The sequence below is a fragment of the Deltaproteobacteria bacterium genome (assembly GCA_009930495.1).
Lineage (GTDB): Bacteria > Desulfobacterota > Desulfovibrionia > Desulfovibrionales > Desulfomicrobiaceae > Desulfomicrobium.
The window spans coordinates 1-40,696 of the sequence record RZYB01000007.1; the positions used below are offsets into that span (position 1 = coordinate 1).

The 40,696-nt window shown below is 61.9% G+C and carries 32 protein-coding genes; 20 read left to right on the forward strand and 12 right to left on the reverse strand.

Annotation, left to right across the window (positions count from 1 at the left end; genetic code table 11):
• The 7 genes from EOL86_01610 to EOL86_01640 all read left to right on the forward strand — a co-directional run.
• On the forward strand, positions 1-1,420 hold a 1,420-nt coding region (locus tag EOL86_01610), incomplete at its 5' end, for an arginine--tRNA ligase (protein ID NCD24278.1).
• A gap of 21 nt (positions 1,421-1,441) precedes the next feature.
• Entirely contained in the window at positions 1,442-2,128 is a 687-nt protein-coding gene (locus EOL86_01615) for an SPOR domain-containing protein (protein NCD24279.1), read from the forward strand.
• 43 nt (positions 2,129-2,171) lie between these two features.
• Positions 2,172-3,053 carry an agmatinase gene (gene speB, locus EOL86_01620; protein ID NCD24280.1) on the forward strand — a complete coding sequence of 294 codons (882 nt, stop codon included), beginning with the start codon at positions 2,172-2,174 and terminating at the stop codon, positions 3,051-3,053.
• A complete protein-coding gene (locus EOL86_01625) occupies positions 3,050-4,210 on the forward strand; it encodes a class I SAM-dependent RNA methyltransferase (GenBank protein NCD24281.1) in 1,161 nt (386 codons plus the stop codon). Before speB ends, EOL86_01625 begins: the two co-directional genes overlap by 4 nt.
• Before the next feature lie 41 nt (positions 4,211-4,251).
• Positions 4,252-5,979 (forward strand): long-chain fatty acid--CoA ligase, encoded by a 1,728-nt coding sequence (locus EOL86_01630; protein NCD24282.1) that lies wholly within the window; start codon positions 4,252-4,254, stop codon positions 5,977-5,979.
• 219 nt (positions 5,980-6,198) lie between these two features.
• On the forward strand, positions 6,199-7,044 hold the full coding sequence (gene htpX, locus EOL86_01635; protein NCD24283.1) for a zinc metalloprotease HtpX: 846 nt from the start codon (positions 6,199-6,201) through the stop codon (positions 7,042-7,044).
• A 151-nt stretch (positions 7,045-7,195) separates the two neighbouring features.
• Positions 7,196-8,734: a flagellar hook protein FlgE gene (locus tag EOL86_01640; GenBank protein NCD24284.1), complete on the forward strand. Its 1,539-nt coding sequence runs from the start codon at positions 7,196-7,198 to the stop codon at positions 8,732-8,734.
• On the opposite strand, the gene EOL86_01645 is transcribed toward EOL86_01640, so the two are convergent.
• Positions 8,735-9,541, reverse strand: a complete 807-nt coding sequence (locus EOL86_01645) for a hypothetical protein (GenBank protein ID NCD24285.1) — start codon at positions 9,539-9,541, stop codon at positions 8,735-8,737.
• A gap of 120 nt (positions 9,542-9,661) precedes the next feature.
• On the opposite strand from EOL86_01645, the gene EOL86_01650 reads away from it, so the two are divergent.
• From EOL86_01650 to EOL86_01660, 3 genes are read left to right on the forward strand one after another with little or no spacing between them, the layout of a single operon-like run.
• Positions 9,662-10,456 (forward strand): undecaprenyl-diphosphate phosphatase, encoded by a 795-nt coding sequence (locus EOL86_01650; protein ID NCD24286.1) that lies wholly within the window; start codon positions 9,662-9,664, stop codon positions 10,454-10,456.
• Positions 10,123-11,067, forward strand: coding sequence for a CYTH domain-containing protein (locus EOL86_01655; GenBank protein ID NCD24287.1), 945 nt, complete (start codon positions 10,123-10,125; stop codon positions 11,065-11,067). The genes EOL86_01650 and EOL86_01655 overlap by 334 nt, the downstream gene beginning before the upstream one ends.
• Positions 11,061-12,275 (forward strand): aminopeptidase, encoded by a 1,215-nt coding sequence (locus EOL86_01660; protein NCD24288.1) that lies wholly within the window; start codon positions 11,061-11,063, stop codon positions 12,273-12,275. The genes EOL86_01655 and EOL86_01660 overlap by 7 nt, the downstream gene beginning before the upstream one ends.
• Before the next feature lie 76 nt (positions 12,276-12,351).
• On the opposite strand, the gene EOL86_01665 is transcribed toward EOL86_01660, so the two are convergent.
• From EOL86_01665 to EOL86_01675, 3 genes are read right to left on the reverse strand one after another with little or no spacing between them, the layout of a single operon-like run.
• Positions 12,352-12,729, reverse strand: coding sequence for a hypothetical protein (locus EOL86_01665; GenBank protein NCD24289.1), 378 nt, complete (start codon positions 12,727-12,729; stop codon positions 12,352-12,354).
• 47 nt (positions 12,730-12,776) lie between these two features.
• On the reverse strand, positions 12,777-14,150 hold the full coding sequence (locus EOL86_01670; protein NCD24290.1) for a PFL family protein: 1,374 nt from the start codon (positions 14,148-14,150) through the stop codon (positions 12,777-12,779).
• 10 nt (positions 14,151-14,160) lie between these two features.
• The gene (locus EOL86_01675; GenBank protein ID NCD24291.1) at positions 14,161-14,718 is read right to left on the reverse strand and encodes an ACT domain-containing protein; all 558 of its coding nucleotides are present in this window, start codon (positions 14,716-14,718) and stop codon (positions 14,161-14,163) included.
• Between the two features lie 131 nt (positions 14,719-14,849).
• Between EOL86_01675 and EOL86_01680 the strand changes: the two genes are divergently transcribed.
• Positions 14,850-16,031 (forward strand): formate-dependent phosphoribosylglycinamide formyltransferase, encoded by a 1,182-nt coding sequence (locus tag EOL86_01680; GenBank protein ID NCD24292.1) that lies wholly within the window; start codon positions 14,850-14,852, stop codon positions 16,029-16,031.
• A gap of 2 nt (positions 16,032-16,033) precedes the next feature.
• Positions 16,034-16,726, forward strand: coding sequence for a DUF2059 domain-containing protein (locus EOL86_01685; GenBank protein ID NCD24293.1), 693 nt, complete (start codon positions 16,034-16,036; stop codon positions 16,724-16,726).
• A gap of 79 nt (positions 16,727-16,805) precedes the next feature.
• Here the strand turns inward: EOL86_01685 and EOL86_01690 are convergent, their stop codons facing one another.
• The 6 genes from EOL86_01690 to EOL86_01715 all read right to left on the reverse strand — a co-directional run bounded on the left by EOL86_01690 (position 16,806) and on the right by EOL86_01715 (position 24,412).
• Entirely contained in the window at positions 16,806-17,276 is a 471-nt protein-coding gene (locus EOL86_01690) for a hydrogenase maturation protease (GenBank protein NCD24294.1), read from the reverse strand.
• Positions 17,277-17,348: 72 nt separating this feature from the next.
• Complete coding sequence (locus tag EOL86_01695; protein ID NCD24295.1) at positions 17,349-18,902, reverse strand: nickel-dependent hydrogenase large subunit; 1,554 nt, start codon at positions 18,900-18,902, stop codon at positions 17,349-17,351.
• A gap of 15 nt (positions 18,903-18,917) precedes the next feature.
• On the reverse strand, positions 18,918-19,865 hold the full coding sequence (locus tag EOL86_01700; GenBank protein ID NCD24296.1) for a twin-arginine translocation signal domain-containing protein: 948 nt from the start codon (positions 19,863-19,865) through the stop codon (positions 18,918-18,920).
• 352 nt (positions 19,866-20,217) lie between these two features.
• On the reverse strand, positions 20,218-21,624 hold the full coding sequence (locus EOL86_01705; protein ID NCD24297.1) for a sigma-54-dependent Fis family transcriptional regulator: 1,407 nt from the start codon (positions 21,622-21,624) through the stop codon (positions 20,218-20,220).
• A complete protein-coding gene (locus tag EOL86_01710) occupies positions 21,625-23,829 on the reverse strand; it encodes a HAMP domain-containing protein (GenBank protein ID NCD24298.1) in 2,205 nt (734 codons plus the stop codon).
• 13 nt (positions 23,830-23,842) lie between these two features.
• On the reverse strand, positions 23,843-24,412 hold the full coding sequence (locus EOL86_01715; protein ID NCD24299.1) for a DUF4390 domain-containing protein: 570 nt from the start codon (positions 24,410-24,412) through the stop codon (positions 23,843-23,845).
• Positions 24,413-24,632: 220 nt separating this feature from the next.
• Here EOL86_01715 and sucD point away from each other — a divergent pair, with 220 nt between their 5' ends.
• The 3 genes from sucD to EOL86_01730 all read left to right on the forward strand — a co-directional run bounded on the left by sucD (position 24,633) and on the right by EOL86_01730 (position 28,556).
• Positions 24,633-26,702, forward strand: a complete 2,070-nt coding sequence (gene sucD, locus EOL86_01720; protein ID NCD24300.1) for a succinate--CoA ligase subunit alpha — start codon at positions 24,633-24,635, stop codon at positions 26,700-26,702.
• 113 nt (positions 26,703-26,815) lie between these two features.
• Positions 26,816-27,649, forward strand: coding sequence for a hypothetical protein (locus EOL86_01725; GenBank protein NCD24301.1), 834 nt, complete (start codon positions 26,816-26,818; stop codon positions 27,647-27,649).
• A complete protein-coding gene (locus EOL86_01730) occupies positions 27,603-28,556 on the forward strand; it encodes a DUF362 domain-containing protein (protein ID NCD24302.1) in 954 nt (317 codons plus the stop codon). The genes EOL86_01725 and EOL86_01730 overlap by 47 nt, the downstream gene beginning before the upstream one ends.
• A 197-nt stretch (positions 28,557-28,753) precedes the next feature.
• Here the strand turns inward: EOL86_01730 and EOL86_01735 are convergent, their stop codons facing one another.
• A complete protein-coding gene (locus EOL86_01735) occupies positions 28,754-29,869 on the reverse strand; it encodes a sensor histidine kinase (protein NCD24303.1) in 1,116 nt (371 codons plus the stop codon).
• 164 nt (positions 29,870-30,033) lie between these two features.
• Here EOL86_01735 and hypF point away from each other — a divergent pair, with 164 nt between their 5' ends.
• The 5 genes from hypF (at position 30,034) to mltG (ending at position 39,331) form a co-directional block, all read left to right on the forward strand.
• Positions 30,034-32,340 (forward strand): carbamoyltransferase HypF, encoded by a 2,307-nt coding sequence (gene hypF / locus EOL86_01740; protein ID NCD24304.1) that lies wholly within the window; start codon positions 30,034-30,036, stop codon positions 32,338-32,340.
• Between the two features lie 5 nt (positions 32,341-32,345).
• Complete coding sequence (gene sppA / locus EOL86_01745) at positions 32,346-34,181, forward strand: signal peptide peptidase SppA (GenBank protein NCD24305.1); 1,836 nt, start codon at positions 32,346-32,348, stop codon at positions 34,179-34,181.
• Between the two features lie 172 nt (positions 34,182-34,353).
• Positions 34,354-37,899, forward strand: coding sequence for an FAD-binding oxidoreductase (locus EOL86_01750; protein NCD24306.1), 3,546 nt, complete (start codon positions 34,354-34,356; stop codon positions 37,897-37,899).
• Positions 37,896-38,300: a Holliday junction resolvase RuvX gene (gene ruvX / locus EOL86_01755; GenBank protein ID NCD24307.1), complete on the forward strand. Its 405-nt coding sequence runs from the start codon at positions 37,896-37,898 to the stop codon at positions 38,298-38,300. Before EOL86_01750 ends, ruvX begins: the two co-directional genes overlap by 4 nt.
• On the forward strand, positions 38,297-39,331 hold the full coding sequence (gene mltG, locus EOL86_01760) for an endolytic transglycosylase MltG (protein NCD24308.1): 1,035 nt from the start codon (positions 38,297-38,299) through the stop codon (positions 39,329-39,331). The genes ruvX and mltG overlap by 4 nt, the downstream gene beginning before the upstream one ends.
• Before the next feature lie 62 nt (positions 39,332-39,393).
• Here the strand turns inward: mltG and EOL86_01765 are convergent, their stop codons facing one another.
• The gene (locus EOL86_01765; GenBank protein NCD24309.1) at positions 39,394-40,506 is read right to left on the reverse strand and encodes a response regulator; all 1,113 of its coding nucleotides are present in this window, start codon (positions 40,504-40,506) and stop codon (positions 39,394-39,396) included.
• Positions 40,507-40,696: the final 190 nt, after the last annotated feature.

The window sequence follows — 40,696 nt, forward strand, 5'->3', positions numbered from 1 at the left end:
CGGCCCGGGCTTCATCAATTTCACGTTCAAATCCGCGTTCTGGCAATCCGTGGCCCTGGACGCCCTGGCCCTGGGCGCCAATTTCGGCCGCGTGGACATTGGTCAGGGGCGCAAGGTCCAGGTCGAATATGTCTCCGCCAACCCGACCGGCCCGCTACACATCGGCCATGGCCGGGGCGCGGCCGTGGGCGACAGCCTGACCCGGGTGCTGCGCTTCAGCGGCCACGAGGTGCAGACCGAATACTACCTGAACGACGCCGGCCGCCAGATGCGCCTCCTGGGCCTGGCCGTGTGGGTCCGCTATCAGCAGGCCTGCGGTCTCGACATCGAATTTCCGGAAGACTGCTACCGGGGCGAATACATCAAGGACATCTCCAACCAGCTGTTGTCCGAACACGGCCGCGCCCTGCTCGATCTGCCCGAGGCCGAGGCCCTGGACCTCTGTTACGAGCGAGGCATGAAGGACATCCTGGACGGCATCAAGCAAGACCTGATCGACTTTCGGGTCGAGCACCAGCACTGGTTCTCGGAAAAGAGCCTGGTCGATGGCGGTCAGGTCGAGGCCACCCTGAACCGGCTTCTGGCCGAGGGTCTGGCCTACGAAAAGGACGGCGCCCTGTGGTTCAAATCCACGGATTTTGGCGACGACAAGGACCGGGTGCTCAAAAAATCCGACGGTCTGCTGACCTATTTCGCCTCGGACATCGCCTACCACGATCACAAGATCGGACGCGGCTTCGACATGATGGTCGACATCTGGGGGGCGGACCACCACGGCTACGTGCCGCGCATGAAGGCGGCCATCGAGGCCATGGGCAAGGACCGCGAGGCATTGCAGGTCATTCTCGTGCAATTGGTCAATCTCATCCAGGGCGGCGAACAGATCGCCATGTCCACCAGGGCCGGCAAGTTCGAAACCCTGGCCGATGTCTGCGCCGAAGTCGGGGTGGACGCGGCCCGCTTCATCTTTCTGTCCCGCAAAAGCGACTCGCACCTGGATTTCGATCTGGACGTGGTCAAACAGCAGTCCATGGACAACCCGGTCTATTACGTGCAGTACGCCCACGCCCGCGTCTGCTCGCTGATGCGCAAGGCCGAGGAACAGGACGTCAGTCTGCCCGCGCCGTCCATGGAACTCATGTCCCTGCTGACCACGCCCGAGGACAAAGCCCTGTTCAAGAGCCTGGACGCCTTCGCCGATACCGTGGAACTGGCCGCGCGCACGCTTTCGCCCCACCACGTCAGCTATTATCTGATGGAACTAGCCGGACTGCTCCACCGCTACTATACCGTGCATCACATTCTGTCCGGCGAAGACCAAAACCTGCTCCGGGCCAGGCTGCTTCTGTTCGGGGCCGTGGCCACGGTCATCAAGACGGGTCTCGACCTGCTCGGCGTGCACGCGCCGGAACGCATGTAGACGAGGTGGACCGGACTCATCATGATCACGCGCAAGCCACGCACCACCAAAAAAGAAAACAAAAAATTCATTTTCCAGCTTGGTCTCTCGGGATTTTTGTCCCTGGCCGTGCTGGTCGTCATCGGCATGGCCTGGTCCTTTATTCTTGGGGTCATTGTCGGACGCGGCTATCAGCCCGAGATAATGGCCCTGGAAGCGGCGCAACAAATCCTGCCCGAAGACTTCCCCCTCTTGACCGAACGCAACGAGGAAGTCCTCAAGGCCGAGGAACTGGAGTTTTTCGACAAGCTGAAGCAGGAGCCGAATCAGGTCGCGACGGCCTCGGCGCCGGCCAAGGCCGCACCCGCTCCGGCCCCGAAAGCCGTGCCCAAGGCGGCCAAGCCTGCCGCGCCCAAGCCCACGGACAAGGCCTCCGAAAAATCGGCGCCGACCGTGCCCGCCGATCTGGCCGCCGGCAAGGAAGAAGTGTTTGTTTTCAATTACCAGATCGCGGCCCTGGCTTCCATGGATCAGGCCCAGACATTCCTGAAACAGATCGCGCCCGGCGGATTCAAGACCTCGGTTGTCACGGCCACCCATGAAGGCAAGACGTGGTACCGCATTTACGTCCACCATCAGGGCACGGTCGACTCGGCCAAGACCTTGAAGGACAAACTCAAGGCGAGCGGCATCAACAGCATTCTGCTGCGCTCCCGCACTCCGCTCTAATCCCCACCAGGGGCGGTCCGGCCGCCCCGTGACGGAGAGTTTCATGCCCCATGATTTTTTTGACCTCGGCCCCCAGCAGGGCCGGAATATTTTTATCTTGTCCGTGCCCTTCGAGGGCACGGTCAGTTTTGGCACCGGCACGCGTCTGGGTCCCGAAGCCCTGTTCCGGGCCAGTGTGCAGATCGAATCCCTGGACGCGGAACTGGATCTGGACCTGGCCGACCTAGCCCACTTCACCCCCCTGGCCGAGCTGCATCTTCCGGTCAGCGGACCCGAGGGCGTGCACCACGCCATGCGGCAGCGGCTGCGGGAATTCAACGCCCGCACGGATTTCATCCTGACCCTGGGCGGCGAGCATTCCGTGCCCCTGCCCCTCTTCGAGTTCTACCACGCGGCATATCCGGACTTGGCCATCCTGCACATCGACGCCCACGCCGACCTGCGCCCCGAATACGAGGGCAGTTCTTTGTCCCACGCCTGCATCATGGCCAGGGCCCGGCAGATGGGCATTCCCCTGGCGCAAATCGGCATCCGCTCCATCTGCGCCGACCAGCGGGATTTCATGCGCGCCCAGGCACCGGAAGACCTGCTGACCCTGTTCGCCTGGGACCTGCCCGCCCCGGACGAAGCGGCCCGCCGCGTCCGCGCCTTCATTGGGGTCCGACCGCTCTACATTTCCTTTGACGTCGATGGCATGGACCCCGGCGTCATTCCCGGCACGGGCACGCCGGAACCCGGCGGCATCGCCTATGCCTGGATGACGCGCTTTTGGACGGAGCTGTGGCGGGACGGACGCGGCCCGGAGCTGGTGGGCATGGACATGTGCGAACTGGCTCCCATCCACGGCTCCCAGGTTTCGGAGACCGCCGCCGTCAAGCTTCTCCAGCGCATTTTCACGGCCTGGCTCGGATTTCGTCCGGCATGAACGAAGCCTTGACCGTCCATATCGAAAAGCTGCTCTGGCGCGGCCGGGGCCTGGCCCGTCTTGATTCCGGCCAGGTGGTCATGGTGGAACCCGGCGTTCTGCCCGGCGAGGATGTCCGTGTGCGCGTCGTCAAGACTGCCAAGGACTACATATTGGCCGAGGCCGAGGAAATTCTCGCGCCATCACCGCTGCGGCAAACCCATCCCTGTCCGCATGCCGACCGTTGCGGCGGGTCGCGCTTCGGCATTGTCTCCCCGGATCATGGTCTCCAGCTCAAGGAAGCCATGCTCCGCGACGCGGTCGGGCGGGCGTTGGGACGGGAACGCGGACCGCGCGCGCTGGAGAATCTGGAGGTGATCCCCAGTCCCCAGGGTTGGCGCTACCGCTGGCGCGGCCAGATCCACGTCCGAAACGGCCGCCCCCATGCCATGGCCCACGCCAGCAACGAACTGGTGACCTTGACGGACTGCCATCTCCTGGCGGCCCCCCTGGCCCGCTCCATGCCGGACCTGGCGGCGGATCTGCCCGACGGCCGGTTCACCATCGCGGCCAGTCCCGTGACCGGCGAAGCGGTCCACGAACGCTCGGCCAGGGAGCTTGAATTTTCCTTTCCCGACTTCGGCCTGTCCGTGCATCTGCCGGCCGCGACTTTTTTCCAGGCCAACTGGTCCCTCAATCAGGAACTGGTCCGCAGAACCGTGCGGGCCGTGGACGGAGCCACCCGCGTGGCCGACCTGTTTGCCGGGGCCGGCAATTTTGCCCTGCCCCTGGCCAGCCAGGGCAAGACGATCCTGGCCGTGGAAGGCTGCGCGGCCGCGACCCGGACCGGAGCGCGCAACGCCGCCCGGCTCGGACTGCGGAGCGTCCGCTTCCGCGACGCGGATCTGGGCAAACCCAAAGCATGGAAGATGGTCCACGACTTCGATCCAGAGGTGGTCATCCTGGACCCGCCGCGCACCGGCGCCAAAAACATCGCGCGGACCCTGCTGGCCCTGCCCGGCCCGCGCCGACTGATCTGGATCTCCTGCGACGTGGTCAACACCATCCGCGACGCCAAGCCGCTTCTGGAGGCGGGCTGGCAAATCTCGACCATGGCCCTGCTCGACATGTTTCCAGGCACCTGGCACATGGAAGTGCTCATGGTGCTGGACCGATAGCGCACGCCAAATCCCATTCATTTCTAGCCGACGAGGACGCGATGATCGCCGAGGGGATCAACAAAATCTGGCTCAAGCATTACGATCAGGAAGTCAGCCCGAATCTGGACTACGAAACCCTGCCGCTCCACCAGATCCTGGAACGCGCCGCGGCCAACTTTCCAAACCGCCCGGCCATCGTCTTCAACAACTGGACGGTCAGCTACAAAAAGCTCCAACGCCTAGTGGAACTGGCCAGCAGCAATCTGTACAGGGCTGGCGTGCGTCCCGGCGACCGCGTGGCCATCATGCTCCCCAACTGCCCGCAAACGATCATCTCCTACTGGGCCTGCCACCGCCTGGGCGCGGTTGTCGTCATGACCAACCCGCTCTACATGGAAAAAGAGATCGTCCATCATTTCAACGATTCCGGCGCCAAAACCCTGATCACCATCAATCTGCTCTGGAAGCGCATCCACGCCCTGCGCCCCAAGCTGAACCTGGATCGGATCTTCGTCACGTCCATGGCCGATTGTCTCGGTTTTCCGCTGAACATCCTCTACACCATCAAATCCCGCCGCGAATACAAGCTCGGCGCCATCCCCCACGACGGGCGGACCGTGATCCCCTGGAAAACGCTGCTGGCGCGCACGACCATTCGCGGGGCGCATCCCGTCGACCCGGTGAACGATCTGGCCATGCTCCAATACACCGGCGGCACGACGGGCGTGTCCAAGGGGGTCATGCTCACCCACGCCAACCTGACGGCAAACGCCCAGCAATGCCAGGCCGTGCTCTACTCCATCCGCGAAAACGGCGAGATCATGCTTGGCCTGCTGCCCTTTTTTCACATTTATGGTCTGACCGTGTGCGTCAATTTCGGGACCCTCATCGGCGCGACCCTGGTTCCGCTGCCCAAATTCGAGCCCCTGAACGTGCTCAAGACCATCGACAAACACCGTCCGACCATTTTCCCGTGCGCGCCGTCCATCTTCATCGCGCTGTTGCAACAAAAAAATCTGGAAAAATACGACCTGTCCTCGGTCCGCTACTGTATTTCCGGCTCCGCGCCCATGCCCGTGCCGGTCATGGAAAAATTCAACCGCCTGACCGGCGCGCATATCGTCGAGGGCTATGGCCTGAGCGAGGCCTCGCCCATCACGCACCTCAACCCGCTGCGCGGTAACAGCAAAAACGGCTCCATCGGCCTGCCCTTTCCGGATACCGAGGCGGCCATCGTGGACATGGAAGTGGGTTCCCTGCCCCTGCCCGTGGGCAAAATCGGCGAACTGGTCATCCGTGGTCCCCAGGTCATGCGCGGCTACTGGAACCGCCCGGACGAAACGGCCTCGGTCCTCAGAAACGGCTGGCTCTACACCGGCGACATCGCCTACATGGACGAGGAAGGCTATTTCTTCATCGTGGACCGCAAGAAGGACCTCATCCTGACCGGCGGCTACAACGTCTACCCGCGCGAAATCGATGAAGTTCTTCACGAGCATCCGGCCATCAAGGAGGCGGTCACCGTCGGCATCAAGCACAAGACCAGGGGAGAGATCATCAAGGCCTACATTGTCGTGCGTGAAGGGCACAACCTGACAAAAACCGAAATCCTGTCCTTTTGCCGGGAAAAACTGGCCAACTACAAGGTGCCCAAGCAGGTGGAATTCCGCGACGATCTGCCCAAGTCCATCGTCGGCAAGGTGCTGCGCCGCGTCATCCGCGAGGAAGAGGAGCGCAAAGGCCCCAATGAGGACGCCGTGGAGAACGGCGACAATGGCGCGGCCTGAGGGCCGCCCTTGACACGCCAATTTCCGGTACCTATTTGGTAACTCTCAAAGGGGAGTAGCTATCGGCCCGGACGCACGGTTCGGCCGACCCAGGGTCCGCCAATCCGGCCGCCCGCCCGGACCCGGGAATCCGACTTCAGTCGTGATCAGCCAGACCTTTATCCACAGCCATGCGGGTAAAGGTCTTTTTCTTTATCCGCGCACAACCCGGAGGAATCCATGAACACCATCAAAACCACGTTTCTCTTGACCCTCCTGACCCTGCTTTTGGTCGCCATGGGTGGCGCCATCGGCGGCAGGAGCGGCATGGTCATCGCTTTCATCATCGCCGGCGGCATGAACTTCTTCTCCTACTGGTATTCGGACAAAATCGTGCTCAAGATGTACGGGGCGCGGGAGGTGAGCCGCGCCGACAGTCCGGACTTTTACGGCATCGTGGAAAATCTGGCCCGCAAGGCGAACCTGCCCATGCCCAAGGTTTATGTCATTCCGTCGGACAGTCCCAACGCCTTCGCCACGGGCCGCAACCCCCAACACGCCGCCGTGGCCGCGACCCAGGGCATCATGCGCATCCTGTCCCGCGACGAACTGGAAGGCGTCATGGCCCACGAATTGTCCCATGTCCTGCACCGCGACACCCTCATCTCGACCATCGCCGCGACCATTGCCGGCGCCATCTCCATGCTGGGCAACATGCTGCAGTGGGCGGCCATTTTCGGCATGGGCAGAAGTGACGACGAAGAAGGCGGCGGCAGCGTGATCGGCGGCCTGGCCATGGCCATCATCGCGCCCATCGCGGCCATGCTGATCCAGATGGCCGTGTCCCGCTCGCGCGAGTTCATGGCCGATGAAATGGGCGCGAAAATCAGCGGCAACCCCCGCGCCCTGGCCAGCGCCCTGAACAAGCTGCAGCAGGCCTCGACCATGATCCCCATGCAGGAGGCCACCCCGGCCACCTCGCACATGTTCATCGTCAACCCGCTCACGGCCTCTCGTCTGGCCAGTCTGTTCTCGACCCATCCGCCCATGGAAGAGCGCATCGCCCGTCTGATGGCCATGGCCTGAACCTTCCGCACCGATGGCGCGCGGCATGTGCCACGCGCCATTTCGTGAACCAGCCACACTGCCATCCTGACTGGCACCAATCCTGCTTATCCCCTTCCGAGCGGCATTTCCCGCCGCCTGATTTGTCCACGTCACTCAGGAGACCACGAGCATGAGCATCTCCTCATCCATCTATATCGGCACCAGCGGGGTCATGGCCCAGCAAGAGAGCATGTCGGTCATTTCCGACAATATCGCCAACATGAGCACCGTTGGATTCAAGTCCTCGCGGCTTCTGTTCAGTAATTTGCTCAGCCAGGAACTCACTGGCGCCAGTGTTGGCAACCAGATCGGGCAAGGCGTTGGCGTGAGTTCGGTGTGGCGGGACATGGACGCGGGTCCCCTTGAAACCACCAACAATTCCATGGATATGGCTATTTCCGGGAATGGCTTTTTCATGGTTTCGCCGCCGGAATCCGAAGACGTGTATTACACCAAGGCGGGTAATTTCACCTTCGACAAGGATGGCTACCTGCTCGACCCCAACAAGAACGTCGTGCAAGGATACCAGCTCACGCCCGAGGAAATGAAGAACGGCCTGACCGCGATCCCGGCCGAGGATGCTCCTCTTCAGGATGTGAAACTGAGCACCGAAAACGGTGATCCCATTGTGTCCACTCCGGAAATGACCTCCAAGGTCCAGATGATGGTCAACCTGGATTCGGGGTCCCAGGATCTTTCCGTCAACGAGGACAGCCCGTTCACCGCCCTTTTCACCAACTGGGACGCCACAGCCGAGGAGCCCCTGGGCGCCGGCTCCTATACCTACACCTCGGCCCTGAAAATTTACGACGCCAACGGGGACGCCCATGTCGTCACCGCCTATTTCGATCCGGCCTCGGAGAGCACCGAGAGCCCCAGCGGGCACACCACCTGGGAATACCTGCTGACCGTGCCCCCGGAGGAAGACGGCTCCGCCCTGAACACCAAGGCCGGCATCCTCATGGCCGGCACACTCACCTTTTCTCCGGCGGGCGAGCTCGACAACCTCAGCGCGTTTCAGGGCACGACAGACGACGCGACCACGTGGACACCGGTGCCCCTGTCCGAGGATGGTTTCCCAACCTTCACCATGACCCTGGCCGACGGAACCGCCATCACCAGTTCCCTGGATTTTGGCGTCAACGCCACCGGGGAGTGGGATCTCAAGGGCGGCGCGGCGACCATGGCGGAACTGGGCAACGACCCCACGGCACTTCCCAAGCTCGCGGACCCACAAAAGAATCCGTTGAGCACCACGGCCTACGCCACGGGCTCCAGCACCATCCATCAATCCCAGAATGGGTATGCGGAGGGGGCATTGCAATCGACCCATGTCGACGGCAACGGGATTATCGTGGGCAAGTTTTCCAATGGGCAAGAGCAAGAACTTTACAAAATCGCGCTGGCGGACTTCATCAATCCCCAGGGGTTATTCCGGGAAGGCGGCAATTTGTTCTCGGCCACCAAGGATTCCGGGGCCGCCACCAGCGGCTGGGCCGGCGAGGGCAAACTGGGATCCATCGTGGGCAGCACGCTGGAAAACTCCAATGTCGATCTGGCCACGGAATTCGTGCACATGATCACCACGCAAAAGGCCTTCGACGCCAACAGCAAGGTCATCACCACGTCCGACCAGGTCGTGCAGACCGCCCTGGGCATGAAGAAGTAATCAGACCCAGGTTTCGCCCCGGGCGATCACGGTCACGGGGCCGAAAATCCAGGGGGCCTCGCCTGGTTCCCGGCGCACGCCGATCTCGCCGCCACTGGGCTGCAAAACGTGCAGGCTGGTGGGAAAATTTTGCCGCCTGCCCAGCCACAGGGCCAGGGCCAGACTGCCGGACCCGCAACCCGTCTCGAAGCAGATCGAATCCGTGAACCGGACCCAGACCACGGGCCGAATGGCCTGGACGCCGTGTTCCTGCCGATGCCAGACACACCCCACGGCATCTTCCGCCGTCAAACCGAAACGCTGCCGCAACTCCGCCGCGACCCGGCCATAATCGGCCGGAAACGGATGCGCGCGTTCATCCAGGCAGAGATGCACAATGCCCGGTAGCCGGACCAAACCGATCCCCGGCCCGACCTCGCTGACGGCATCCACCGCCGGCATGGGCATTTCCACCCCGCACTCCAGTTCATTTCCCATGGGCACGACGCGCACGGCCAAAGGACGATCCGCACCGGAAACGCGCAACACGCCACGCCACGACCCGTTCTCGTCGGCCAATCCCCGTCCTTCCCGATACATGACTGCGGCCGCGGCCCGGCAGGCATTGCCGCAAAACTCGCCGCCCATCATGTCCAGGCGCACCGGCGTGGACGAAAGATCCAGATAGCCGACCTGTTCGGCCTGCAGGTGGTTCGCGTCCAGAAGAGTCCGGGCCAAGGGCGCGCGGTCTTCCGGAGCCACGGGATCGAGAACGAGGATCGTGGCGTTGCCTCCAGGGCTGATCTTATAGAAACGCAACGTGCGCATTGGAACCTCCTTGTGCGAAAAGCCGTGCCTAGCCCATGCCGCGCGCCTCGGCAACACCGGCTTGACCCTCCCCTATCCCCCGGTTAGGACGAACTTTTTCGACCCCAAGGCGGCACATCCATGACCTCGTATCTCAATGCCATTATCCTCGGCATTGTCGAAGGACTGACCGAATTTCTGCCCGTGTCCTCCACCGGGCACCTGATCATCACCGGCCACCTACTCGGCTTCACCGGCCCCAAGGCCGAAACCTTTGAAATCGTCATCCAGCTCGGGGCCATCCTGGCCGTGGTCGCGCTCTACTGGCCGACTTTCTGGGGTCTGATACGCCCCACAACGCGCACCTTCAGCGGCGTGCGCGGCATGTACCTTCTTTTCCTGACTTCGCTGCCAGCGGCCCTGCTCGGACTCTTCGCCCATTCCTTCATCAAGGACCATTTGTTCTCGCCCGTCACCGTGGCCGTGGCCCTGGCCGTGGGCGCCGTGGCCATCCTCATGGTGGAAAACCGAGCCAGCCGAAGCACGGTGCGCGATCTGGACGCCATCACGCCGGGCCTGGCCCTGGGCATCGGCTGCTTTCAGTGCCTGTCCCTCTGGCCGGGATTCTCGCGCTCGGCGGCAACCATCATGGGCGGCATGATTTTGGGGAGCGAACGCAAGGTGGCCGCCGAATACTCCTTCATCGCGGCCGTGCCCCTCATGTTCGCGGCCACGGGCTACGACCTGCTCAAAAGCTGGACCCTGTTCAGCCCGGACGATTTGACAGTCCTGGCCGTGGGCTTTCTGGTGTCTTTCGTGTCGGCCTGGGCGGCGGTCAAAATTTTCATCCAGCTCCTGGGCCGTCTGACCCTGCGTTCCTTTGCCTGGTACCGGTTGGCCCTGGCACCCATCGTTCTGGCGGTGTTCTGGCCGTGAGCACGGAAACGGAGTCCAAATTCCGCCTGGACGACTGCCCGGCCCTGGAGCCTCGCCTCGCGGCCATGGGAAAACTCCGCACGCCCTGGCACTTCGAGGCCAACACGGTCTACGACCGCGACGGCGAACTCCTTGGCGCGCGCAAGCTGCTGCGCCTCAGGCAGGCTGGCGACGAGGCCCTGCTGACCTTCAAGGAACCGCTGGCCGAACCCTCGCCGGCCGGCGTCAAGGCCCTGCGCGAAGTCGAATGCGCGGTGGCGTCCTTCACCCAAATGGACCTTGTCCTGCGCGGTCTGGGCTACGTGGCGCGCCTGCGCTACGAAAAATTCCGGGCCGTGTGGGATATGGCCGCAGCCCGCGTTTTTCTCGACATCCTGCCCTTTGGCCATTTTCTGGAAATCGAGGGCACGCCCCAAGCCATCGCGACCACGGCCCAGGCGCTTACGCTCGATCCGGGCCTGGCCCTCGGCGCCAATTACCACGAGCTGCACCAGGCGTGGCGGGCGGACAACGCCCTGCCGCCCATGGACGACATCCTTTTCACCGAACCGGAAAAAACACGGCTGGCCGGCCTGCTGGGCCGCGCCGCCATCCAAGGAGAATCATGCTGACCGAAATCCAGCTCGAAAAATATGCCCAGGTTCTTTTCTGGGGCATGCAAAAAGCCCGCGTCACCCCCTTTGTCCCCGGCGATATCGTGCTCGTACGCACGGATCTGGCCGCCCTTCCCCTGGCCGAAAAGGTCCAGATCCTACTCCTGACCAAGGGGCTCAATCCCGTGGTGCGCATCAATCCGACAAGCGGCCTCGAAAAAGGCTATTACACCGCGGCCGGAGCCGACCAGCTGTCCTTCGTCGTCCCCGGGGACCGGGAATTGTACGAACGTCTGGATGGCCTAATCTCGCTTTTGGCCCCGGATTCCATCACTCACCTGAAGGATACACCGCCAACCAAAATCGCCACCGCCGCCCTGGCCCGCAAATACCTGCGCGACATCCTGGACCAGCGCGAGGCCGAACGCCACTTCGGCTGGACCCTGTGCCTCATGCCCACGCCCGCCCTGGCCGAAAACGCGGGCCTGAGCGAAGCCGACTATACGGCCCAAATCGTGCGCGCGGCCTATCTGGATGACGTGGACCCGGCCACGACCTGGGAGAACATTTTCCGCGAGGCCGAAGCAGTTAAAACATGGCTCAACGCCATGGACGTGGACCATTACCATGTGCGCTCCGCCGGCACGGACCTGCGCGTGTATCCCGGCCAGTCCCGACGCTGGATCGGCGTATCCGGTCACAACATCCCGAGTTTCGAACTCTTCCTCTCACCGGACTACCGTCGGACCGAAGGCGTCTACCACGCGGATCAGCCATCTTATCGCAACGGCAACCTGGTCAGCGGCGTGACCCTTGAATTCCGCGAGGGCAGGGCCACGGTGCTCAAAGCCGACCAGGGTGCTGATTTCGTCCGCTCCCAGTTGGAAATGGATCCCGGCGCCTGCCAGTTGGGCGAATTTTCCCTGACCGACAAACGCTTTTCGCGCATCGACGCCTTCATGGCCCACACCCTGTTCGACGAAAACTTCGGCGGCGCGAACGGCAACTGCCACGTGGCCGTGGGCGCATCCTACGCCGACACCTATGCCGGCGACCCGGCCGATCTGACACCGCAACGCAAGCAGGAACTGGGTTTTAACGACTCGGCCCTGCACTGGGATCTGGTCAACACCGAGTCCAAAACGGTCACGGCCGTGCTCACAAACGGCCAAAGCGTGGTCGTCTACGCCGACGGCATGTTCCAATTCGACGCGGCCCAAAAATAACCCCGGACCCGGCGCACAAAAAAGGGTCCGCCAGCACCATGCCGGCGGACCCTCGTGCATTCAAACAGGGCAACGTCTATTTGCCGTGGTGCAAATCCTCGCCGATTTCCTGGAGCAAGGTCTGGATCACGGCCAGTTTATCACGGTGCTTGCCGTCCAGGCGTTGGTCCAGATCCTGGGTGGCATGGGCCATTTCCCGGACTTGATTTTCCATGGTCATGCTGGTTGTCCTACGCGGCAGGGAATTGAGTTCCGTGACCTTGCCGTCCAAAACAGTGTGTCGATTGTCCAGGTCGAGCACGGCCTGGTTCAGGCTTTTGAGCTCCTCGATTTCGCGGCCCAGGCCGGTCACGTTTTGCTGCAGGGCATAGAAAAAGACAAAAAGCAGCAGCAGCGCGGCCATGGCAATACCCACGGCGATCCGATCCGTTCCAACCTTTTCCTTCAAATCCATAATCCCTCCTGCGTGACAAAATCCGCACACCATGACCGGGCGCCCAATTAATTGATAAGCGCCTGCAAGGGCGCGGGAATGGCTCCACCCCGGCCGATAAATCCGCCGGACACGTTATTGCAGCGCACCGGCATGATTTCGGCCTCGCCCAACAGACCTCCGAAAAAGACCTTGTCTCCGGCTTTTTTACCCAACACCGGGATAAGGCGGGCGGCCGTGGTTTTTTTGTTGATCATGCCGATGGCCATTTCGTCGGCAATAATCCCGGACAAGGTTTCAGCTGTTGTGTCCCCGGGCAGGGCGACCATGTCCAGACCCACGGAGCAGACAGCGGTCATGGCTTCGAGCTTCTCCAGGCAAAGCTGTCCACTGGAGGCGGCCGCCGCGATATTGAGATCCTCGCTGACCGGAATAAACGCGCCGCTGAGGCCCCCGACACGGGAGCTGGCAAAGGCCCCGCCTTTCTTCACGGCGTCGTTGAGCATGGCCAGGGCGGCCGTGGAGCCGGGGACACCAATGGCACCCAGACCCAGGGACTGGAAGATCTCGCCGACGCTGTCACCGACATTGGGGGTCGGAGCCAGGGACAGATCGACGATGCCGAACTCCACACCCAGAAGCCGGGCCACTTCGCGGCCAATGATCTCGCCGACGCGGGTCACTTTGTAGGCCGTACGTTTGATGACATCGGCCAGCTGCCCCAAATGGGCGCCAGGGTTGTCGGCCACGGCCCGGTCAATGGCCTTCCTGACCACGCCAGGGCCACTGACCCCGACGTTGATGACCGAGCTGGCCTCGCCCACGCCGAGATAGGCTCCGGCCATGAAGGGCACATCCTCCGGGATGTTGGCAAAGACGACCAGCTTGGCGCAACCCAATGCGTCGCGGTCCTTGGTACGCTCGGCCGTGGCCTTGATGGTCCGCCCCATGAGGGCCACGGCGTCCATGTTGATGCCGGCACGGGTCGTGGCCACATTAACGGACGAACACATGCGGTCGGTCACGTCCAAGGCCTCGGGGATGGCTTCGATCAGGGCCAGGTCACCCTTGGCCATGCCTTTCTCGACCAGGGCTCCGAAGCCGCCGATGAAATCGACGTTCACATCCTTGGCGGCCCTGTCCAAAGTCTTGGCGACCTCGATCATGCCCCGGCTGTCGAACGGCGCGGCGGCCACGGCGATGGGGCTGACCGAAATGCGCTTGTTGACCACCGGGATGCCGTAGCGGTCTCCAACCTCGTCGCACACGGTGACCAGATCCTTGGCCAAGGTGGTGATGCGGGTATAAATGGTGTCGGTGAACCGGGACAGGTCGTGCGAGGCGCAGTCCAGAAGGCTGATGCCCAGGGTTACGGTGCGCACATCCAGGTTCTCGTTCTTGATCATGGACAATGTAGACAGAACTTCGCGGTCATTAAGCATGCCGGATCTCCTAAATGCGGTGAATCGTTTCAAAAATATCGCGGTGCTGAACGGATACGTCCAGCCCGAATCCGGAGCAGGCATCCTGCATGACGTGACGCAAACGGCGGTGGTCGACGCCCTGGGGCATGTCCACCTCGAAAATCATGATCATTTCATCCACGCCCGCCTCCTGGGTGATGATGGCCCGAAAGTTGGTCACATTGCAGGACAGGGACGCGATGGCCGCGGTCACGCCGGAAATGGTGCCAGGCTTGTCCGCGCCCCTGGTGGTGATGACAAAAGGCTGGGCCGCGTCGCTCTTGGGCGCGGGCACAGTGGTCATGGGCCGCAGATGGGCGCTTAAATCCATGGAGTCCAAGGACCGGTTCAACGCCTGTCCGATTTCTTCCAGGGGATGATTATCCGGATTGAGCACGATGAAAATGGACGCGAACTCGGTTTGCAGAATGGTCTGACTGACGTCCTCGATATTGCAGCCATGTTCGAATAAAATTGTCGATATATTAGCCAGAATGCCCGGCTTATCCTTACCGATGACAGAGAGCACGAATTTTTGCATAGACATGTAGACCTCCAAAAAAGTCCTGTTCTTTTGCGCGGGGCCGCCAGGAGCGTCAAGCCTTTTACGGTCCTGGCCAAGCGACGACGGATAAGCTAGGGAGCCCGCACCGCACACCAATCACGCACGAGGTAGACATGACACGCATTGGAACCCCCCTCTCCCCCACGGCCACCAAGGTTCTCATGCTCGGCTCCGGCGAGCTGGGCAAGGAAGTGGTTATCGAACTCCAACGCCTGGGCGTGGAAGTCATCACCGTGGATCGCTATGCCAACGCCCCGGCCATGCAGGTCGCCCACCGCGCATACTCCGTGTCCATGCTGGACGGAGCGGCCCTGCGCCGGATCATCGAATCCGAAAAGCCCGAGTACATCGTTCCTGAAATCGAGGCCATCGCCACGGACACCCTGGTTGAGCTGGAAGCCGAAGGCTTCACCGTCATCCCCACGGCCCGCGCCGCGAAACTGACCATGAACCGCGAAGGCATCCGCCGTCTGGCCGCCGAGGAACTGGGTCTGGCGACCTCGCCCTACCGATTCGCCGAAACCCATGCCGAATATCTCGCCGCCATCAACGCCGTGGGTATGCCCTGCGTGGTCAAGCCCATCATGAGCTCCTCAGGCAAGGGACAGTCCGTGGTCGGAACCCCGGACGACATCGAAAACGCCTGGAAATACGCCCAGGAGGGTGGTCGCACCGGCGCGGGCAAGGTCATTGTCGAGGGCTTCGTGGATTTCGACTACGAAATCACCCTGCTCACGGTCCGCCATAGTGGCGGCACGACTTTTTGCGCGCCCATCGGGCATTACCAGAAAGACGGGGACTACCAGCAATCCTGGCAGCCCCAGCCCATGAGCGAGACAGCGCTGAACGAGGCACGGCGCATGGCCGAAGCCGTGACCGGCGCACTCGGGGGGCGCGGTATCTTTGGAGTGGAACTTTTCGTCAAGGGCGACAAGGTCTACTTCAGCGAGGTTTCGCCCCGCCCCCACGACACCGGGCTTGTCACCCTCATCTCTCAGGATTTGTCCGAATTCGCCCTGCACGCCCGGGCCATTTTGGGCTTGCCCGTGCCAACCATCCGCCAGCACGGACCATCGGCTTCAAGCGTCATTCTGGTTGAAGGCGCTTCCACGCGGGTCCGTTTTGGAGGCCTCGAAAAGGCTCTTGCCGAGCCGGACACGGACCTGCGCCTGTTCGGCAAGCCGGAAGTTTCTGGCAAACGACGCATGGGCGTGGTCGTGGCCAGGGACGAAAACGTGGACAAGGCCGTGGCCAAGGCCAAGCGCGCGGCGGCGGCGATCACGACCGAACTCTGAACATGGCGGGCCAAGGAATTTCTTGTCTTCCGCCAAGGCCTCCACTAGATAGAGCCATCCCGGCGATATCCGCCAACCACCCAGGCAGATCCCGTTACGCATCGGCAGCAATGCGGCGCAACCGGACCGCGTCCGATCGCAGTCAAGGAGACTTCATGTTCAAAAAATTTGTTCTTGTGTGTTGTTTTGTTTTGACGTGTGCCCCAGCCTACAGCGGCGTCAAGGAACACCGTGCCCTGGCCGAGGAACTCATCAAGATCACCGATGGGGACACGGTCATGGAAAAAATGAAGGCCCAGGTGGCCATGATCTTCCAGCAGATCACGGCCCAGATGAATGTCCAGGAAGCCGACAAGCCCAAGCTTGAGAAATATTCCAAGCGGTTCGATGCCATCCTCAAAGAGGATATGTCCTGGAACAAGGTGAAGGACCAGTATCTGGATCTCTACACCAAGGTCTTCACCGAAGAGGAAACCAAGGGTTTGGTTGATTTTTACAAATCCGACCTGGGCAAGAAGGTCACGGCCAAAATGCCCGAGCTCATGCAGCAGAGCATGACCGTGGCCCGGTCGTACATGCAGAACGTGGTCCCCAAGCTGGAAGGTCTGACCGAGGAAATGCGCAAGGAATTCGCTCCGGCCGCGCCCGCCGCTCCTGCTCCCGCGCCAGCCCCCCAGAAAGACGGCAAAAAATAATTCTCCCGGAATCAGGACTCATGAAGGCTCCCCGGAATTACCGGCGGAGCCTTTTTTTTTGCGCGCGGCCGGGATGGGTTCAGGACGCCAGCAGGGCGCGGATTTCGCGCCGGGCGGCTTCCTGGAAGGCAGGGTACGCAGCCTTGAGCGGCGCGGACAGTTCCATGGACCATTCAGTGATGGTCAGCGGCTCGACGCCGATGACGACGAGTTCGGGGCGATGCCCGAGCAGGCTGGCCATTTTCAAGGAATCGAGCAGGTCAATGTCGTGCAGGGACAGGCTTTGTTCCTCGTTGTCGCGCAGGTTGGCCTCGGTGAACCGATACACCGTGCCCGGCTCCTTGCCACCCTTGACCGCGTCCAGCACGAGCACTTTTTCGTATTCCTGAAAAATATAAAAAATATCCTGGGTAAAGGTGGCCCCATCCAAAAAATCGACCAGGCTGGAATCCCATTCACTTTCCTTGGCCAGATCGTTGACCGCGTGGACGCCCGCGCCTTCATCGGTCAGCAGCAGATTTCCCACCCCAAGCACCAAAAGTCGTTTCATTGAATCTCCCTTGGCCAAATCTGAAAAAAAAGGGCCGGTTTCCCGGCCCTCTCGTGATACCACTAATCCGCGTTAGTCAACGGTGACAACGTGTTCTTCACCGGTCTCAGCGTGCAGCACGTGCACGGCACAGCCCAGTCACGGGTCAAAGGAGCGTATGAGCCGCCCCACATTGACCGGGTTCTTGATGTCCGGAACCGGCACTCCGATGAGCGCTTCCTCGATGGGACCCCGCTGTCCCATGTCGTCCATGGGGTTGGCGTTCCACAGGGTCGCGGACACGATCTGGTAATTGTCGATCTTTTTGTCCTTCACTTTCAGGAAGTGCAGCAAGGAGCCGCGCGGCGCCTCGGTGAAACCGGTACCTTCGCCAGCATCCGGAATTTCGGACTTGACGTAGGTCTCGGCTCCGGGTTTGCACTCCTTGAGCCAGCCTTCAATGGCCATGGCCGTGAGGTAGGACTCCTCGGCCCGGGCCACGTGACGTCCCATGATGGAGAAGGCCTTGTCGCCCAGATCGCGGAATTTCTTGGCCTCGATCCCATACAGGCTCTTGAGCATCTTCTGGCCGACGGGGCTCAGTTCGGGATTTTCCACCCACATGCGGGCCAACGGACCCACTTCACAGGGCTTGTCCTTGTAACGCGGGGACTTGATGAAGCTGTAGGCGTCCTTCTTGTCCGGGTTGGGGTTGGTCTCCCCGACGCTGTAATGCAGGCCGCCGGGAGTGGACTGATCGAAGAAGGAATGACCAACGTATTCCTTGACGAGCTTGGAATCGAACGCCTCGTCCTTGCCGTCAATGTACACGCCGGGCTTGAGCAGGAAGGTCTTGTAGTCGTCGTCCTGCGGGAAGACGCCAAAAGCAACGACGTTCTTCCAACCGATGCCCGTTGCGAAGAGATCGGTATAGACCGAGCCCAGGGTGTAAATAAGGGGCAGGTATTCATCAAGAATGAACTTCTGCACTTCCTTGAAACGGGCCGCGTATTCAGCCAGCTTCTCGGCCGTGGGAATCTCGGTGGTGCCACCGACGACCAAGCCCTGGACGTGCGGCATGCGGCCACCGAACATGGCGACCATCTCATGACAGATGCGACGGATTTCCAGAGCCTTGAGGTACTGGTTCAGGCCGTAGGTGTTGGTCGCGTCCGCCTTGGCCGCGTCCTTGATGCGATCGGTCAGGAGGTCGGCATTGGCATAGCGGGGCACGAAGGGGGAAACATCCGGTCCCTTGACGAAATCCAGGGCGGCCAGATGATAGAAATGCAGAATATGGGACTGCAAATAGTTGGCGCCCAAAATCAGATTTCTGGTGATACGGCCATTACTGGTGACCTTCACGCCAAACGCTTCGTCCTGGGCCATGACCGAGGCCGTGGCGTGGGCCGTGGGGCACACACCACAGATGCGTTGCACGATCTGGGAGGAATCCCGAGGATCACGACCCTTGAGGATCTGCTCGAAACCGCGGTACATGCCGCCATAACATTTGGCGTCGGCAACCTTGCCGTCCTTGACCTCGACCTCGATCTTCAGGTGACCCTCGATTCGGGTCACTGGATCGATAGCAATCTTGATTTTCTGCCCTTCAGCGCCAGCTGCGGGGGTAGCTGCTTGTGACACGTGTGTCCTCCTTAATTATTCCGCTACATAGAAGGGAGACTTGCCATCCGGAAAGTCTGGTTCCACACAACCGATGCACACGGCGTTCTCGACACACCAGTTGATGCCACCGTTCCAGCGACGCTTGAAACAGTCGGCATAGGTGGACGGGCCCTTGCATCCGAGTTCGGCCTTGCAGCCGGGCTTGGTGAAGGTTTCCGCGAACTCGGACTTGTCATACAGCCCAACATACGGACAGTTTTCATGAATGTTTTCGCCGAAGAACAGCAACGGACGGCCGTCGTCATCCAATTCGGGCAGGGGATGTTCCTTGGGATTGAGCACATGGCTCCAGGCCGCGACCAGGGTGCCGACCATCCAGTCCGGATGGGGCGGGCATCCAGGCACGTTGACCAGCAGTTTCTCGATTTTCTCGTCCGCGAAAAAGTCCCGCACGCTCTTGGACCCGGTGACATTGCCAGCGGCCGCCGGAATGCCGCCAAAGGCGGAGCAGGTGCCCACGGCCACGGTGGCCAGGGATTTGGGAGCCAAATCACGGACAAGATCCATCATGGTGACTTCCTTGTGATGCCCCATGGCATCCTTGGTTTCACCAACGATACAGTAGCGTCCTTCCTTGGCCGTGGGGATGGCGCCCTCGACCAGTAGGAAGAATTTTCCATCGAACTTCTTGGCGACTTCGTACATGTGCTCCAGTGCCATTTCACCTTCACTGGCCATGACCGTGGGATGGAATTCAAGGCTGATCACGTCCAGCAGAATCTCCTTGATTCTGGGATGGACGGAGTTCAAAAGCGACACGGAACAGCCCGTGCAGCCCTGACCCTGAATCCAGATGACCGGAGCCTTCTTGGCGCCCTCGGTCATGGCGTGCAGGATGCCGGGATGGTAGATCTGGGAAATACCCAGACCAGCCACGCCCGCGGAGCACAGTTTGACAAACTCACGTCTGCTAAGACTCATACCCTCCTCCTTAAGGTAACAGCGTGCAGAGACCTTGGCCTTTTTTTCACGAAGTCCAAGATATCCTTAAATTCTTTTATATGTCAACGTAGTTTTGATAGAATTTATCGATACAAAACACAAATACATTCAAATTATGAATGCACCGACAATATCAAAACACAGAATACAAAAGCCTCTTCAAAACGTGTTACAAATTATATTTAAATAATACCGAAATTCACCGCGATCCATCACGCACGCATTGCCCCAATCCATTTTGGGGACATTATCGCATGGTCATGCCCATCAAATTTTACACGGCATTGATCGCGTGTCGCATGGCCCGGGCCCGTTCGCGACACCGGACACATCATTTTTTAATCCGTTCCTCGTCCACGCCGATGCCGTGCGTCTTGAGCTTGCGATAGAGATACGTGCGTTCCAAACCGATGCGCTCGGCCAGGCGGGACACGCTGCCATCCACGGCCGCCAAGTGGTGGCGCAAAAAAACTTCCTCGAATCTGGAGCGGGCCTCCTTGAAGTCGGTCACGTCGCGCGCCTCGTCCGGCAACGGCTGAAGCTGAAGCGGCGGACGCTGGCGGACGGCCTGATACTCCGGGGGCAGCATGGCGCCGGTCACTTCCCGGCCGGGATAGAGGATAAACAGGCGCTCCACGAAATTCTTGAGCTCGCGCACGTTTCCCGGCCATGCGTAGCTCTTGAGCAGTCTCATGGCGTCGGGACTGAACCGAATGGGCCGCAAGCCCTGCTCCCGGATCATGCGCTCGGAAAAAAAGGCGATCATCTCCGGAATATCCTCGGTCCGCTCCCGCAGGGGCGGCACGGTCAGGGGAAAAACATTGAGCCGGTAAAACAAATCGGACCGAAAGCGCCCTTCTTCCATTTCCCGGCCCAAGTCCTTGTTGGTGGCCGCGATGACCCGGACATCGACCTTGATCGGTTTGATGCCACCAACCCGCTCGAAACGCTGTTCCTGCAGAATACGCAGCACCTTGGCCTGGGTCTTGAGGCTCATGTCCGCGATTTCGTCCAGAAACAGGGTGCTTTTGTCGGCCAGTTCGAATTTTCCCTTCCTGGCCTTGTCCGCGCCGGTGAAGGCGCCCTTTTCGTGGCCAAACAGTTCCGATTCGATCAACTCCTCGGGAATGGCCGCGCAGTTGACGCAGATCATTTCCCGATCGGCCCGACGGCTGGCCTGGTGGATGGTCCGGGCGGCGATTTCCTTGCCCGTGCCGTTTTCACCGGTGATGAGAACCCAGGCGTCGGTGGGGCCGACTTGCTGGATCAACTCGCGCAGACGCGTGATCCGCGCCGAAGCGCCCGAAATCCTGGGCAGGGGCTCGCTGTCAATGCGCGAGCGCAGGGCGCGGTTCTCCCGCTTCAGGTTGGACAATTCATACGCCCGTTCGGCGACGACAAGCACATTGTCCAGGGAAAGCGGTTTTTCAATGAAGTCGAAAGCCCCGGTCTTGAGCGCGGTCACGGCGGTTTCGATGTTGCCATGCCCGGAAATCATGATCACCGGCGTGTCCACGCCTCGCTCCTTGAGGGTGGACAGCACGGCCATCCCGTCCACGCCCGGCATCCAGATATCGAGAAAAATAATGTCGTGATTTCCGTCCTGGGCCAGGGTCAGTCCCTCGGCCCCGGACGCGGCCTCGGCCACGGTGCAGCCCTCGTCCTCGAAAATGCCGCGCAGGGAAAAACGGATGTCGTCCTCGTCGTCGATGATCAGGATGGACGCGTTGGAAAGCATTCACACCTCGCTGCGAACCGCCGGCAACTCAATGACGAAAACAGTGCCGGAAGGTTCGTTGGATTTGACCCGGATATGGCCGTGATGGTCGGTGACAATGGATTTGACGATGCTCAGGCCCAGGCCGGTGCCACCGCGCTTGGTGGAATAATAGGGCTCGAACATGCGGGCCTGTTCCTCGGGCTTGATACCCGGCCCGTTGTCGCGAATTTCCACGAAGACCCGGCCCTTTCGGGTCCGGGCATACAGCGCGGCCTCGACCCGGCCGTCCTCCCGGTCGACCAGCACCTCGGCCGCGTTGAGAAAAAGATTCAGGAACACCCGCTTCATGGCTTCGCGGTCCAGCATGACCAGGGGCACGGAGTCGCACCGCGCCACCCACTGGATATGCGTGTGGCTGCCCGAAAAAACGGCCATGGCCTCGCGCAGGATGGACTCCAGAGCGCAGGGAACAAGCGTCACTTCCGGCAACTTGGCAAAGGCCGAGAACTCGCGGACCATGTTTTGGAGATGCTCCACCTGACGGATGATCAGCTCGGTGCACTGCCCGAAGACCGGATCGGCCGCGGCCGCGCCAAACTTGCGCTGCAAGCGCTCGGCGGAAAGCTTGATGGGCGTGAGTGGATTCTTGATTTCGTGCGCGATGCGCCGGGCGACTTCCTTCCAGGCATCCAGGCGCTGCATTTTTTCCAGCTCGGTGATGTTTTCAAAGACCGCGACCATGCCGCTGGAGCCGCCCTCGCTGTCCATCAGGGCCACGGCGTTGACCAACAGTTTCTGGACCTCGCCGTTGACTTCCAGGTCCATGCGCCGCTGCCAGTGGGAGCCCGGGCTGCCTTGGAGCAGATTGGCCACTTCCTCGACCATGACCCGATGATTCGGGCCCAGAATTTCCAGCGCCGACTGCCCCAGCAATTGCCGGGCCTCGACCCCGATGATGGCCTCGGCGGCGCGGTTCATGGTCGTGATGCGTCCCGCCTTGTCCAGGGAAATCACCCCGGCCGTGATATTTTCCAAAATGGCCTGGACATAGTGATTTTTGGCCTCCAGTACCAGGTACTGGGCCTCCAGCCGGCGATTGGCCTGGGTCAGGTGGTCCTGGCTCTGTTCCAGATCCGCGGCCATGCTGTTGAAGGAACGCACCAAAAGGCCCAGTTCGTCCTGGGAGTCATCACTCAGGCGCACGGAAAGATCGCCCTTGGCGATGCGCTGGGTGGCGGCGGCCAGGGCCTGGACCGGAGCGCTGATTTCCCGGGCCAGCCGAAACCCGAACCAGGTCGCGCCAAGCAGAATCAGCAGGGTGATCAGACCCAGGACCATGTAGAGGGTCATTTTGACGGGATATTTGAGCGTGCGCAGCTGTTTGTATTCACCCACGCCCCGCGCCACCTGATCGAGCTTGGCCATGATTCCGCGACCGACCGAGGCGCCGGCCACGAAATATCCGCCTTCGTGCAAGCGCAGCACGCCCACGACCAGATCCTCGTTGTCCCCGGCCCAGAGAGTGGCCCAATAGCTGGCGGTCTCGTTCAACTCGGCCCAGGGAATGACCGTGCGCACACGGGGCCAGACGTCGGTCCACCCGGCCTCGGCCTGCCAGGTGGCGATATCGCGGGAGTTGTTCAGGGTACCGAGCAAGGTCAGGCCGAATTCCGGCCGTTTTCGATTCAACGCCGCTTCCAACCCCGTGGCGGCGGGCAGCAGGCGCTGGTCGCGCAGCTGACGGACCACGGCCCGGGTGCGCATCTCCAGGGCCTCCTCGGTGGCGGCGTAAAAATCCTGGCCCACGCTCAGGGCCTGTTCCATGGACGTCTCGACCTGGGCCTGAAACCAGTAGTCCACGGAGGTCTGCACGAACCAGAGGGAAATGAGAAACATGATCAGGGTCGGGACCAGGGATAAGGTGACGAAAACCACCACCAGCTTGGCCCGCAGGCCAGACCCCAGCACGCGGCGTCGTCGCTCCAGGATGAGCTTGATGACGTTGCGCAGGACCAGGAACAGAACCAGGAGCAGCAGAATCAGATTGAGATTGAAGAGGGCAAAAAAAAGGTAGGAATTCAGGCCCAGGAGATGGAGCTCGATCCAGGTCGAAAAAATGATGAGCACAATGCCCGTCACGGCCAGCCAGATCTCCCGCTGCCTCTTCTGGCGTTCCTTGACGGACCGCAGGTGCACGGGAATTGGTCGGGAAGGCTTGTCCATGACGTGGCCTCGATCAGTATTCGAAAGTCACTTCATACACGGTTTCGGGAACCAAATCCCAATTCACGAAAAAAAGCGGCGTGCTCACCCACTGGGACATGTTCGTGCGCAGGATTTTGAAGGTCATCCGCACCAGATACAGATTATTCCGCTCGATACGTTCCCATGGGGCCAGGGGCAGGGACAGGCCGGTCCAAAAGTGGTTCAGGTCGTCGCGGACGGTGTCGAACGCGAACGTGTGCCTGCCGCGCTCGTCGCGGACCACGCATTCCCTGGCCATGGGATTCCCGGCCACACGGCAGGAATACACGGCCTTGCCCATGGACACGTTCCATAATGCGGGCCGATGGCGGTACAGCTCGGCCTCGCAACTGACCTCGAACTCCCCCCCGCTCTGCAGCGCATCGAGAAGCGGCGCCTCGTCGTCAAAGGAGATATTGAACCCGATGGACGCGGATCCGTCGCGGTTGTCCACGCCCATGTCGGTCAGCATGGCAAAGCCGTCGGCCCGGGCCCCGGAAGCCCATGTCGTCAGCAGCCAGACGGCAATGTAAAAAATGAACGATCTTCTCTGAAAGAGCATAGTTTTTGAATTATACAAACGTAAGAGGAAACAAATTGTAATTTTCCTTGATTTTCACTTCAAGACGGGTATGCACTGACGGTATTTCCAGACCCTGATGAATGCCCGGCACGGCGCGCCTGAAACGGACAAGGCAATGGACGCCACGAGCAACGCCACGGCCACCGGCGTTGATAGTCCAAGGGATGGGGTTTGACAACCGCGGACATGGAGTACGGACATGAAACTCAATGAACACAACAGCAAACGCCTCTTCCAGGAAGCCGGACTCCCCGTTCCAGACGGCGTCCTGATTGGCCCGGGTCAAGAGCCAGAGGCGCCCTTCCCACTGCCCTGGGTGCTCAAGTCCCAAGTCCTGAGCGGCGGTCGGGGCAAGGCCGGCGGCATCGCCATCGTCGCCAGTCTGGACGAGGCCAGCCGCGAACTCGCCCGCCTTTTCAAGCTGCGGATCAAAAACGAAGCGGTCCGCTTGGCACGGATCGAACCCAAGGCCGGGTACAGCCGGGAATTGTATCTGTCGGTCAGTCTGAACCGAGCCCGGGCCTGCCTGAGCGTCACGGCCGGTCGCGCCGGCGGCGTGAATATCGAGGACCAGTCCGAGGATAACCTCCTGTCCGAACAGGTCCATCCGGACCAGGGCCTGGCCGCCTACCAGATCCGCAATCTCTTCTACCATCTGGAGCTGCCGCCCGCCCTGGCCAAGCCTTTCGGCGCCCTGGCCCGGAACCTGTTCGACCTGGGAGTCCGGCACCGCCTGCTCCTGGCCGAGATCAATCCCCTGGTCGTGACCGTTGCCGGCGAATTTCTCGTGCTCGATGGCAAGGTCGAGATCGACGACCACCACGTCGGTATCGACCCCAGTCTGAACCGTTTTTTCGAGCCCGCCCACCTGAGCCCGGAGGAAATCCGGTCCAGGGCGGCCGGTCTGAGCTACCATGAATTGGACGGCTTCGTGGGGTTGATGGTCAACGGCGCCGGACTGGCCATGGCCACCATGGACGTCCTGAACCATGAAGGCCTGGAAGCCGCCAATTTTCTGGATCTGGGCGGCGGCGCCGACGAGGCCGCCATGCGCACGGCCTTCGACATCCTGTTCGACACGCCCCGGGTCCGCGCTATTTTCATCAACATCTTCGGAGGCATCCTCTCGTGCGCAAAGGTCGCGACCGCCATGCTCGCCGCCCTTGACGGCACGCCGCCGCGCAAGCCCGTGGTGGTCCGGTTCGCCGGCAACAGCGCCGACCGTGGCCTGGAACTGCTGCGCGCGGCCCGGCTCGACGGGCTGCATATCCGTCCGAGTCTGGGCGAGGCCCTGACCGTTTTGGCCGCCCAGATCGGAGACAATGTCCCGACCCGGCATCATGCCCGCGTCCGCGTGCCCTCGCCCCAGGCCAAACCGGTCCGCTCCCGCCCCGCGCGCGCCGCCTTTCCCCTGCCCGAGGACTGCCGAGTGTTGGTCCAGGGCCTGACCGGAAAGCAGGGCCGGTTGCACTGCCAACTGATGCGGGACTACGGCACCCGGATCGTGGCCGGCGTCACGCCGGGCAAGGGCGGCACCGAGGTTCTTGGCGTGCCGGTCTTCGACACCGTGCGCGAGGCGGCGCGGGCCATGCGCATCGATGCCTCGATCGTTTTCGTGCCCGGAGCCCTGGCTCCGGACGCGGTCCTGGAAGCGGCCGCCGCCGGTATCGACTGGGTGGTTTGCATCACCGACGGCATCCCGCAGCAGAACATGCTCCGTGCCCTGGATCGTCTGCGCGCCCACCGGACCAGGGTCATTGGCCCCAACTGTCCAGGGCTGATCATTCCCGGCCAAACCAAGATCGGCATCATGCCCGGCGATATCTTCCTGCCCGGCCCGGTGGCGGTCTTTTCCCGCAGCGGCACCCTGACCTACGAATGCGTGGACCAGCTGACCCGGGCCGGCATCGGGCAATCCGTGTGCGTCGGCATCGGCGGCGACCCATTCATCGGCACCGGTTTCACCGACCTGTGCCGTCTCGTCCGCCATGATCCGCGCACCAAGGCCGTGGTCATCCTGGGTGAAATCGGCGGCACGGCCGAGGAGGAACTGGGCGAATACATCAAATCCAGCGGATTTGAACTCCCGGTCCTTGGCTTCATCGCCGGTCAGACCGCGCCTCCGGGCAAACGTCTGGGACATGCCGGAGCCATTCTTGAAAAGGGTTCCGGCGGCGTCGAGGCCAAGCTCCGGGCCATGGCCGCCTCGGGCTTCCAGCTTCTGCCCCGCCTGGATCAGGTCGCCGAAGCCGTGAGCGGGGTGCTCTGACCTCGCCGACCGGCCCCGGTCACGTTTTTTTTGTGTGGGTCGCAAGCCTGGATTTGTCTGCTTCTTTCCCGTAGACACTGCCCAATCCGCACCACGGTACACGCGAGGTTGCCATGAGCAGAAATGTCATCGACATCTACCCGGACGAATTGGAAGAATTCCGGACGAAAACCAGGGAACGCGATTATCAGCTCGTCGACGTGCGCCAGCCGCGCGAATACGACGAAACCCATATTCCAGGCGCCTTGCTCGTTCCCCTGCCGGAAATCGAGGACCGCCTGGACGAACTCGACCCCACGGCGCATCTGGTGCTTTATTGCCGCACCGGCGGACGCTCCGCCGTGGCCGCGACCCTGGTCAAGGACGCCGGCCCCAGGCGGGGACACATTTACAACCTGGTCGGCGGCATCACGGGTTGGCAGGGCAAGGACCTCAAGGACATCCCGCACCTGGAACTCTTCCCCCGGGACATGCCCCTGGCGCAAACCTTGTTCCGGGCCATGAACATGGAAAAAGGAGCCTGCCTGTTTTACCGCTCCCTGTCCCAGGAGTACGCCGGCACGGAATTGGGAGCCATGGCCGAGGACCTGATCGAGCAGGAGGAGCGCCACGCCCGGAGCATTTTCGAATACTGGCGTCAGCACGCCACGGCACCCACCGAGGACGGTTTCGAGGAAATGTTCGAGCGTCTGGACGGACGCATCATGGAGGGCGGCAAGCCCATTTCCGCCTGGATGGCCCGTCTGGGCACGGATCCCCAGGACCGCATGCTGCGCATGCTGGAGCTGGCCTGCGAAATCGAATACTACAGCTATGATCTGTACCGGGGGCTGGCCAACCGCGACCGGCTGGCGGCGGCCGGGCAAACCTACCTGACCCTGGCCGAGCAGGAAAAAAGCCATGCCCGCATCATCTCCAAGGCCCTGGGCAAGGTCATGCGTGCTTGATGTTTTTCTGGACCGGCCGGCCTCGTACAGCGACGCGGCGGCGCGTCTGCCCGACCTTCTCGATCGTGTCCTGCCGGATATTCATGGCCGCTCGATCCTGCTCAAACCCAATTTCGTCTCGCCGCGCAACGCCCGCCTGTCCTGCACCCATCCCCTGATCATCGCCACGGCCGCCCGCCACTGCCGCGACCTGGGCGCCCGCGTCATCATCGGAGATTCACCGGCTTTTGGCACGGCCCAGGCCGTAGCCCGGGTTTCGGGCCTGACCAGGGCGTTGCGCGGCCTGGATATCCCCATCATCACCCTTGACCGGAGCGTGCCCCGGTCAAGCAACGGTTTTATGGTACGGATTTCCGCCCATGCCCTGGACGCGGATCTGATCGTGAACTTGGGCAAATTCAAGGCCCATTCCCAGATGCGTCTGACCGGCGCGGTCAAAAACCTGTTCGGCTGCGTCAGCGGCGTGCGCAAGGCCTGGCTCCACGCCCGCCACGGCGACCGGGAGCACGAATTCACGTCCCTGATTTGCGGACTGGGAGCGGTTCTGCCGCCAACGGTCAGCGTTCTGGACGGAGTCGAGGCCATGCACCGTACCGGCCCCATCGCCGGCGACGGCTTTCGGCTCCATTTTCTGGGCGCGAGCGTCTCGGCCGTGGCCCTGGACGCGGCCGCCGGCATGACCTTGGGCCTGACGGCCAGGGAGCTGCCCATCTGGGCGCAATGCGTCCGCGACGCGCTCCCCGGCGCGAATCCGGACGCATTGCGCTTTCCCGCGCTCGCCCCCTCGGCCTTTGACGCCAGCGGCTTTGTCCTGCCAGACCAGCTCAAGCCGGAGTCCTTCCGCCCCTGGACCTTGACACGCAGCTTTATCAAGCGGTTGTGGATGGCCAGAACGCGCTCGGTCTGACCATGCCATCGCACGCGATCATCCAATAAACGACACGGCCGACACCTCCGGCACGCCCGCCCCGGCGATAACGTCGAAACGATGCGTGGGACGGCATTATGTCCATGGCCAAGGCCGAAATGCCACTCCAAGGACAAAAAGAAGTCTGAAAACAAGGCAACGAAGGGACATGGCCGCCGCGGGCCGAAGGCTTTGGCTCAGGCCTGGGGTCGGGGTGAGCAGCCGCTGGGAATAACGACATGAAAAGTGGTGCCGTCCGTCTCGGTCGATTCAAACCAGACCCGGCCGCCCAGATAATTGGCGCACAGCAATTGCACGCTGTAGGTGCCCAGACCCCGTCCCTGACCCTTGGTCGAAAAGGAACGGTGGAAAAGCTGATGCTGGACCTCGTCGGGCATGCGACCGGGGTTGTGCACGGAAATATGAAAATCATTGCCGTCCCGAACTGCTTCCAGGCGCACGGTCTGGCCCGGGTGCGTGGCCTCCAGGGCGTTTTTAAGCAGATTCATGCAGATTCGGTGCACGACGACCCGATCGCCAAGCATCTCGGCATCGCCGCAGCGCGAATCGAGCTCGATGGTCCGATCACTGCCCAGGGCGTGCTGCCGATAGACATGCACCAGCCCCCGCAACAATTCCGACACGGAAAACCGCTCGCACGACAGAACCAGGTCATCGGTCTCGGCCGCCAGAAGTTTTTTCTGGGCCGCGATTTCGTCGACGCAGATATCGAAATGCGGCAACACGGAGCTGATCAATTCCTGGTGCTCGCCCGACAGATCGCTTTTCAGAAACGTCAAAATTCCCTTGATGGCGCCAACGCTGTTCAAAATGTCGTGCAAAAAGACCCGCTCCAGGGCGCGGCGCCGTTTTTCGTGCCCGACATCCTCGAACAGGAGAACCACATACGGCTGACCCTCAAGGACAAACGGCAGGGCCTGCACGCGAAAATCGCGGACTTCCAGGCGATTGCCGACCTGGAAGGTCAGAGAGCAGGACTCCTCGGACTCCTTTCCGGCCAGACCGGCCCTGATGCCGAGCAAGACACCGCATTCGCAGCAGTTCGGACCATTGCCGCAGCCTGCGGCTTCGGCGTTGACGCAGCGGAAAAAATCCCCCGGAGCACGGCCGAGAAGCGCGTTCATATCCGTGACGCCTGCCAGATCCAGGGCGCTTTTGGTCCCGTAGACCATGCGCCGGTCCGCATCGACCGCGACGATCACAATCCGTGAACGATCGAGTATCCGGGCCAGACCCGGTCCGCTGGTGAGCACGTCCCGCAGCCGTTCGTAGTACGCCGTGTCTTTGTTCATGCCTCTCCCGCCGAAACGCGAATAAGGTTCCAAGGATGGCGTGTCATACGAACAGCTCCAGCTAAGGTCAACATTGCGGCCGATCCCCGCAGCGGCTACAGCAGGACGGCGCGGCGCGTTCCCGTGCCGCCACGCATCATCACCGCAACCGCGAAAGAGTGAACATGAAACGCTGGAAATGGATCATCACAGGCGGCGTCCAAGGCGTTGGATTCCGTCCGTTTGTCTATAAATCCGCCCTTGGCGCGGCCGTTAGCGGCCATGTCGGCAACACGTCCGAGGGCGTGGTCATCGAGGTGCAGGGCGAGGCCGGACAATTGGCCGCCTTCGAGGATCTGTTCGCGGCCAACCTGCCCCCGCTAGCCCGCATCGCGGACTGGAAACGCCAGGAGATCGCGCCCGTGGCCGGCGAAGCCGGATTTCGCATCAAAAAAAGCACGGGCGGCGCCGGCCATCAGGTGCTGATCAGCCCGGACGTGGCCACCTGCGCCGACTGCCTGCGCGACACCCTGGAACCGGGTGGCCGCCGCCATCATTACCCGTTCACCAACTGCACCAACTGCGGCCCGCGCTACACCATCACCCGGTCCATCCCCTACGACCGGGCGACAACGTCCATGGCCTGTTTTCCCATGTGCCCCGACTGTCGGACCGAGTACACGGATCCCCTGGATCGGCGTTTTCACGCCCAGCCCAATGCCTGCCCGGTCTGCGGCCCCCAGGTCTGGCTGACGGACCGCCAGGGAACGCGGCTGGCCGAAAAGGACGCGGCCCTGGCCCAAACGGCCAGACTCCTGCTTGAGGGCCGCATTCTGGCCATGAAGGGCCTGGGCGGATTCCATCTGGTCTGCGACGCCCGTAACGCCGAGGCCGTGGCCGCCTTGCGCCAGCGCAAGAACCGCAAGGACAAACCTCTGGCAATCATGGTCCGCGACCTGGACGCGGCCCGATGCCTGACCCGGATCACCGAGGACGAGGCGCGGCTGCTTTCGGGCCCGGAGCGCCCCATCGTGCTGCTTCCGGCCGCACCGGACCGAGGGCTGGCGCCGGGACTGTCCCCGGACACCGCGTATCTGGGCCTGATGCTGCCCTACACCCCGCTTCATCACGTGCTCTTCGCCCTGCTCAATGACGCCTCTCCGGCCCCGCCCGCCGCCCTGGTCATGACTTCCGGGAATATCAGCGCCGACCCCATCTGCCTGGGCAACCGCGAGGCCCTGGCCCGTCTGGCCGGTATCGCGGACTTTTTCCTGCTCCATGACCGCGACATCCTCATCCGCTGCGACGATTCGGTGCTGCGCTGGACGGACGCGGCGCCCCAGTTCATCCGCCGGGCGCGCGGCTTCACGCCCTCGCCCATCGACTTGGCCACGGACGGCCCCACGGTTTTGGGCGTGGGGCCGCTGCTCAAGAACACCCTGTGTCTGACCAAGGGCCGACAGGCCTTTGTTTCCCAACATATCGGGGATCTGGAAAACCTGGACACCTTCACCTTTTTCCGCGAGATCGCGGCCCATCTGGCCGACATTCTACAAGTCCGGCCCCAGGCGGTGGTCCACGACCTGCATCCGGACTACATGAGCACCGGCTTTGCCCGCGAAGCCGGCCTGCCCTGTCTGCCCCTGCAGCATCATTTCGCCCACATCCATGCCGTGCTGGCCGAAAACCGCCATCAGGGCCCGGCCCTGGGGCTGGCCCTGGACGGCACCGGCCTGGGCGACGACGGCACTATCTGGGGCGGCGAGGGCCTTTTCGTGGACACGACGACATTGGAGCAGCGCCGTCTGGCCCGGTTTTCCCAGGTCCGCCTGCCCGGCGGCGACAGCGCGGCCCGGCAGCCCTGGCGCATGGCCAGGGCGTTTCTGCATGCCCTGGGCATCGTCGCTCCGGGCGACAAACCCTGGCCCTGGCTGGAACGCTTCGGGAATGCGGACAACATTGTCGGCCAGATGCTCGACAAGGGCCTCAACAGCCCGCTGTCCTCGAGTTGCGGCCGGCTGTTCGACGCCGTGGCCGGCATGCTCGGATTGTGTCCGGAAATATCCTACGAGGGACAGGCGGCCATCATTTTGGAATCCAGCCAGGACATGGCCGAAAATCGCGCCTATGCCTGCCCCATCGTGAGTCGCGAAAGTTTGCTCGAGGTGGACACCGCCACTCTTTTCGCGCAAGTCCATGCCGACTGGCGGGCCGGGGAATCCGTCGGACGTATCAGCCGCCGCTTCCACCTTGGCCTCCTCGATGGCCTGACCGCGCTCTGCGCCACCCTGGCCGGACAAACGGGCTGTTCCCGCGTGGGCTTGAGCGGCGGGGTCATGCACAATCTGACCCTGACCACGGAGTTGCCCCGCCGTCTGCGCGCCATGGGACTCGTGCCGTTGACCCATCGCCATCTGCCACCCAATGACGCCTGTATCTCCCTCGGACAGGCCGCCTACGGGCAGACGGCCCTGCACAGACAACAGGAGTAAACACCATGCGTATTTTGACCGATATTGGCGCGTTGCTGTCCAGTCTGTGGAAAATCGTGGACTGGCTGCGCCGGGCCGTGCTGAACACGCTTTTTCTTGTTCTTCTGACCGTCATCGTGGTGGCCATTTTCGTGCGGCCACGCGCCGACCTGGAACCCAATTCGGTTCTCGTGCTCGATCCCTCGGGCGTTCTGGTCGAGGAGATCCAGCCACCCGATCCAGCCGAGGCCCTGCTGCGCGAGATGGACCCCGAAAACGGTCTGACCGGGGAGAGCCGCGTCCAGGACATCGTGGACGCCGTGACCAGGGCCGCCGACGATCCAAACATTCAGGCCATGCTCATCGAGCCCGAGAACCTGAAGGGCTGCGACACGACCAAGCTGCTGACCATCGGCAAGGCCATCAAAACCTTCAAGGAACGCGGCAAGCCCGTGTTCAGCCACGCCACGACATACACCCAGGGTCAGTACCTGTTGGCCTCCAACGCGGATCAGATTTCCGTCACGTCCCTGGGCGGCGTGGCCCTGACCGGTTTTGGCACGTACCCGACCTTTTTCAAGGGATTGCTGGACAAGGCCAGGGTCAACTTTCATGTCTTTCGCGTCGGCGACTACAAAAGCGCCGTCGAACCCTTCACCCGGGATTCCATGTCCGAGGAAGCCAAGTCCATGAACCGGGTCTGGCTGGACGAGCTGTGGGCAACCTATCAGGCCGAAATCGCCGCCAACCGCCACCTTCCCCCCGACAGCCCGAGTCGGTACGTGGAAACCATCGACACGGCCCTGGCCGCAATGTCCGGCAACGCGGCCAAGCTGGCCGTGAGCGCCAAGCTGGTCGATCTGATCCAGGCTCCGGATCAATTCCGACGCCATGTGACCGAAAAACTGGGCAACCCGCCCGACGATCCGCGCCAAATCGGCTGGCGCGACTATCTGCGGGCCAATCCGGGATCACCGGTCCGGGACGAGGAAGTCATCGCCATCATCCGCGCCCGGGGAGCCATCATGCCCGGACAGCAGCCCGCGAGCAGGATCGGCAGCGAAACCATGGCCGATCTTTTTGAACAGGCCCGCGAGGACCCCGCCATCGTGGCCGTGGTGCTGCGCATCGACAGCCCCGGCGGCAGCGCCACTGCGTCCGAGGAAATCCACCGTGAAATCATCCGCACCCAGGACGCGGGCAAGCCCGTGGTCGTGTCCATGGGCAGTCTGGCCGCCTCCGGCGCGTATTGGATCGCCTCGGCCGCCAACCGCATCGTGGCCGAACCGACCACTCTGACCGGTTCCATCGGCATTTTCGCCGCGTTTCCGACCTTCGAAAACACCGCCCTCGAATGGGGCGTGACCACCGACGGCGTCGGCACCACCACGCTGGCCGACCTCGGCCACCCCCTGCGCCCGCTGGCCGGCAAGACCGAGGCCGCCATCGGGCATCTGCTGCGCTTCGGCTACGACACCTTTCTCGACCGGGTTGCCCAGGGCCGACGCATTCCGATCGACAAGGTCGAGGATTCGGCCGGGGGCCGGGTTTTCAGCGGCCGCGAGGCCCTTGGCCGCAAGCTCGTGGACCAACTGGGCGGCCTGGACGAGGCCATTCTCGTGGCCAGCGATCTGGCCGGGCTGAAATCCGCCGCGACCAAGGAACTCCGCCGGGAACTGTCCCCACGGGAAACCCTGATGCAAAGCCTGTTCTCCGGCGTCGCGGCCCTTCTCCCCGCCCCCGACCCACACCTCGCGGCGGTGCTCTTCGCCGTGGACGAACACGCCCGCGTCCTGTCCAGCTTCACCGATCCGCGACACCTGTATGCCCGCAGCCTGGAATGCGAGGTCAGTCTCCGGTGATCATTCCCGTTCCGCCCGGCTGGCCGGGCGGAACGGTTTTTGCGCCTTGCCAAGCCAGAATCGAGCGTTTAGAAATTTCCCCTTTCCGTTTTCTCCCCAGACGCGCGCCTTTCGCCGCGCCGGACAAACCGCAACTGCCGTTCTCTCCGGCATTATTCATAATGGTGTCATCATGCCCCAAAAAGGACCACATATCTCCCTTGCTCCCGAACGCCTGGTCAAACGCGTCCTGGGTCTGCCCCTGGAAGAGTTCCAGACCTGGCCGGAATATCTCCAGCAGCTGGCGTTGGGTCTGGCCGAGGAACTGTTCATCATCCGCTACAACCCGTTCATTCCGGCCAAGGACGTGCGCCAGAGCGTGGCCGCCCGGCTCCAGGCCGAACGCGCGGCCCTGTCGCCGGAATATTACCGTGAACTGTCCGGCTGTCTGGACCGCTTCTGGCAAAGTTTCGAAGCGGACCAAAAATTCAAGACCACGCTCATCGGGCGCTTGTCGGCCATCATGGACAGGGAGCAAATCGTCTCCACCGCCAACAACCTTATTGAGTGTTCCACGGACGCCACGGACCTGCGCATGGAGCTGCCGGCTCTGGTCGTATTTCCGGAAAACACGGCCCAAATTCAGGGCGTGATCCGTCTGGCCAACGAAATGGGCTTTCCCATCGTGCCGCGTGGCGGCGGCTCCGGCCTGACCGGCGGCGCGGTGCCGGCCAAGCCGCGCACGGTCATCCTGAGCCTGAGCCGGCTCAAGGAGATCATCGACATCGATCTCGAGACCCAGACCATCAGCCTGCAATCCGGTGTCATCACCCTGAACGCCATCCAGGCCGCCGCCGCCAAGGGGCTGCTTTTGACCGTGGACCCGGCCTCCAAGGCGGCCTCGTCCATCGGCGGCAATGTCTCGGAAAACGCCGGCGGTCCCTTTGCCTTTGAATACGGCACAACGCTGGACAATCTTTTTGCCTACAAAATGGTTCTGCCCACGGGCGAGGTCATCCAGGTCCGGCGCGTCAATCACCCCCGGCACAAGATCATGCCCGAGGAAACGGCGGTCTTTGAAATTGTGGATGAATTCGGCGGCCGCAAGGAAACCATCGCCCTCAAGGGCGACGAAATCCGGGGCGCGGCCCTGGGCAAGGACGTGACCAACAAATACCTGGGCGGTCTGCCCGGCGTACAGAAGGAAGGCGTGGACGGAATCATCACCGAAGCCACGTTCACCCTGCATCCCATCCTGCCCCTCTCGCGGGTCATGTGCCTGGAGTTCTATGGAAATTCCATGCGCAACGCCATGTATGTGATCAAAAGCATCATCGCCCTGCGCGACGAAATCCGCACCCAGGGCGATCTGGTCAAACTCTCGGCCCTGGAAGAATTCAACATCAAATATGTCCAGGCCATTGATTACGCCAAAAAATCCGAAAAATTCGACGGCATTCCCATCTCGGTCCTGATCATCCAGCTCGACTCCACGGATGAAACGGCCCTGGCAGAGGCCACGCGCGGCATCGTCGAAATCTGCGCGGCCTTTGACAACGTCGACAGCTTCGTGGCCAGCGACGCCCGCGAGGCCGAGGTGTTCTGGCACGACCGTCACCAGCTTTCGGCCATTTCCAAGCGCACCAGCGGATTCAAGCTCAACGAGGACATCGTCATCCCCACCGATGTCATCCCGGAATTCTCGGACTTCCTGGAGGAACAGAACCTGTACTATCTGGCCATCGCCTACCGCGAGGCCCTGCAACAGGTTCAGGCCCTGGATGGCATCGAGGTCGACGACGCATTCATCCGCATGGAAATGGACGTGGCCACGGCCATCATCCGGGGCAAGACCAGCAAGAACGAACTGCCCGAACAGGAATTGGAACTCCAGACGTCCTTCTTTTTCCAGCATCTCAAGGGCAAGTACCCCAAACTGCACGAGGAACTGTCCAAGATTTTCGAACACATGCAGAACACGCGCGTGGTCATCGCCAATCACATGCACGCTGGCGACGGCAACTGCCACGTCAACCTGCCGGTCAACTCCAACGACGCCCGCATGCTCGCCCTGGCCGAGGAGGCCGTGGGCAAACTCTTCCACAAGGTCCTTGAACTCAAGGGCCAGGTTTCCGGCGAACACGGCATCGGCATCACCAAGATCGGCTTTCTGGCCGAGGAAAAAATCGCGGCTCTGCGCGGCTACAAAAAAAAGGTCGATCCCAACAACATCTTCAACCCGGGCAAACTGACCCAGCGCGATCTGGTCGTTGTGCCCTACACCTTCTCCTTCAACCGGCTGATCAAGGACATCAACAAGACCGCGCTGCCGGGCAAGGAAAACCTGATCAACCTGCTTTTGAACGTCCAGACCTGTACCCGCTGCGGCAAGTGCAAGCAGGTCTGCCCCATGTACCTGCCCCAAAAAGGCCTGCTCTTTCACCCGCGCAACAAAAACATCACGCTGGGCGCATTGGTGGAGGCCCTCTACTATTCCCAGCTGCAAAACGGCGAGCCCGATCCGCGCCTGCTTGGTGAGCTGCAAAAAATCCTGGACCACTGCACGGCCTGCGGCAAATGCTTCGCCATTTGTCCGGTCAAAATCAGGACCCAGGACGTGACCCTGCAGATGCGGGCCTATCTGGAGGAAAAAGGCGCGGGCGGACACCCGTTCAAAAACCGCGTTTTGAACCTCCTCAGCCAGGACCCGCAAACCATGCTGCCCAAGGTGGCCAAGCTGGCTGGTCTGGGCCAGGAACTGGGCAATCGAACCGTGACCCTGCTGCCAAAATCCTGGCGCGATCACCTGGACAATCCGCTGCTCCATGGCAAGGGGCCGACAACCCAGTTCAAAAATCTCAAGCAATCCTTGAATTTGAGCAAGGGCAACATCATCACCCAGGACGGCATGCCCCACAAACGGGCCGTGCTCTACTTTCCGGGATGCGGCGCGAGTCTGTTCTACCGCTCCATCGGCGTGGCCGCCGTGCGTCTGCTCCTGGACGCGGGCGTGACCGTGGTGCTGCCGCCGAACCATCTGTGCTGCGGCTATCCGCTCCTGGCCTCGGGCTGCAAGGATCAGTACGACCGCGTCGGCGCGGAAAACCAGAAGCTGCTGGACGCGACCATCCGCAACGCCGAGGCCGCGGGCTTTACCATCAAGGCCGTGCTGACCTCATGCGGCACCTGCCGCGAGGGCATCAGTGGATACAGGCTGAAATCCCTGGACACACGCCAGATCGAATTTTTCGACGTGGTTCAGTACATCGTCCAGAATACCAAAAGCAGCTTCGGACAGGGCCCCGAGCAGCTTCTGTACCACGCTGCCTGCCACCACGAATGGACAGGGGTCGCGCCCCTCAAGGCGCCCGATATCTATGCCGACGAGCTGGGCAAGCTGGTCCGGTCCAAGGTCGCGATCTCGCCCTTTTGTTGCGGCGAATCCGGCCTGGGCGCCCTGACCTCCCCCAAGATTTACAACCGGCTGCGGGCCCGCAAAAAAGAACAACTGGGCAAGGACCTGACCGGCTATCCGGTCGAAAACCCCATCGTGGTCGGCTGCCCGTCGTGCAAGATCGGCATCAGCCGTTCGCTGCTGGAAATGAACGTGAACCGGGAGGTGTTGCACACCCTGGAATTTCTGGCAGCCATCGGGCACGGTCCGACATGGCGCAAGGACTTCATCAAACGCCTGAACAAAGCCTTGGTCGCTGGCGCGGTCCAGACCATCACCGTATGAAACTCCTGGGCATCGACTACGGGCAAAAACGCATCGGACTGGCCATCTCCCAAGGGGGGATGGCCTTTCCGTTCAAAACACTGGTCAAAAGCACCAAGGACCGCCTTTTCGCCGATCTGCTGGACATCATCGAACGGGAAGGCATCGAGGCGGTCGTTCTGGGCCTGCCCCTTGATCTGGACGGCCAGGAAACGCTGACCACGCGCCAGGTGAAAAATTTCCAGGCCAGTCTGGCCCGGCGCGTGGCCCAGCCCATCCACATGGTCAATGAGGCCCTGACGTCCTTCGAGGCGGCCGAACGGCTGCGCCAGGCCGGAGTGCCCGAACGCAAGCAGGCGGCCATGCTCGACCAGATGGCCGCGGTCTGCATTCTGGAGATTTTTTTGGGAGCACAGCGATGAAACGACGGCTGATCATATTCGGACTGAGCCTGGTGGCATGTATGATTCTCGCGGCGGGCGGACTGTTCCTGGCCGGCCGCTATTTTCTGGAAACGCCCTTGGACACCACGACGAACAGCACCCGCGTTTTTACCATCGAATCCGGGGAATCCCCGCGGGTCGTTGCCAAGCGCCTGGAACAGGAAGGGCTGGTGCGCTGGGCCGAGGGTTTTCGGCTTTGGGGGCGCTACACGAAGGAAACCCTGCAGGCCGGCGAGTTTGAATTGTCGGCGGCCATGAGCCCACGCCAGATTCTGGATGTCCTGGCCCATGGCCAGCCCATGCTGCACCGTCTCCAGTTCGCCGAGGGGCTGACCATGCGCGAAGTGGCCCAGGCCGTGAACGCCACCGGACTGACCACGAGCGAACGCTTCCTGGCCGCCTGCCGCGACCAGGATTTTTTGCGCAAGAACGGCATCAACGCCACCGACGCCGAGGGCTACCTGTTTCCGGAAACCTATTTTTTTCCGCGTATTCCCAAACAGGACCCCTACCCCATTCTCCAGGCCCTGCTGGACCGCTTCGCGGCCACGGTCCGCGATCTGCCCCAGGCACGCGATCCAAAAATCCTGCACGACACCGTTATCCTGGCCTCCCTTGTGGAAAAGGAAACCGCCGTGCCCGCCGAACGCGGTACCGTGGCCGGGGTTTACGCCAACCGCCTGGAGCGGGGCATGTTGCTCCAGTGTGATCCGACCATCATCTATGGATTGGGCGCAAGCTTTGACGGCAACCTGAAAAAATTCCACCTGACCGACGCCGCCAACCGTTACAACACCTATGTCCATCCCGGTCTGCCCCCCGGGCCCATCTGCTCGCCGGGCAAGGCCGCCCTGGACGCGGCCGCCCATCCGGACCGGCACGAATTCCTCTATTTCGTGGCCCGCCAGGATGGCACCCATCATTTCAGCCGGACCCTGAACGAGCACACCAACGCGGTCATCAAATATCAACGCCGAGGCCGCCCCATGCCGTCCTCGTCCGCCAACTGACGCCCCAAAAAAGGTGGAAGAGCCTGTCTTCCACCTTCTGCTGATTCCAACCCGTTTTTTTCTCACCGCCCCAAGGCTTCCCGCTGTTCCTCGGATTCGGCGTTGTCCAGGGCGATATGCCGGAATTCCTCGTGATGGGCGGCAAAAATATCGGTCAGATCCGGATCGAAATGAACGCCCCGACCCTCAATGATGATCTCCACGGCCCGGCCATGAGTAAACGGCGGCTTGTAGACCCGGCGGCTGATCAGGGCGTCATAGACGTCGGCCAGGGCCATGATCCGGCCGCACAGGGGGATCTCCTCTCCCTTGAGACCGCGCGGATAGCCGGTGCCGTCCCATTTTTCATGGTGCGTGTGGGCGATTTTGGCGGCTAGGCGCAAAAAAGGCATCACGCCAAGCCGCTTTTGCACGGCTTCAATGGCGCCAAAACCGTATTCGGCGTGGCGCTTCATGATCTCGAATTCCTCGTCCGTCAGCTTGCCCGGTTTGAGCAGGATATGGTCCGGCACCCCGACCTTGCCGATGTCGTGCAGCGGGCAGGAATTGACCAATAAATCGATATAGTTCTTGTCGAGCAGCCCCCGATACACGGGATGGTCCTCCATTTCGCGGGCCAGCAGGGCCACGTACCCCTTGACGCGGTGGATGTGCTCGCCGGTCTCCGGATCGCGGAATTCGGCCAGGATGGCCATGCTCTCGATGGTCGCCTGCTGGGTCAGCAGGACCTCGCGGGTCCGCTCGCGGACCCGCCGCTCCAGAAGATCATTGTGCTGGCGCAGCTCTTCCCTGGTCCGGGCCAGGGTCAGATGCGTCTTCACCCGGGCCAACAGCTCCTCCAGCTCGAAAGGCTTGGTCAGATAGTCCACGGCGCCAAGCTGAAACCCCTTGGATTTGCTCTCCAATTCCGACAAGGCCGAAAGCATGATGACCGGCACCTCGGCCGTGCGCGGCGAGGCCTTGAGGCGGCGCAGCACCTCGTAGCCGTCCAATCCCGGCATCATGATGTCCAGCAGGATCAGATCCGGGGGCTCGCGTTCGGCCATTTCCAGGGCCGTTTCTCCATCGAGGGCCACGGACAGGTCGTAAAGCTCCCCCAGGGTGCCGACCAGAATATCCAAATTCAATGTGGTGTCATCGACAGCCAAAATGCTACTTCCAGACAGATGCGTCATCACGAACAGTCCTTTTGCAAACGCGTGCACAGTTCCTCGGCCAGGGCCCTGGCTTCCGGGAATTCATAGGTGTCCACCAGACGCCCCAGGCGAGTGATGCCCGCGCGCAAACCGGGCGTCAGGGCGCGGGAACGCAGGGCCTTGAGCGCGATCTGGCATCCCTTGGGCTTGCGCGAATCCAAAAGCGGCA

Coding starts and splice junctions, on each gene's coding strand:
- EOL86_01660 (NCD24288.1), top strand. CDS start 11,061: ATGCTGACCGAAATCCAGCTCGAAAAATATGCCCAGGTTCTTTTCTGG.
- EOL86_01715 (NCD24299.1), bottom strand. CDS start 24,412: ATGCTCTTTCAGAGAAGATCGTTCATTTTTTACATTGCCGTCTGGCTG.
- htpX (NCD24283.1), top strand. CDS start 6,199: ATGAACACCATCAAAACCACGTTTCTCTTGACCCTCCTGACCCTGCTT.
- EOL86_01685 (NCD24293.1), top strand. CDS start 16,034: ATGGCGGGCCAAGGAATTTCTTGTCTTCCGCCAAGGCCTCCACTAGAT.
- EOL86_01705 (NCD24297.1), bottom strand. CDS start 21,624: ATGCTTTCCAACGCGTCCATCCTGATCATCGACGACGAGGACGACATC.
- EOL86_01710 (NCD24298.1), bottom strand. CDS start 23,829: ATGGACAAGCCTTCCCGACCAATTCCCGTGCACCTGCGGTCCGTCAAG.
- speB (NCD24280.1), top strand. CDS start 2,172: ATGCCCCATGATTTTTTTGACCTCGGCCCCCAGCAGGGCCGGAATATT.
- EOL86_01725 (NCD24301.1), top strand. CDS start 26,816: ATGAGCAGAAATGTCATCGACATCTACCCGGACGAATTGGAAGAATTC.
- EOL86_01665 (NCD24289.1), bottom strand. CDS start 12,729: ATGGATTTGAAGGAAAAGGTTGGAACGGATCGGATCGCCGTGGGTATT.
- EOL86_01730 (NCD24302.1), top strand. CDS start 27,603: ATGCCCGCATCATCTCCAAGGCCCTGGGCAAGGTCATGCGTGCTTGAT.
- EOL86_01640 (NCD24284.1), top strand. CDS start 7,196: ATGAGCATCTCCTCATCCATCTATATCGGCACCAGCGGGGTCATGGCC.
- EOL86_01735 (NCD24303.1), bottom strand. CDS start 29,869: ATGAACAAAGACACGGCGTACTACGAACGGCTGCGGGACGTGCTCACC.
- ruvX (NCD24307.1), top strand. CDS start 37,896: ATGAAACTCCTGGGCATCGACTACGGGCAAAAACGCATCGGACTGGCC.
- EOL86_01625 (NCD24281.1), top strand. CDS start 3,050: ATGAACGAAGCCTTGACCGTCCATATCGAAAAGCTGCTCTGGCGCGGC.
- EOL86_01670 (NCD24290.1), bottom strand. CDS start 14,150: ATGCTTAATGACCGCGAAGTTCTGTCTACATTGTCCATGATCAAGAAC.
- EOL86_01650 (NCD24286.1), top strand. CDS start 9,662: ATGACCTCGTATCTCAATGCCATTATCCTCGGCATTGTCGAAGGACTG.
- hypF (NCD24304.1), top strand. CDS start 30,034: ATGAAACGCTGGAAATGGATCATCACAGGCGGCGTCCAAGGCGTTGGA.
- EOL86_01615 (NCD24279.1), top strand. CDS start 1,442: ATGATCACGCGCAAGCCACGCACCACCAAAAAAGAAAACAAAAAATTC.
- EOL86_01700 (NCD24296.1), bottom strand. CDS start 19,865: ATGAGTCTTAGCAGACGTGAGTTTGTCAAACTGTGCTCCGCGGGCGTG.
- EOL86_01645 (NCD24285.1), bottom strand. CDS start 9,541: ATGCGCACGTTGCGTTTCTATAAGATCAGCCCTGGAGGCAACGCCACG.
- EOL86_01690 (NCD24294.1), bottom strand. CDS start 17,276: ATGAAACGACTTTTGGTGCTTGGGGTGGGAAATCTGCTGCTGACCGAT.
- EOL86_01630 (NCD24282.1), top strand. CDS start 4,252: ATGATCGCCGAGGGGATCAACAAAATCTGGCTCAAGCATTACGATCAG.
- EOL86_01680 (NCD24292.1), top strand. CDS start 14,850: ATGACACGCATTGGAACCCCCCTCTCCCCCACGGCCACCAAGGTTCTC.
- EOL86_01750 (NCD24306.1), top strand. CDS start 34,354: ATGCCCCAAAAAGGACCACATATCTCCCTTGCTCCCGAACGCCTGGTC.
- EOL86_01765 (NCD24309.1), bottom strand. CDS start 40,506: ATGACGCATCTGTCTGGAAGTAGCATTTTGGCTGTCGATGACACCACA.
- EOL86_01675 (NCD24291.1), bottom strand. CDS start 14,718: ATGTCTATGCAAAAATTCGTGCTCTCTGTCATCGGTAAGGATAAGCCG.
- sppA (NCD24305.1), top strand. CDS start 32,346: ATGCGTATTTTGACCGATATTGGCGCGTTGCTGTCCAGTCTGTGGAAA.
- sucD (NCD24300.1), top strand. CDS start 24,633: ATGAAACTCAATGAACACAACAGCAAACGCCTCTTCCAGGAAGCCGGA.
- mltG (NCD24308.1), top strand. CDS start 38,297: ATGAAACGACGGCTGATCATATTCGGACTGAGCCTGGTGGCATGTATG.